Here is a 57,671-nt window from a genome sequence, read left to right as displayed (position 1 = left end):
ACAGCGGGTTGCGGAGTCGTTCCCAAGCGGTTTTGATAATAGTTGCAGAACTCTGCTGCTGGATCGAAGTTGTTGGGATCGATATTAGTGTTCTCTGTTGGTTCTAGCGGTGCATCGCGATAGCGCGGCTCAATTAACAGCGCTTGAGAACAGATTTGCCGCACGCGATCGGCTAATCCGATTTGCGGGCTATCCAATTCGACAATTACCTTCAAAAAACCAGGATGATACTGATGAGCTTCTAAAGTAGCATCGAGATTGTCATTATGACATTGAAGCACTTTTAACGGTTTGTGGCAAGCCACAGGTCTAAATTCTACCTTTGCCTGACTTCCAGGCTCAACTTCGATCGAGCAAAATCCTTTTTCCTGTTCAGCTTCTCCGAAATCTAACTGAATTAAAGAACCGGAATAATAAGCGGGAGAATTCTTAGCAATCCGCTGGTGAATGTGGATGTGTCCGAGGGCGACATACTGAGCTTCTGGCGGCAGAGTTTGCGATGATAGCAGGTATTTTTCTCGCGTGTAATAAGCGACTTCGGATTTAGCCAAGCGAGCGCCGTCAATGCTCATGTGTCCCATCAGCATATTCACAGTATTGTCTCGAAAATCTGCGGTTAAATTTTGCAGTAAATCTGCTACAATTTCGCGGTAATCTTGGCGGCGGTTGGCATCGCCGGAGTGCCACAGAGAATTGGCATCTAACAGTCTTTGTTCGGAAGCAAAAGGCATCGCTCCCACGCACAGTTTACCACTTTTGGTATTAAGAGTAATTGTGCCGCCGTCTGCCGATCGCCTGGGTTTACCTAAAGCGCGAACGCCGGCGAGGGATAGCAGTTGGGCGATGCTGTCGATGCGGGATGCTGAATCGTGATTGCCGGCGATCGCAATTGCGGGAATTTCGGCTGCTTGGAGTTCGCAGAAAAATTGATAGGCAATGCGCTCGGCGTGCGCTGGAGGGTTGGGAACGTCAAAAATGTCGCCGGCGACCAACACAGCATCGACATCGAGCTCTTTGGCTTGTTTCAAAATCTGTTCCAGGGCGATCGCAATTTCCAAAGTGCGATCGATCCCTCGAAAACGCCGTCCCAAATGCCAGTCAGCAGTATGAATTATTCGCATAGTATGAGGAGTATTTTGTTTATTTTAATACTTATGGTTTTCTAAGTAGCCTTTAGGTGTCGCTTTCTTTTTCTTGTTCTAAAATTGCTCTGTCGATCGCATCAATGTGTACCTCAGCATAAGCAAAAGCATTGACCAAATCGGCGGCACTCAGATCGGGATGACCTTTTAAAATATGAGCATCGCTAGCACCTTGACGGCGATAATTTATCAACAGCCAAACAGGAATGCGAGTTTGTCTGATACAAGCTTCGCCGCCCATGACGCCTGAAGTCTTTTGAATTCCAGACCAAAAGTTGGTTAAACTTTGGGCTAAAAATAGTATAGCTTGAGTCTTTTCTTCGGGAGTTAACGCCAGGAGTTGCGGTTGTAATTCTTTCAGTGTCATGTTCGCAGTTATTGAGTTCATAAATATTAGCTTTTTTTGGCATACAAGTATTCTAGCAGTGACTAAATCAAAATTTTCATAGCACTCCTCCACCAATACCAAAGAAACCGGGTTTTTCACTGAGATTAAAGGTGGGAATGCAGTATTTTCGCAAAAAACCCGGTTTCTGGCCGCTCCTCCATCAATACCAAAGAAACCGGGTTTTTTACTGAAATTCAAGGTGGGAGTGCAGTATTTTCGCCAAAAACCCGGTTTCTGGCCGCTCGTGCGTAAATTTTGTCTCATTCCACAGGCTTCACATCGTGAAACCGAGTATAATCAACCACCCGCCCGCCATCCGGCGTTCTCGAAATAATATCCACAAACCGCATATTCCACACAATTTCTGACGCTACAAAAGAATGTCGCGCGTGAATAGTTTGCGAAACTGTGTCGTCAATTCCCGTTAGCGTAATCACAATTTCTGCTTGACATTCGATCAAATCTTTAGCAGTAAGCTGGTACAAAGGACTGTTTTCGTCAATTGCGTGCATCACCGTCCAAGTTAATGCAAAAATAGGAGATTGACTCCGCACTAATTGCAAATCGTAAAAACGCCGCATATATTCTCCTTCCGATGTTACTTCGTCGCGGATCAAAGTAGCTCGCTGCTGCGCTTCTAAAATTTGGTTGAAGCGCTGATTTCCTGCGCGGTACATCAGAGTCGGAACGCCGTTGAAAAAAGTGATTATAGCTACGCGGCTGAAGATAACTCTAGCAGTTGGTCGAGAAAATCTCGAAAAAGCCAGTCCCGTCACCATTGCGACTCCCCACAAACCAAAAAGCGCTTGGATCGCGACTATAGTATTAGCGTAATCGGTGCGCGGATACATGGCGCCGTAGCCGATTGTCGCCATTGTTTGCACGCTGAAATAAAAGGCATCTTTGAATGAACCGGGCCGTGCATTAGCAATGCAATCTCCTCCCGCCAAGTAAGCTAAGGCAAATAAAGAATTTGTGAGTACATACGACAGACAAATCAGCATGAAAAATTGCGGCCAAGAAAGAATTAGCAGCCTGTGATATAGATCGGCAAAATGCAGGCGAGGTACTCCCAATTTGACAACACCCAAGGTGAATTGTCCTTTGCGATTGACTAAACGAGCCTGTGGTGGGCGGTTGCGGTGAATTTTCATTGCGATTTGTAACTGCGGCTGTGTCAAATTGTAACTATTGCTTGGAGCGGGAAAACTTATCCTTTAGACTGATGTCTGATTCTAAAAATTAAGATAACAGCGGAGTTTAAAAATGGTAGAGCTTAACTGGCATGACTATCTGGTTATGGTTTCTTTTGTGGCTTCTATTGCGGGTCTAGTGCTGCTGGGCGATAAGTGCAACTATTACGGGGCGGACGATCGCACTTTGAGCGAAGAAATCCCGATCAAGATGAGCTTTACTTACTGGATAGTCTACTGCATCTCTGTTTTCGGGCTGAAACTTCACTTACCAGATGATAGCTGGTTGTTGCTCAGCTTGAAGCTGACGACTGTTCTTTCTTATTTGTTGACTGCTTCTAGCATACTCAGCCTGCCGCTGCAACGCATGGCTGTCAGACGAGTTGAAGAGTGAAAAGAACAGGTTTGTAGTGAGGACTTCAGTCCTTCCGGTTGGAGTGAAGAAGGACTAAAGTCAGGTTTGCAGTCAGAACTTCAGTCCTTCCGGTTGGAGTGAAGAAGGACTAAAGTCAGGTTTGCAGGACTTCAGTCCTTCCGGTTGGAGTGAAGAAGGACTAAAGTCAGGTTTGCAGTCAGGACTTCAGTCCTTCCGGTTGGAGTGAAGAAGGACTAAAGTCCTCACTACAAACCTGTCCTTCCGGTTGGAGTGAAGAAGGACTAAAGTCCTCACTACAAACCTGAGTGAAGAAGGACTAAAGTCAGGTTTGCAGTCAGGACTTCAGTCCTTCCGGTTGGAGTGAAGAAGGACTAAAGTCCTCACTACAAACCTATTTGACTTATATTACTGCGATGTTGTTTAATTGTTGATGCCAGGAATGCGGACGTAACGCGCCCAAAATGGCTGGGATCGATCGCGCTTTAAATTGCCCTTCTGCTCCGGCTTTCCTGTGACTGCCGAAATCTCAGAAAATATCCTCATGCTGCCGCTGATCGAGCCGCTCGCACTTCGCAGCGGTGCAGTCGAGATAGAGACATCAATTAACGAACCGTCTTTCCGCCGTCGCTTGCAGTGCTTGGCAACTTGCGCTTCCCCTGCCAATTCTGACTGAAGCATAGCACTAAAATCGAGAATTTCATCGCTAGGGACGATCGGCAAAACCTCCCCCAAAACCTCAGGCTCTTTCCAGCCAAAAATTCGCTCCGCCGCCGGATTCCACAGCGTCACAGCAGCAGAGGCATCAATGCCGACAACTGCCAGCGGCAAAGTTTTTATTAACTCTTCCAAAAGTTGATTAGTTTCGCACAATTTAGCCTGTACAAACTTGTGTTCGGTGATGTCCACACAAGCACCGTAAATCCCGACAGCGCGATTAGCCGCTTCATCCCACACAACTTGTCTGCAATCCCACAGCCAGCGGATTTCCCCGGATTTTGTCACAATGCGATACTCGCTAACTTCCTTGCGGCTGCCGTCGCGCGACTGCATTTGCTCTTGCAGCATTTCTCGATCTTCGGGATGAATGCAGTTGCATTCTGGCCAGCCGGAAGTTGCGATTTCTGATGCAGTATAACCCGTAATCCGCGTAAAAGCTTCGGTCATCCACTCGCAGGCCCAAGTTTGGTCGGGCAATAAGTTAAAAGAATAGGCAAAATCTGAGGTAATTTGCGATAGAATGCGGTAGCGCGATTCTGATTCCCGCAAAGCTGCTTCGGCTGCTTTAAGTTCGGTAATATCTCTATTGGTGACTAGAATTGCCTCGATGCAGCCCTCAGCGTTCGCGATCGGGCTAAAGATGTAGCTGCAATAATTTTTGCGCCCGGTGCGCGGATTCATAAACTCTGTTTCTGCGGTTACAGTTTGTCCCGTTGCTAGTACATTTTCCCAGCAATTCCTGTGGAGTTCGATCAGTTGTGGGGACAACCCAATCTCTTCTAAAGTTTTGCCGAAAATGCAGGCCTCCGACAGCCTGGTAAGCTCTAATCCGGCGCGGTTGATATAAGTTAGTCGCCCTGCGCGATCGAACATCAAAAGCCGATCGGGCGTAGTTGAAAGTACAGTATCGAGCAGCTTCGTTTGCTGTTCTAACTGAGAGTAAATTTTTTCCAGTGCATTTTCTACTGTTTTGCGCTCTGTAATATCTTGAAAGAATACCGATAAACCTTCTTCCGACGGATAAGCCTCGACTTCAAACCAGATATTTTGCTGCTCGTAATTCCCTTCAAATTTAACAGCAACGTTACGAGATACCGCCTTGTGAAATTCTTTGAAAAAAATTGTCTTCGCGGTATTGGGCAACTGCTCCCAAATATTTCTTCCTAAAAGTTCTTGTCGTTTTCTGTGCAAGCACTCCTCTGCTTTTGGGTTGATGTAGGTAAACTGCCAATGACGGTCTAGCGTATAAAAGCCATCTGTGATATTTTCTAAGATGTTAACGATTTGCTGTTGCGATTTTTCTAAAGCTCCTGCAGAGAGCTTCCGCTCAGTGATGTCGCGGGAATTGATGATGATGCCGTTGATGCTGGAATCGTGGAGCAAATTGTTAGCAATTACTTCTAAATACACCCAGTTACCGCTAGCGTGGCGTTTGCGATATTCTAGAGGCGGTGCAATACCCGGCTGTTTGAGCAATTTAGCAAAATATACTTCCCAAACTGGTAAATCATCTGGGTGCAGTAAATCGCTCTGAAATTTACCGATTATTTGTTCTGGTTTGTAGCCTAAAATCCGTTCTACTGCAACCGGACTTTGCTCTCGTATCCGCCCGTCTGCTTCAATAATTGTAATTAAATCGGAAGAGTTCCGCAGGATAGTTTGCAGTCTGGCTTCTCCTTTTGTCAGTGCCTGAGTCACCTTTTTGTACTGTGCCTGACTTTGCTCTAACTGTGTTTCTAGCTGTCTGATTATCGCAGCTTGATGTGCAATTTCTGGGTGAAAACTTGATATTTTGTATTTGCCGGGTCGGGATGCTTTGCCATTGTAAAGCGGCTGCAACTCGGCTACCAATTCATGTAAAGATGCGGATAAATGGTTGACATTCGTGTTTAAAATCGCCTTTTGCTCTGGAAGCAGTTGCTCGATATGTCCCTGCAACTCGTCCAAATGCTTAAATACTTTTTGGATCATTGTAGTAAGTGCTCAAACTTGCGATCGTTAGCTTGTCTATTTACTTTCTACAAGGATAGCAGTTATTTGAGTCAAGTATAAAAACACCTGAATTTAAATTCTCACCGCCAGAGCGAGATTTGCGGTGCGAGTTCCCGGAGAGCGACACTGATAGAGAGTGCCAGAAATCTTTAGTAACAAAACAAATATTTTTCTAAGTAAGATTACTCAAAAGAGTTTTGAATTTTCTATTGTGAGGTTGCACATTTAAATTGTATATTCGGGACGCTGCTCAAAGCCATCCCACAAGAGTGTTGAAGTGATTTTTGACATACAATTTAAATGTAGAACAGCTTAAAAGCTCGATCGAGCTTTTGGCTTGTGCCTGAGTCCGGCAGGGGTTTAAACCCCTGCCGAAAGAGCTTAAGTCGGTTAAAACCGACTCTGATATCAAATGCCGTGAGTTCGTCCCCCTCGCGATCGCACAATCAGGATTTAAAGCCCTTAGAGCTTTTCTTTTTGTCCTGCGGTTTGGACTTTGACTTGTGAACTTCGCCTAAAGCTTCCTGAAATAAGTTGTGCAGGTGCAGGGGAACGCTAGCAATTTCCGGGAGTTCGGGTTCTAAGGGTTTTTTATACTCTTGCAGCAGGGCATCTAAATCGCGATCGATCTGAAAGTCGGTGCGCTGGAATACTGTTTGCAAGATTTGTGATAATTTCGCTGGATTAACTTTAGCTAACCGCCGCCAAATCCAGGCATTAATTGCCGGATCTTCTAGATAGCTGCGAACCATTTTCTCGTAACCGGGAATTGTTGAAAAGTCCTCGGCTGCGAGCATTTCGGTAAACTGGCTGTAGTTAGACAAAAAGGTTTGTCCCCAGCGGGGATGAGAAAGCGCTGTCACCTTTTCGGCTTTTTTGAAGCGATCGGGCAATTCGACTTTCGGCGTTACCATTTTTGAACTAGCATTGCTGTCGATCGCCACCTCAACTGCTTTAGTATCGGCGCCTGCTGCTGCGATGGCGACTGCTTTGATTTCTTCTGGATCGATTCCGGCATCTTCAACGATATCCGCGAGAGATTTACTTTGATCGATGCCGATATCAGCTAAGCGTTTTTTACTCATTACCTCCTGAAATTCGGCCAACTGTTTGTTGAGGTGATATCCCGATAGCGTCACTTCTTCGCTGCCAAAAAATTCGGTAAAATCGTCGTGATACTGTTCTACCGACTTCCAAGCTTGCTCTAACAGTTCTGGGGCGTCGCTGTACAGGTTATTTTTGTAATTTTGCTTGAAATTGCCGATCGCCACCGCCAACTTCGGCTTACCCAATTTCCCCATCGGAATCGGAGGCCCCGACAGTATCCACGCCTCATCGGTGAGAGGCGCAATCCGAGCCCGCAAGATTTCTCCTAACTTAAAGCGAGACATTTCTTGCAGAAAATTAGCGCTGTTGGGCTTGACAGAGTAGTGCTTCGCTGTCAGCCAGTTCATCAGTTCAAAGCTGTCAGGCGAAATTTGAGTAATTTCAAACAAACCGGGGAAGCTTTTTTGGCCCCAACTTTTTAGCAAACTGATCTCGCTCTCGGTTAAATCCGGCTGACTTTCGACAAAAAGGTCGATCGGCGTTTTGTTTCCGACTTTACCTTCGACTGTAAAACTGTCAATTACCTGATTTTGTTGAGCAATATCGTAGCGCTCGCCCGTCGAGCGAATTGCGGCAAAAGCTTCCAAAGCTACCGCCAACTCTCCCTCAGCATCCAGCACAAAGTCAATTAAATTTTGCTTGAGTGTCCAAGCTCTTTCCAACATTGCATCCACAAGTTATACCGATTTTGAATGAAAGGATTTAGATTCTTAACAATTATCGGACTTGAAGCAACCGACGCTTTACGCTCCGGCTGGGATAGAATGGCGCAGATTGCGAAGAATGACCGAAATATGCGATCGATGCCCGATTCCTGAATTAGGGATGAGAATTAAATAACTTACACTCTTGAAAGTGGGATGGGCGGGAGAGCCCGCCCTTTTTGGACGGGCTCTCCCGCCCATCCCACAATAACAATTAAAATTATAAGTTATTTAATTCGCGCTCCTTAGTTTAATTTTAAGCCTAAGAGTCAAAAAAAAATGTCCATCTCAAACTCCCTTCTTAATAAGTTTTTTTGCGCCCCCAGCCGGACAACCAACCGTGGAAAAATCTTGCTGTCTGAAAAAAGCGATTTCAACGCATACTAAAAATACCCCTCCCCGATGTAGAGAAGGGCAGAAAATCCCCAATAACTTTGCTAAACTCGCGTTGAAAATAGTCTGATATCATGTCCGCTCGATTACCATAAAAAAACAGTTCGTAGTGCGGACTTAAGTCCGCAGCATGAGAGCGGACTTAAGTCCGCACTACGAACCTTACTTCGTTTGTAGTGCGGACTTAAGTCCGCAGCATGAGAGCGGACTTAAGTCCGCACTACTAACCTTACTTATTGTGGTCAATCGATCGCACAGGATATCAGATATCAAGCACAGTCCAAGACGCAAAAACCTGTTTTTTTTTACCAAAACACTTCGCTGCTGAATGCAGCGCTGGTAAAAAACTCCCGAACGATCGAGTTTATGTGCGTCCAAGACTGAAAAATACTTGCTGGCGCCTTTAGCGGCCGTCTTTGTCAATGTCGCCAGGAACAGCGCGTTCCACCCGATCCCAAGCGTCGCGCGTGGCGTGCTTAGCTTTTTCCCAAGTCACGTTGGACTTACCGCGATTTGTTTCGTAATCGCGCTGCAAATCGTTTTCGATCTCATTGAAGCTCTTACCACTACCGCGATAGTGGCTGTACCCCTCATAACCGGTGCGGTATGCAGGCTGATAGTCCTCGTAAGTTGTGCTGGTGTCCGCGTAAGGACGGGAGCTATAGTTGTTTTGCCAGTAAGCATCTTCTACTGTGGGGTCGATCGACTCTGCGACACCTTTACCCGCCAAACCGCCGCTAAACGCGCCCACAACAGCACCTACAACAGCTCCTACAGGCCCGCCGATCGCACCGCCGATCGCAGCGCCAGCAGCACCAGCACTCGCAGCACCGATACCCGTTCCCACAGGATGAGCTCCGGTTTCCCCTGACAGCGGGTCGAGGTTAGCATCAGGTTGCTTCACCGTTTTTATGTCATCGCTCATGATATTTTTTACCTTTTATCTAACTGCAACTTTTCTTAAATGTATCTTTTTCATCCCTATTTATTCATCTTCCTGAGGGATGAATCTGCTATCCTCCAAAGACGGAGCATCGGCAGGGAGAAACAACTCGGATACAAAAACCAAGGCGTTAAAAACCCTAATTAAACGACGTAAGGTGCGCAATGCGCACCTACATAATTAGTAGATTCAAATGATATCGCGCCAGTCAATAAAAAAGGTTGGTAGTGAGGACTTTAGTCCGCATAAATTACGTTTGACTAAAGTCCTCACTACCAACAAACTTTGTTGTTGTTATTATTAGAAAGGTTTGTAGTGAGGACTTTAGTCCGCATCAATAACAGGACTAAAGTCCTCACTACAAACCAATTTTGTTTGGATTGTTAGAGAGGACATGATATGAGTCGCAATCTCTGCTCTTATTTGTCGTCACCCAAGCTGCATATTTAGCAACTTGAGTAAAATAAAAAATTGTTAATTTATTCCTTGCCCGTGACCTTTTCGAGCAGCTCTTCAGCTTTTTGAACAATGCTTTCTTGCGGGTGCTCTTGCTTGTATTCCTTTAAGCTTTCATCGTAAACCTTCTCGACCTTGGCAGGATTTTGAGCTGTATTGACGATATCTTCGTAAGCTGCTTGGGGATTGAGATCCTCGAAACTTTCTGCGGGGTCAGTAATTTTAGCCTCCGGCTGCGCCTGACTGCTGTGTTGACCTGCGTAAGCAGCCTGACTGGGTGCTACCGCTAGACCGGCCAGAACGAGCAAAGCCAGCGTACATACCAGCAAAATGCTTTGACTCAATGTTTGTCCAAGAGCTTTTAAAACCCGCTTCATATCAACGTCTCCTCGTATTTTGTCGCAAAAATTATCGTGTTTGTGATCCCGATCGGGCGATCGCGCGTCAAGAACCTTGGTTGAAGCGCCATCTTTGTCGCAGCTACCAAAGAGCGATCGAACAGGGATATTTATCGTGATGTGCAACATACTAAGCCCCTGCTTGTTACCATTACTTCTACCAAAAGATAGATTAGTTAAACCAGCGGAACTCATCTAGTGTGAGGGGCGATCCCCTTCCGCAAAAAATTCTATCTAGCGGTTCTCCCATCAATGGCAAACCCTTACTCTTCTTTCCTCTTCCTTCGCGTGCTTCGCGTCTTCGCGGTTCATCAAAAAAAAGCCCATGCACCAAACATCAAAACTTGCATAAATACCCGATCGAACTACAAGAAAACCTGCTCAATGTTGAGGTTTCGACTCTGCATAGCCCCTTCAAACAGCTCAGTAGAAAGAGCCTGTTCAACCGACCAAACCCCCGGTTTTGTAAGTTTTCCTTCCAACATCAATTGAGCGATGCTGCCAGTACCGATGCCCGTAGCAGCGGCAGCATTTGGGTGTACCGCTGTCGATCGCACTTTCGCGGGCTGACCGTTTTTGAAGCCGCTCACTTGCGATCGCACAGCCACGCCCACACCGCTAAAATTATTGCTAACAGCCGTCATCCCGTAGCTGACATAGGACAAAAACTCAATGACTGAATTATTTTTCAGCCAGCTATCCGGCCAGTATTTAGCAACAAACCAGGTAAGGTGATTGTAAAGGTCGGGAGAAGTGCCAAATTTAGTAATCACGCTTTTCACTGGGAAAGTTTCAGGCAAAGTAATTGCTTCCGGCATATCGAACCAGTAAACGCCTGTTTTGCCGTAGGGTGCGGGAAATTCTATCGTTTCGCGATCGGTGTAGGGTTTAATTTGCTGTAATTTGCCATCAACCAAAACATCAAAAGGAGTTTGCAAACCTAAAAAAGTAGTACGCATGACGGTAACGCCAGCACCGCCAGAACCGCCGACAACATAACTCAAATGAATGTGTTCTGCGCTATCTAATTGCTCCACATCTCGGCGCACCATGCTGTTAGAAATTCCCGGAAAAATGCCCGTATTGATAATCGCTGTCACCCCGGCATTTTTAGCAGTTTCCCGGCAGTCTAAAGCTCGGCGAGTAAAACTGCGGCTGTCGCTGACATCGGTATAATTAACACCTGCTTCGATGCAAGTTTTCAATACGCCGGCATCTCGGTAGTGAAAAGGCCCGGCACAGTGAACGATGAGGTTAGAGGATGAAACTGCTTGGCGCAAAGCAGCACTGTCTGCTAAATCTAAAGCTAAATAGCGCGATCGATCCGGCGGCAACTCTGGTGGAAGAGAGCCATTGGGGTCGCGTCCGGTAATAGTAACTTCGGCGTCGGTGTGGGTAACAAGGTCTTGAGCAACGCTGTTGCCAATTCGTCCCCGACCCCCGACAATCAAAACTCGGTTTGTCATCGCTAAAAAATGGGTAACGCTAATATAAGTTTCTCATTATTTAAGGCATAATTTCCATCTGCACAAAGGATGAATTTGTGATAATCTTAGGAGAACGTGACGCTCGACCTCAGCGATTATCCCCTGCCGCCAGTCGAACAAATCCTGAGATTTCTGATGTTGATGGTTCAACAAGGTTAGCGCAGTGAGTTTTCAAAGAGGAGGAACTGGCCCGTTATGTTAGAATTGAAATTATTCGCTCGTACTAGGTTAGAGGATTTATTGAGGGGCGATGGGCTTTTTCCTTTAAAATTATTAGGATTTAAACACTATGGCACAACAGAAACATGACTTCGGAAGGTAACGTCGCCGATACGGGTATAGTAGAAAAAGCGAACCAACTGATCCAAACAGGTCAAGCGCCAGATATCCTTGCAGCGCTAAAAATCCTGAAAGAGCAAGCTAGACAAAATAAAGATAAGGCAGAATTAGATAAAATTCAAACTACCCAGAAAGCAGTTGATGATAGGAGAAGCCGCCGCAGTGGCAATAAGAAAAAGAAGAAAAAGGCAAAGAGATAAGCTTATCAAGAATGAAATATCACCGCAAAGTTATGAAATATCACTTGTTTAAAGTATTTATTTACGAGTGCGATCGCTAAATATACAAGCAAGAAATGGGGACGGCACTGCCAAACCAAAATTAAGAGGCTCTAAAAAATTATGAATGTGCTGACAACTGAAAAACTGCTAGATTATTGCGATTCTGATGATTATGCCCTGCAAACAGAGGCACTCCTACAGCTTGTAGATGCAGAAGTTTATGAGGCTGTACCGAAGATATTAAGATTGCTAAAGTCCTCGGATGAATTAATTCGATCTCATGCAGCAGAAGCTTTGGGTTATCTAGGAATCGAAGAAGTAGAAATAGTAGGCGCTGCATTAATGCCACTGCTGAAAGATCCTGAAAAACTGGTTAGATCTGAAACAGTTGAGGCGCTGGGCGAACTCGGTTATACTCCTGCGATCGCACCAATAGAGCATATCTTAAGAAATGACCCTTCAGCACTGGTGCGCGCATCAGCAGCAGAAACTCTCGGATATTTAGAAGACCCTGAAGCAATAAAAACTCTCGAACTTTCGCTGCTTGATGCAGATGAGGATCGAGCAGTTAGAGGCTATGCTGCTAATTCTATAGGACTTTTAGGCACATCGCAGCTATTGCCCAAACTGGAAAAGTATCTAAAACTTGAGCTTCCTTTACCAATAAAAGCTGAATTGCTGGGAGCGAGGTATTGGTTGGGTGCGAAAGAAGATATCAAGCAACTATTAAGTTTGTTGGATGATGCTGATGAACTGCTAGCGATTATAATCCTGAATATTTTAACAGATTTGAAGGAACGGGAGCCGGAGCCAAATCTTGACAAAGATGCCCCTGAGTTAGATAAAGTGTTGAGTGCGATCGCCCTTCGTTTTCCCCTGATGCGCCATCAAGCAGAATCTATACTGGCAGACTGAATAAATTAACAGAAAAAAACACAGATATGATTTATCTGCGTTCCTCTGCGTTCATCTGCGGTTAAAAATCTTACTTCTAATTAATCCGAAACACCGACTTAGCCGTCGATTTCAGAGAATTAGCCGCATCGCTCAAGGTTTGCGCGATCGGCTGTTGCGAGTGCATGAACACCCGAGCCGTATTGCGTCCCGGCATCCCGGAAATCGAGCCGCCGGGGTGCGTGCCCGCACCGGTGAGGAACAAACCGTCGATCGGCGTTTTGTAATTCGCCAACTCCGGTAACGGACGGAAAAATATCATCTGATCCAGCGTCATGTCAACGTGGTAATAATTTCCCTTCAGCGCCCCCAAACGCTCTCCCAATTCTGCCGGACTTTCCACGCGGCGGCCGATAATTGAGTTCTTGATATTGGGCGCGTATTCTGCTAATTTGTCAATGCAGCGATCGGCAACTTTGTTTTTCAGCTCGTCCGTCCAACCCGTACCGTGCTGGCCAGTTCCTTCAGCATTTTCGATCTGGTAGGGAGCAAAAAATTCAATCCAAGCCGTGTGATGTCCGGGGGGAGCCATTGACGGGTCTCGTACCGTCGGAAACACGACATACATCGACGGATCGGAATCGGGGATTTTGCCGATCGCAGGCTCGCTGTGGGCAATTTCCACGTGTTTCACCGAGTCAGCAATTAAAACAGAACCCATTAAATATTCGTCTCGATGGTTCCAGCGATCGAACTTAGGTACCTCATTGAGAGCTAAATCTATTTTCAGAATTGTCTCATTGTTATTGACAATTTTGCGCTCCAATCTTTCACGCAAATTCGGATCGGCACTGTCAACATCGCTATCATCCATCAAGTGCAGAAACAAGCGCTTCGCATCAATATTAGAAATCACACCTTTAGTAGCGCGATATTCGGTGCCGCCTGCAACTCTAACACCGACAGCGCGGCCGTTATCAACTAATATTTTCTCGACGTGCTGGTCGGTAAGTATTACACCCGCATAGGTTTTCACTAAATTGACCAGCGCTTGCACCAATGCACCCGTTCCTCCGCGCGGCCTCGCCATCCCCGGATTGTGGCGCATCGCCATCATAATTGCGCCTACAGCAATGGTTTTTTGTGAAGGAGGCGCGCCCAATTCTGCGGCCAGTCTTGCCAAAGGTGCTTTCAAAAATTCCTCATCAAACCACTCGTTGAGAATGTCCTCAGCGCTGGTAATCATCGTGCGAATAAAGTCCAGCGTTTTGTCTGGAGAACCAATGACTGAAAATAAGTCTTTGAGTTTGGCAATATCGTAGTTACCGGCAATATCTATTATAGACTTTGGCGGCGCGTTAAACATCGGAATCATCGCGCTTAAAGCGCGCTGCCAAAAATCTGTATATTCGGCATATTTTTTCGCATCGCGTTCGTTGTAGCGGGCAATTTCTGCACAAGTTTTTTCTACGGAACCGTGCGCTAAGAAATATTTGCCGTCTGGATGCGGACAAAACGCCACTGGATCGCAGTAAAGATATTCTAATCCGTATTTTTCCAGTTCTAATTCTTCTACGACCGGCCCTAAATGGATAAATTCGTGGTCGATCGCGCACAAGTTGAATTTAAAATCGGGTAATTCGGGAATCGCAGCTTCGGTAGTCGCGGCGCCGCCGGGAACCGAACGTTTTTCTAACAAAAGAACCGTATATCCGGCTTTGAGGAGATAAGACGCACAGACCAGCCCGTTGTGACCTGCTCCTATGATAATCACGTCATACGTTTGCATAGATGAAGCTCTGGGATAGGATGTTTTGCTCATTTTACAAATGTTAACAACTTTGCGGGCTCTATCAATAGAAATAGATTCATCTTAAGAGATTAGTTGGAGCATCTTACAAAAGATGGAGTTCTTACCAAGTCCTGCTGTGCGATCGCCTTTATTTCCTCTTGAATTTACCGATAGCTCGCCCCGCCAATTTGCCGAGCATCATACCACATAACTTTTCATTTATCTATTTTACAGAAAAATTTAACAATCCGTAGGATTTCCCAGATAAACTATTGTTTTGTAAACCAATGAAACAAAGCCGCGATCGCCGCAGTGAGCTTGATAAAGTTCGGTTAAATCCGAGATAAGTTTCTGCAAGGGAGATCCGGAGTTCGGCATATAAGATGAGCTTCGTGCCCGCCCGATTAACCCTGCTAAATCTAGATCTTGTTTGTTAGCAAATTCGAGCGATCGCACATCAGTAAAATCTGCACTCGCAAGCAAAGGTTCGATCGAGCGATCTCGCTTGGAGGCAGGATGATTGTTGGAAGCGCTTTTAACAATTTGAGTGTAGCCCTCTGTCAGCGCATCCGCGCGATCGCGCAAATTCCAAACTACAGCCAACCTTCCCGACGGCTTGAGAATTCGCCGAAATTCTGGTAAAGTTAGAACAGGATTGAACCAGTGGAAAGACTGGAAACACGCGACTAAATCGAGTGATTGGTCAGGCAAATTACTGGCTTCCGACGTTCCGTCTCTAAACTCTACTAAAGGATGAGCTGCGGCCGCTTGTCTCATCTCGGTATTGGGCTCAATTGCTAATACTCGAAGGCCTCTTTCTGCTAACAAACGGGAAGAAATCCCCGTACCTGCACCAATATCTGCTGCGGTTAACTGTGAAGGTTCCCCAAGTCCTGCTAAAATCGCATCGATCGCAGCGGCTGGATAAGTCGGACGGTATTTGACATAATCGGCGGTGCGATCGGAAAATCGACCGAGTGGATTCATCTCGTATAACGGCGGTTTGGAGTTATCAGTCATTAGTTATTAGTGTGGCAGTTTCATCTTAGCCTAATTTCCAAAAATATAAAAATTTTTCCGGATACCTTGTATTGAAAATTGTAAACATCAGTAGAAATTGACTTCTGTTGTAAGTTACGAGCATTGGGGACTAGCTGAATAAAATTTTTCATCCGAGCCAGCTATTGCTGGTGAAAGTTCCCGAACGTCAGCATTGATATTAGCTCTATTAGCATCGGTTGTGTAAACAACAATTCTTACCCACTTCTGCATCTATGGGGGAGCGGGGTAGTGTGATATTTCTGATTGTGCTTACGTTGAACTCAAGTTTAGCAAAGGGTGTGAGTAAGTTATCTTCAAAACAAGAGAGGAGTTAGTATATGAACAATACACAGAATAATCCAAATTCAGGTCAGACCGTACCAGATCCAAGTCAGACTCCACAAAATTCAGGTCAGACTCCACAAAATTCAGGTCAGACTCCACCAAGTTCCGACTGGAAAAAAAAGTTGAAGGTAGCAGGCAAGCGGGTAAAAAATCTGATATTTGGCACGGCTTTATTCGGGGGAGTTGTCAAAACAATAGAATTTTTCGTGAATATATCCCAAGTGCCTCAAGCAATATGTATTCTGACTCCTTACTGTCAGCCACCGCTACCTCGTCCAGTATGGATAGCAACAACAATACAGGATGTGTACATAAAAAAATTGAATAACTATGAAGTTGACACTACTTTAGTTGTGACCGATAAACCTCCAGACAAACAACCTGAATACGAGGTGTCTATTATTAGGAATGTAGATCAAGATTTATCAAAAATTGGGCGAGAGTATAAACAAAATTCCGGTCAATATGAAGCTCTTCTCAGAACAGCAAAGAACAATCGGACACCTCTTTGTCTAGAAATTTATGGTCGGCGTAATTTTAAAACCAGTGAGTTCAAAAATATTATTGGTATCAAGGAGTTTCCGTCAAACAACAATTATGATAGCCTGAAACCAGAACAACGTAATCAACTATGTGAACCCCCAAGGTTGTTAGGCTCTCTTGGATTTGTGGTGGGAAGTGTATCGGAAAGTACAGAAGTTTAGTGATAAAATCGCTGAAATCCTTACCCTGAAACACATAAGCTATATCAATCACCGGATAGCCAGGAGAGCCGGTTGTTATAGAGTGCTGAAATTTAACGTGAATTAAAAAGCTAGTCTGTAAGGGACAATCTAAAAAATCCGGTTTCTGAGTTGCAGCGCGATCGCCCAACCATCCAAGAAACCGGGTTTCTGCGATAATTTTGGCATCCTCACGAGATTTTTCTGAGAAACCCGGTTTCTGAGGCCCTGCGCGATCGCCCAACCATCCAAGAAACCGGGTTTCTGCGACAATTTACGCTTCCCCACGAGATTGTCTGAAGAAACCCGGTTTCTTTGACCCGCACTATCGGAGATTTTTGATTCTGACGCACCGACTCTCCGAGATGCTTCTCTTCAGTTCCTCTGGAAAATCTGGCTGTTATAATTGCAATTGAATCAAGCTTTTGAGGAGGGAGTTCTATCAGCATCAAATATCTCAGTGACTGGACTGACGAGGAAGTTTATCAGGAAGTCTGGCAAATCACCTGCCAATTTGACCTTCTCGAATGTGCTGAGTGTGCTAGAGCCATAATCTAGTGGTTGCGCGATCGAGGAATTGAGAAAAAGATTCTAAGACTGACGACACGATATGGTGAAGACTATATTCTCAGCGATCGCCTCGGAGAACAGGGGATTTACGAGTCTATCACAGTCAACGGTCAACATTTTGCTGTCGAAGTTAGGGGCAAAGTCTTCGATAACCTTTCTGCACGAGGATTATCGCGAGATGATTGGTTAAAAGACTTTCACTGTCATAGCGATCAATTTGTTATGACAGAATTAGAAAATTTGTAAAAGTATCTGAAAATGAGTAACCTTTTTGAACTCCTTAAAAAAATAGAACAGAAACCCGGACTCTATATTGGTACGGCTTCAGTTACCGCGCTGCGACAATTCCTAGTCGGGTACAAATTTGCTCGCCAGGAAATGGGAATTATGCCAACAGAAGAAGAAGAATTAGATTTTTACCAAGAATTTCAACCCTGGTTGCAAGTCCACTTTTCCATTCAAACTGCCAATTCCTGGGACACAATTATCCTGTTCAAGTGCGCTGACGGAAAAGCTGCTTTTGCCTCTTTCTTCCGACTTTTAGAGCAATTTCGCAACCGCGACAAAAGCCAGGACATTAACTCAATTTTGTTAGAGCGCGAGGTTGAAAAAACAGAAAAAATTGCTCGATCGCGATCGGCTAACTATCCAAGAAACCGGGTTCCTGCGACAATTTACGCTTCCCCACGAGATTGTCTGAAGAAACCCGGTTTCTGAGGTGTAGCGCGATCGGGGATTGTTGATTCTGACCCATCAGAAACACTATCAACTATCAACTGTCAATTGACTAATTACTTTAGTTCATTAAGCGCCGCCTCGGCTTTTTGTGCGCCATCATTGTTTCCTTGCTGGCGGTAAGTGTCGAGGGCTTGTTGAAAAGCTTGAATTGCGTCGGATGTGCGATCGCGCGCTTTGAATGCTTTACCCATATTATAATAAGCTTCTGCTCGGTCTGGATCGAGTTGGATCACTCGCCGAAAAGTGATAATTGCTCCTGAGAAATCTTGTTTTTGTAGTTGAATTTCCCCGATCGCAGCGTATGCTTCCACTAGATTCGGGCGCACGTCAATCGCCCGCTTATAAGCTACGATGGCTCCGTCTAAGTCATTTTGCCCCTTGAGAAGTTCGCCAATTTCTAGCTGCACTTCTGGATTCCGAGGCTCCAATTTGGAAGCTTCTTCAAAAGCTGCAAGCCCTTCGGAAGTGTTGTCGCTGCGAAGCAGGGCAGTACCTAATTTTAACTGGATGCTGGCTTGTTTGGGAGCGAGTTTGGCTGCTTGTTTGAGTACGGTGACAGCACTGGCAAAATTTCCCTGCTGGATCAATACTAAACCCATTGAAGAATAAGCTTGCCAGCTTTTTGGATCGAGGGCGATCGCCTCTTGGTATGCTTTAAATGCACCGCTGTAATCTTTTTGCTGAAACAGCACTACTCCAAGTCCGATTCGGGCGTTGACATTTTTGCGATCGAGGGCAGCGGCGCGGCGGTAAGCTGCTGCTGCTGCGGGATAGTTTTGCAGGTTCGCCATAGCATATCCTAAGGCGTATTGAAAGTCAGCATTTTTGGGTTGAAGCTCGATCGCCTGTTGGTAAAATTCCACTGAGGCTTGATAGTTGCCCTGACGCGCTTGTAGGTAGGCAATCCCGGAAAAAATACGCGGGTTTTCCGCATCTAAACGGGCTGCTTGCTGATAAATGGCGATCGCCTGAGTGTAGTCTCCTAAATCTACCAACTCGCGTCCTTGCCGCAGCAGAGCATCTAAATTTGAATTATTTTGAGCTTTAACTTCCACAGGCGTTTCTGCTGAGAGCGCCCGAAGCGGGACTGCCACAGCGCATCCTGCTATCAACAGCGTACTGAATACCAAGAGACTTTTTTTGTGAACGGCCATTTGTTTCAAAGAGTGTGTGGAATAAAAGAGCGAATTGGTGTCAGCTTAACAAGCTTACAGCTTAGAGTTTGCCTGGAATCTTTGAGCGGCGAGATGTAGTAAACCTACAGAAATCGACCAACTCAAAATTTTCGCACTTGAGGCCAACTGATGATTGTAACAACAACTGATATCATCCAAGGAGCAGAAATTCAATCTTACTTGGGAATTGTAACTGCCGAGGTTGTCTACGGCACAAACGCCCTGCGAGATTTCTTCGCGGGCATTCGCGACATCATCGGCGGGCGCACCGGCAGTTACGAGGAAGTGTTTCTCAAAGGACAGCGAGATGCCCTCGCGGAACTGGAAAAACGGGCCGGGCGCCTGGGTGCTAATGCCGTAATCGGGGTGGAAGTTGACACCGGCACGATTAATGTAGACTCTTCGGGGGCTTTGCTGTTGATTACTGCCGTTGGGACTGCTGTCAGATTGCGCTAAGTTCTCTTTCCTCTATACATCAGGGAACTTTTTTAACTGGATAAAAAAGTTATTGGTTATCAGCCCTAAGCCCGCAGTTATTAGCTAATAGCTGCGGGCTTAGGGCTGATGACTTTTTAGTTTCTTTCTTCAGACATAGATACTGGTTATTTCCCCAGGCAGATATGGTTTCTATCAATCTCAGCCACAATCAATACTTAGGTGAAAGATTGTTAAAAAATAAACCAACTCTCAAAGGAAAGGAAAAGCTATGGCATACGTAAATAGACCTGTAGATAACGTTGTTACCGAGCAGACTTTAGTTAAGCCGGTCATGGAATATCACGATCTAGTGCGGTGGGGCCCAATTTTTTCAGGTTTGGTAATTGCGATCGGCACGCAACTGGTGTTAAGTGCGTTGGGTGCTGCGATCGGCTTGAGCAACATTGCTAATTCCGGAGCTCCCCGGAGTATAGCCAGCAGCGTAGGTACTGGAGTCGGAATTTGGTCAATTATCAGTTTGTTAATTAGCTTGGGCGTTGGCGGTTGGGTAACTGCTCGCGCTTGCGGCCCGATGAACCGCAGCACCGCGCTTTTGAACGGGGCCATTTTGTGGGCAACTACCTTAACAATTGGCTCTTGGCTGTTAGCAAATGGCGTAGCCGGTACTTTTGGAGTTGTGGCTGCAAATGCCGGAGAAGCAATTAATCAAGCACAGCAAGGCGGAGTGAATTTGCCGAACCAAGCGCCTAACGTATCTGCTCAGGATGCTCGCAATATTGCTGAAAATGCTGCAAAAGCTGGTTGGTCATTTTTGTTCGGATCGCTATTGGGTTTGGTTGCTTCGATGGCCGGAGCATCCGCAGGCGCCCGCACTCCCCGGAATCACTTGTAAAAGTTTGGTGGGACAATCAAACTTCATGTTCATGAAAGCACTTTTTTAAGGTGCTTTTTTATAGGTTTAATTCGAGCATAATTAATTAGGTTTATAGCTCTCAATGTAGGGTGCGCAATGCGCACTGTTCACGACTCTGTGATACCATCTCCGTAAAAATATGCGGTTTGTGTATCACCAAACAGTCAGGAGAACCCAATGATCCATCCTCAGAACGTCGAAAAATATGCGGGCAACTTAACGGAATTGGCTGAGGATGTCGGCAATTTGAAGTATGATGCCCTAGCGGAGTTCCTGCACGTTTTGTCCGCCAAGATTGAAAAGGATGGAGCAAAAGATAAAGCACTCGCGCCGCGCACAACTGTCTTCCTCTTTACACGCCTGCTCCGCTCATTTGTCGGAGGTGGCATCAAGCATCGATCGAGCCTGGCACATCTCAGAGCCATACATGACCGCAGATCCTATTGACTAAGCAGAACATCAATCGGTCGTGCGTAATGCTTTTATGATAGTCAATTAGGTTTATAGCTCTCAATGTAGGGTGCGCAATGCGCACGGCCGTGCGCATTGCGCACCCTACTGAATTAGCACCCTACATTGAGAGGGATTTGCTCCGCCCGCACTCCACTACTTAAGCACTGAAGTATTTAGCCGCTGGGTGATAAGTGATAATTGCCGTAGTGGATTGTTCCGGATAAAGTTGTTCGCTTTCATCCATATACAGGTTTATACGATCGCACTTTAACAAATCCAGCCGTGCGCAATGCGCACCCTACTGACATCGGCGGTTTTTTGATCCATCAAAGACTTATGCAATCTTGTCTATAGAAGTAAGGTGCGCAGTGCGCACCCTACAAATTAAGGAATGAGAATTAAATAATTTACACATATTTGTGGGATGGGCGGGACGCCCGTCCCTTATAGACGGGCGGGACGCCCATCCCACAATAATTAAAATTGTAAGTTATTTACAGGAGCGATCCTAAGCAGTGAAGTATTTAGCGGCTGGGTGATAGGTGATAATTGCCGTAGTGGATTGTTCCGGATAAAGTTGTTCGCTTTCATCCATGTACAGGTTTATACGATCGCACTTTAGCAAATCCAATTGCTTGTACTGATCCGCCATATTCGGACAAGCCGGATAGCCGAAACTGTAGCGCGAACCGCGATATCGCTGCGCCAGCATATCCCGAATATTGTCCGGTTCCTCGCTAGCAAAACCCAATTCCCGGCGAATTCGCGCGTGAGTCCATTCTGCTACCGCTTCCGCCGTCTGTACCGCCAACCCGTGAAAGTAGAGATAATCGGTATATTGATTGTTAGCAAATAGCTTTTGCGCGTACTCGGTAGCAACTTCTCCCACCGTCGCTACTTGCATCGGAAAAACATCGATTTTACCGGATTCTTTCGGCGCAAAGAAATCGGCAATGCACAGCCTGCGCGCCGATTTTTGCCGGGGAAATGTCAATGTTGCAGCGGGTGTCGATACATCTTGCCCATTATCCATAATTTCCGGGTTGTACAGATGCAAAGAATTGCCTTCAGCTTGACAGGGAAAATACCCGTAAATTGCTTGCGGGTGCAGTAACTTTTCAGTGATAATTTTGTGTTTCCATTCTTCCAATATCGGATAGACTTTCTCAGCTAAGAAAGCGTCGTATTCTTCCCGCGATTGGTCTTTTGGCTTGCGGAATTGCCACTGTCCCGCAACTAATGCTTGCAAATCTAAGTGCCAGAAAATCTCTTCAAAGGGGATTTCTTCTGGCGAGAACAGTTTTGTACCCCAGAAAGGAGGATTCGGGCGATCGATATTTGCGTCAACTGCTTCGGATCTCCTGGTATCAACAATCACCGGAATGTCTGCTTTATTGGCATCCTCAACCGCAGTTTCTACCGAAGTTTTAGCTTCTTTCACCGCCCCGTTACCATTTTCAGCTTCATCCAAGAATCCTTGCAAATCTTCCCAGTTACCAGCAGATTTTGCTGGCATCAGTTTGTCCATAAAATGCAAGTCAGAAAACGCATCTTTGCCGTAAACAACTTTACCTTTGTAAGTATTTTGGCAATCTTCATGCACAAACTTGGGAGTCAAAGCCGCGCCGCCCAAAATTACGGGAACAGTGATACCTTTCTGGTTGAATACTTCCAGATTTTCCTTCATAAATGCGGTGGATTTTACCAGCAAACCGCTCATCGCAATACAATCGGCTTTGTGCTTCTCGTAGGCTTCGATGATATTATCAACTGGCTGTTTAATTCCCAAATTAATCACTCGGTAGCCGTTGTTTGATAGAATAATATCAACCAAGTTTTTGCCGATATCGTGAACGTCGCCTTTAACAGTTGCAATGATGAATGTGCCTTTAGCGTTGTCCCCGGATTCGGACTTTTCCATGTGCGGTTCTAAATAGGCAACTGCCGCTTTCATGGTTTCTGCGGACTGCAATACAAATGGTAGCTGCATTTGTCCCGAACCGAACAATTCTCCGACTACTTTCATCCCGTCTAACAAGAAGGTATTGATAATTTGCAGCGGCGGATAGGTTTCTAAGGCTTTGGCGAGTTGGATGTCTAATCCAATTCTTTCGCCGTCGATGATGTGGCGCTTCAATCTTTCTTCTACGGGGAGGTTTTCGTCTTGGGTGCGATCGCGCTTGGTAGTTTTGCCCGCAAACACCGTTGTCAGGTCGCCCAAGGGGTCATAAACGCAAATATCGCCGTCGAACTCCCGTTCGTCGTAGATCAGTTTGCGGCAGATTTCCTGGTGTTTGGGGTCGATTTTGGCGATCGGCAAAATCTTATTAGCGCTGATAATAGCCGAATCCATCCCCGCCTGCATTGCTTCGTGCAAAAACATGGAATTCAAAACTTGCCGCGCCGCCGGATTCAAGCCGAAGGAAATGTTAGAAACTCCTAAAATCACGTGACATCCGGGCAATTCTTCGCGGATGCGGCGGATAGATTCGATGGTAGCCTTGCCGTTTTTTCGGTCTTCTTCAATCCCGGTAGAAATCGGCAAAGCCAGGGTGTCAAAAAAGATTTCCGATGCCGGAATTCCGTAGGCGAGGGCGGCGTTGTAGGCGCGTTGGGCGATCGCAAATTTTTGGTCAGCAGTGCGCGCCATCCCATCTTCATCAATCGTCCCGATCACAATCCCCGCGCCGTATTTCTTCGCCAACTCCAAAACTTGATAAAAACGCGGTTCTCCGTCTTCATAGTTAGTAGAATTTAGCAAACATTTGCCGCCCGCAACCTTCAAGCCGGCTTCCATCTTTTCCCACTCGGTGGAATCCAGCATTAAAGGCAAAGTTGCATTAGTCACAACGCGAGAAACTAATTCTTTCATATCGCGCACGCCGTCGCGCCCGACATAATCGACGTTGACATCGAGAACGTGCGCGCCTTCTCGCACTTGTTCTCTAGCCATTGCTACTAAACCGTCCCAGTCTTCGGCATTCAACAAATCGCGACATTTTTTGGAACCGCTGGCGTTGAGTTTTTCGCCGACAATTAAGAAGGAATTCTCTTGTTCGTAGGGTTGGGCACTATAAATTGAAGCTGCGGCTGGTTCCCAAGTAATTTCGCGAATTTTGGGTTTAAGAGTTGTGCCAATTTCTGACAGTTCGCGGATGTGATCGTAGCGAGTGCCGCAGCAGCCGCCGATGACTTGCACGCCTAAGTCTTCGACAAAGCGCATCAAGGCCATTTTTAATTCAATTGGCGTCAGTTTGTAGTGCGCGTGACCGCCAATGTTTTCGGGTAAACCGGCGTTGGGCACGCAGGAAACGACGAAGGGCGAATGTTCGGATAGATATTTGACGTGTTCCGCCATGCGATCGGGCCCGGTAGCGCAGTTTAATCCTAAAATATCTATGGGATAGGGCTGCAAAATAGCTAAAGCGGCGCTGATGTCGGAACCGACTAGCATTGTGCCGGTGGCTTCCATTGTGACTGATACCATCAACGGAATTCGCGCACCTTTTTTCTTAAATACTTCTTCAATGGCATTTAATGCTGATTTAATTTGCAGCACATCTTGACAAGTTTCGACAATAAATAAGTCAACGCCGCCGTCATAAAGTCCTTCGGCTTGTTCGGTAAAAGCGGCGGTGAGAGTGTCAAAATCAATGTGTCCTAAGGTTGGCAATTTGGTTCCGGGCCCGATCGAGCCTGCGACAAATCTCGGTTTTTCCGGCGTGTCAAATTCGGCTGCGATTCCCTTGGCGAGTTCGGCTGCGGTTTTGTTGAGATAATAGGCTTTGTCGGCTAAATCGTACTCCGCGAGCACGATGGAAGCAGCGCCGAAGGTGTCTGTTTCGATGACATCGGCGCCTGCTTCGAGGAATCCCCGGTGCACGTTGGCGACGGCTTCCGGTTTGGTGTGCACGAGATATTCGTTACAGCCTTCGTATTCTTTACCGCCGAAGTCTTCTGCGGTGAGGTTTTGGACTTGCAGGTTGGTTCCCATGGCGCCGTCGAAGACGATGACGGGGCGCGAGGGGTGGTGGAGTCGATCGAGAAATCTGCTATTCATCAGCGGTAAAAAGACGTAGGTGCTATATATTTACATTTTTATCTATTGTGCAATATTCTCAACAGTTATGTGAATCTTGGGGAACGACTGATGACTGAAGGATTTAATGCTGCTGACCGTAGTTCGATCGCGCCTCTAATTTTACCGATCGCCCTGGATAATTGTCAAAATTCTGCTGCGGGCGCGGGTGTGGGGGGAAAACGGGCGATGGACTCTGAGGGGTTTTTTCGCTTAACTGTTGAGGATTTTTGCGAAAATGCGATCGAGATCATTAAACGAGTGATGCAAAAGGGCGATCGGATTATCTTACAGCAAGCCGGGGAAGATGTAGGGGCGATCGTCCCCGAAACAGAATTTCAAAAGTTAGATTATCTCATGGAAGATCTCAAACCATCACAATTCTTTCCTGACGAAGAAGCATATTATGAAGATGATGGAGCCATCCACTGCATTTACCCGGACGAACTTGTAGAAGACCTTGATAATATCTTAGCAGATGTCCAGGAATTCGACGAATTATTTGGTTTATTGCCCACAGAAGAAATGGGAGAAGATGTTGATATTTTCATCTCTGTAGCTATTCTCATGTCTATCGATCGTTTTTGGGTGCCAGACTACCTAATCGCCGAGCAAGCCCGATTAAAAATGCTATCATAATACTATTCGTAGGGTGTGTCGCCATAGAAAATACGTCGCATCCTCTCGACAATCTAATAGCGACGCACCTAACAATAAAAGGTTCGTAGTGCGGACTTCAGTCCGCATAAAATCAAAGGACTGAACTCCTCACTACGAACCTGACAACAATTAGAGAAATTTTCCAAAATCCCAACCTATAATAAAGTATAAAAGGTTCGTAGTGCGGACTTCAGTCCGCGTAAAATCAAAGGACTGAAGTCCTCACTACGAACCTTTAAGAAGGACTGAAGTCCTCACTACGAACCTGTTAGTCTTAGAAAACATTAAAACTTTTCATTATTTCTTTCTCATCTTTCTCTGTGAAACTCTTTTAGGCAGGTGCTTAATTTCACTTTCGGTTGGAACTTCCACTTTTTCTACAACTTCTAAATCCACAATTTCAACCTCGCCCCCGCTGATTTCTTCCGCTTCCTCAATCTCCTCCAAATCCTGCTGATGTTCGATTAACTCCACTCCCAACCCAGAATCTAGAATCGGCAATTCATCGATTTTTTCACTAATCTCAGATTCTCCAATCAAATCCTCAATTCCCGGCGCCACTAAATCTTCCTCAATTTCTTGACTAATTTGAGTTTCTCTAATTTCCTTCTCTACTAACTGCACCGATAACTGCTGGTTTTCCCTTGACAAATGCTCAATCTGAGTCGCTTGAATTCTAAGCTGCTCATTCAAAACGCGAATTTCTCTGTTTTGCTGCTGAATCATTTCTTCGCCATCAGCAATAGTTCGATTTCTTTCTAAAATTACCTCATTTCTAGTTTCTAATTCCAAAGCGCTCATCGCTGCTTTAATTACATTATAAAAATGCGGCTTAGATACATCAACTTGTTTAGCATTATGGCGACTTTTCCCCAAAAGCCCCATCTTTTCTCCTTGTTTAACAGCCAACACAAAACCTTGATGATTTTTAATTTTTAATTCTTTGACAAAATCAACTTGAACTAAACTGCAAATATATCTGTGACAGTCATAATAAAACTCTGCTTTCATGAAAAAGCACCCCTTTCTGCTACAGTCCGGCAGAATTATACCACGAACAAGGTTAAAACTAGAACAAAATATCTAAACCTATGGTTTGCGCCGATCGCCCTACCATAATTTCATATCAATTCCAACTGCGCCGGAATGATATAATTTCAAGTGTTGTAGGGGCTCCCCTCGCCAGTATCTTTGCCAGTATCGACAAATTATATAAACCCGCCCCCCCTAGGAGAATTCCGTATTTACTAAAATTAATCAAAAATCAATAATCGATCGCCCCTAATTGCGCTCTTTGCTGACATAAGCGACTTCCAATCCGTGACAGTAATAAGCTGTTTCTAAATCAACAATTTCATGTTTAACTTGAGGTTCTATTTCAAACAAGCTTAACTGAATTGGCTCATTATTATTTTTACCTTTGTTAAACTTGCTCAAAAGTCTTGCTTCTAAATCCTGGTGCGATTCTAAACTGCCATCGGACAGAATGTGATTAATCTGCAAATTAAATTCTTTGAGTTTGTGGCAAACTAAAATCGTCCGGTGACAAGTAAGCGGGTCTTTTTCCGCACACATTAAACTGATTTTATAATGGGCTGCGCCTTTTAGCAAGCGCTGAATTCCTGCGGCAAATAGAGGAGTGGCTGCTATGCGATCGTACAAAGCTTTACCGCTAGTATCGTAACAGCTTAAGTCTTCCGGCCTCGCGCCCAACTCTTGCCCCAAAAAAACATATTGAATCCCGACAGCAGACAGAGAAGCTGTAATTTCTGATTTATTAAAATGAGGTAAATAGCGGCTGAAAGGATGCGATCGCACGTCCGCCACCGCCGTAATTCGGTGTTGTTGCAGCAGCAAAAGAAACGCTTCAATACTGTGATTGGAGTGTCCGATCGTAAATAATTCCATTGCTTCGATCTTACTATTAAGTCTTCAGCTTGCAGGCGAGATTTTCTGTGGTCTGATAGTTTCAACCTGCGGGTTTCTTCACCAACTTTTGAATCCAAATTTGCAAACCCAGCAGCATCAAACCGACGGCCGCCAGCCCAAATACGCCCGTACCCAAAGCCACCATTCCCACTACCAAAGTTCGCACTGCGACACTAATTTTCAGCACAGTAATATTGGTGGAATGGACGGGCTTGCTAGCAAAATTTAGAGCGATCGACATAGTTAGCGAATACAAACCAAAAGCGAACACACTCGCGATCAGCGAACCAGTCACGCACCGCAAAACCGTCGGCTGCCGAGAAGATGCAGGCGTTGCATCCGCCGCCGAACTTAGAGGTTGAGATGTAGAATTTGGAGTAGTTAAATCAGCCATGGCGATTTTAGATTTGAGATGTTAGATTTTAGCTCTCTGGTTAATTCACCCAAACTAAAATCTGTGTTTGCTGACATTTTATCAGTTCTGCGAGTTCAATAGAATCCGTGCAAAGTTAGATTCATTTTTGCCGATCGCCCCCATTGGCGTTTAACGGACGATCGCGATCGCACCATCTGCGAGTTACACCCTCGCAATCGGCGGTTTCGCATCATTTCCTTCCGAAAAAATCCGAATCCCAGTATTGCTAAACTTTGCTACCCAAAAATCCAAATCGGGAGAAGCGATCGCACTTTTCACCCGTTCCATAACCTGCTGAGCCTGCTCTTGAGACTCGCAGAGTGCAAACACCGTCGGCCCGGAACCGGACATCATCGCGCCCAAAACCCCCGCCGACTCAAAAGCCTCCCGCAACTGCAACACCTGCGGGTACACGGGCAAAGCAACTTTTTCTAAATCGTTGTGCAGCAATTGACCAATTTTCGATCGATCTTTTTGGGCGATCGCCCCCACCATCGGCCCCGAATGCAGTCTTTCCCGGCGACAGTCCAAATCCTCCGGCGCACAATAGGAACTACCGAACTGCTGGCGATAAGTTTGATACGACCAGGCCGTAGAAATACTGAGATTGCGAAACTTCGCCAGCACCACAGAAAAACCTCCCAAATCCGGCAGCGGAGACAGTTTATCCCCGCGGCCGGTTGCCAAAGCCGTACCTCCTCCAATGCAAAAAGGCACATCCGAACCCAAAGTTCCCCCCAACTCTTGCAACTCCGACTGAGTGAGTCCCAATTGCCACAGCAAATCCATCCCGACTAAAACTGCGGCTGCATTTGCAGAACCGCCGGCGAGCCCCGCAGCCACCGGAATCTGCTTGTGAATGGCAATCTCGACTCCGCCGTATTTCGCCAAAGCATCGGGGAATTGCTGCGCCAACAAATCCGCCGCCCGGTAAGCGAGGTTATTCTTGTCCGGCGGGACTTGCGGGTGATCGCAGCGCACGCGGATCGTGTCCGTACCGATCGCGCGCAAGTCAATTCGATCGGCCAAATCTATGCTTTGAAGAACCATCGCCAGTTCGTGATATCCGTCGGGGCGATCGCCTATTATCTCCAAATACAGATTGATTTTTGCTGAAGCTAGCAGAGAATATGAACGCATAGGTGATTAAGCCGCGGGTGAAAGAAACCCCTGGTTGAAATTAATTGACACGAGTCAGAGTCCATTTTCTCACAACTCAAAGGAAATATTATGCAGGAAATGTGGAAAACTTTTTTAGTTCGGGATCATTTATTCCTCACCGGCACTGCTATCTGTGGCAGACTCCTTTAGTCTGGCTTCACGTAGCCTCAGATTCAATAATTGCGATCGCCTATTTCTCGCTCCCGATTACACTGGTTTACTTTATTTCCAAACGCGAAAGTCATTAGTCATTATTCATCAGTCATGTTTTGCGAGTAAACAAGAGTTCGCGAACGTTATTAATCATCAGTTATCACTAAACTTATTGCATAAATCTTTGATTGATAGGCGAACCACAGATGCAACCGACGATGCAACGCAGATTATTTCCAGATAAGAAAGCTTGGGAGTGCAAGGATTCTAGTCATCGGAAAACAAATTATTGCTCAAATTTACCCATTGCGCCACGCTTAAATCTTCAGCGCGAGATTGAGGATTTATCTGTAACTCTTCTAACAATTGAACGAGTTTATCTAAATCCACAGATCCTTTCAAATTATTTCGCAGCATCTTGCGCTTGCTGCCAAATCCCAACTTGACTAAAGTCTCCAAATAGCGCGGATTAACTGCTGGCGTTTCTATTACTCGGGGAATCAGCCGCACCACGGCAGAATCGACTTTTGGCGGCGGATAAAAGTCTCTTGACGGCACATCGCAAATTAACTCGCATTCTGCTAAATACTGCACCCGCACGGACAATGCGCCAAAAGCTGTCGAACCCGGTTTAGCGTAAAGCCTTTGGGCGACTTCTTTCTGCACTAAGAGCACGATCGCATCGAAGGGTTTCGCAACCGGCCCAGATATCGTTCCCAGGAGTTTTTGGAGGATGGGGCCGGTGATATTGTAGGGAATGTTGGCAACAACTTTATTGGGATCTTGGAATTTGGGAAAAGCCCTTAGTTCAGCCTCTAAATCCATTTCCAGAAAATCGCCTTGCAGCAGTAAAAAGTTATCGGTTTTGCCGAGTTGCTTGGCGAGTTTTAGGCACAAATCTCGATCGATCTCCACAGCAACAACAGACTCAGCCCCAGCCAGCAAGCGCCGAGTCAGAATCCCCGTACCCGGCCCGATTTCCAGGACGCGATCGTCCTCCAAACTGGCTGCTTTGACAATCTTATCTAAGGCTTTCTCGCTTTTGAGCCAATGTTGAGCAAACTGTTTCCGGGGTCTGGTCGATCGCATTTTTTGAATTCTTCGAGAAATCTTAGCCTGCCATTCTATCACAACCCCATATTTTTTCCCAAACTAAAGTCATGTTGATTTTTGTAAACAGGGGTTGAATTAAGCAAAAAACTTAGGCATCATAAAAAAATTAGCGATTAAAAATAAGTTGATTTCTTCCCAATTACCAATCCCCAATTACCAATCCCCAATTACCAATTCCCCATTACCAATTCCCCATTACCAATTCCCAATTCCCCAAAAATGAACTTCCAACGAATATTTGGTACATTACCCAAAACCAAAGCCAGCGCCCCTGGCAGAGTAAATATGCTGGGCGAACACACAGACTACAACGATGGATTTGTACTTCCGACGGCGATTCCGCAGCGCACAACAGTACAAATCGGATTCAGCAGCGATGCGCGACACCATTTTTATTCAGCCGAATATGACGAACTCATAAATTTTTCAGACGACGATACCATACCGCAAAAATTCGTCAGTTATATCTGCGGCTGCATCAGACTTTTAGAAAAAGAAGGGTACAAAATACCGCCAGTAAATCTCTACATTACCTCGGATGTGCCCATCGGAGCCGGTTTGTCCAGCAGCGCCGCTTTAGAAATAGCCACCCTCAGAGGGATGCGCGCGCTCCTCAACCTCCCCCTAGACGACGTGCGGCTGGCTCAAATCGGACAGCTAACCGAAATCCGGTATGCCGGCGTGAACTGCGGCATCATGGATCAAATGGCGTCGAGTTTAGCAGACACCAAAACGATGCTATTTCTCGACACCCGCAGCCTCGAATACCGCCCAGTACGTTTTCCCACAGGCACAGAAATTTTAGTCATTGACAGCGGTGAAAGCCACGACTTAGCAGCCGGAAGCGGCTACAACCAGCGGCGCGCTGAGTGCGAGGAATCCGCCCGGATATTGGGAGTTAAGGCTCTCAGGGATATCACCGATCCCAAAGCAGTGGAAGTATTGCCGGAACCCCTCAAAAGGCGATCGCGCCACGTCGTCACCGAAAACAACCGCGTGCTCGAAGCACTAAAATCTTTGCCAGCAGAGCGTTTCGGCGATTTAATGAATGCTTCCCACGCGAGTATGCGCGACGACTACGAAGTTTCGGTGGTTGCAGTAGACGCCTTGGCGGCAATCTTGCAGTCAATCCCCGGAGTCTTCGGCGCGAGGCTGACGGGCGGAGGTTTTGGGGGTGCTTGCGTAGCCCTGGTCAAGAGCGGTAAAGTGGAGGCGATCGCATCAGAGGCGATCGATCGCTACCAGCGCGCGGGTTATCGCGGCCGCGTTTTGGTTCCAGAAATTCAAGTTAATTCTTAATTCCAGAACTATCTCCCGACAAAGAAGGCCACCGTACAGTCACGATAACCGAATCCTCCTGGGCCGACCAATAATGAGGCACTCCCGGCAGCCACAAAGCGTAATCTCCCTCCTGAGAAAGCAAGATTTCTCGCGAAGGAAATTGCAGGCGAAACCGCCCTTTTACGAGGATAGAAAGCGTAGTTGCAGCCCCATTTACCGCCCACTGAGTCCTGCAATCTCCCGCTTTGTGGATGCCCCATTTTACCTCTAACGCAGAAGTCGATCGCGCGTCATCTTCGGGCGTTATAAAGTGACCGGCAAACCACCCGCCGCGACTTGCGCCTTCAGCACCCGCATTTCCAAAAATCACTTCAGGTGACATCAGCTAATAATCTAAAAAACAAATATTTTAGCAACACAAACTCAACGGTTTGATCCTTCGGACTTTAGTCCTAATTAATTTCAATGCCCAGAGAGAGGACTCAAGTCCGAACGATCAAACTTGATGATTGTTATATCATGTCCGTTGAATTGCCGGCGATCGAATTTTGTCGCTGGGTGGGGCCGGTTTATAGATATTGTGGATGTGCATCAAAGATTGTTGGTAAAACCCGCCCCTACAAGTATTGTGGTTAATTAGCGGACAGGCTCTGAATACTATCAACTGTCAACTGTCAACTGTCAACTGTCAACTGCCTAATCGCAGCGCCAAATCTTAATTGTCTCATCCGCACTACCGCTGGCGAGCAAATTGCCCGAAGGTGCGATCGCCACCGAGTATACCGTACCCGAATGTCCTTCAAGAGTGCTCAACAGCTCCCCCGTCTGCAAACTCCAAATATTAATCGTATTATCATCGCAGCCGCTAGCCAAAGTCAAACCGTCCCCACTGATAGCAACCGAATCGCCCCGACTTACATAATTCCGCAAAATATGCACAGCCTCATTCATCCCTAAATTTGCTACGCCCTTTCCCCTCGCAGAATTAGAATTTAAGATCCGCAACAAACTGCCCGTGTGCAAATTCCGCAGCTTAATCGTATAATCATTGCTGACGCTAGCGAGAATCTCACCGTCCGGGGCGATCGCCACCGAATTCACCCCAACATTCAAACCCGAAAGAGTCCGCAGCAACTTACCGCTTTCCACATCCCAAACCTTGCTCGTCCCATCCGAACTGCCGCTCGCCAATATCTTACCATCCGGGCTAAAAACCACCGCATTCACATTGTCAGAATGACCCCTCAAAGTCCGCAGCAACTCACCAGTCCGCAAATTCCACAGCTTAATTGTATTGTCAGCGCCGCCGCAGCTAGCAATTATCTGCCCCTTCGGGTTGATCGCCACCGAATTCACCTCCATAGAATGTCCCGGAAAAGTACACAATAAATCACCGCTGTACAAATTCCAAAACTTAATGGTTTCGTCCGAACTGCCGCTGACCAACATTTTTCCGTCATAGCTAATAGCAACCGAATTTACGCGATCGGAATGTCCCGTCAAAGTACCAATTAATTCCCCAGTTTCTAAATTCCAAATCTTAATAGTTTTATCCCAACTGCCACTAGCCAGAATTTCGCCATCAGGACTAATCGCCAGAGAATTCACAAACGATGAATGTCCCGGCAGCGTGTAAACGCACCGCCATTTCAGATTTTTTAATTTGTGAGCGAACTCCTTCGCCCGCTTTGATTTCGCCTCAGCTTCCTGTCTGCGTTTTAGTTCCTCCTCCTCAAGACGCTTGCGTTCCGCCCTAGCTTTTGCCTCTCGCAGTGCCAGCCGCCGCATCTCTCCCTTATAGGTTATTCGCTGCTGCTCCTGAATTTCTTTAAGAGTTTCCATATACGGTAGGGCCCAATCTTGAGAAAACCATTCCTGAGCAAATTCCGCCTCTAAATTAAATAGCTGAGGTTCGTGAGTAAAATCTATCTTTAAATAATACAAATCTGCTAAAAAAGCCGCCAGTAACTTATGAATTGTCACAATTATTTGCCTAATAATCCGCAGGCTCACCTTTTCATCTTTCCCCTCGGCTTCCAACTGGTGATAAACTTCTTCCCAATTCCAAGGCTGCATCGCCACTAGGGAAACATTCTGATTAATAATTCCCCAAAAACCGACATGAAAATTAACTTCATAATCGCTGATGTCGCTGTACAATATAGCCGTTGGCACGGGAGACAAAACAGTCTGCAACCGCTCCACATCAATATCAGAAATCGCGTTTTTGAAATAATCTCCGTAAAACTGAACCGGAGACGATTCTCCGTGCTGGGGGTAATACTGGTTCAAAAAAGTTCTCAACTTAGCCGGCAGCTCGATATTCAGATTGTGGCGAAACGAATCCGGGCAATCTTGGCTAATTTTTGCCGGAGCAACTAACAACAGCAATCGGTGCTGCTGCTGCTGCAAAATCTGTTCGGTTTCCTGCCTGCTCAAATTAGAAAACCAGTTGTCTCTGTCCCAAATAATTTGAATTTCGTTCAGCTTAACTCGAATTGCTTCTGATTGAATCTCCCGCATTAACTCGCGGCCAAGCCGGCTAATAGCCCGCTTATCTCTCAATTCTTCCGCTCTAATTCGATTGGCGCGTTCTTCCTTTACCTTTTCTTCTTCTATGCTGGCGATCGCAATTAACTCTTGTTCTCGGGCCTGCTGCCGCTGCAAATACTTCACTTGTGCTTTAATCCAGCGGGGGTCTTTTTTGATTTGCTGGTTCAAAGCAGAAGAACCAGACGGCTCAATTTCTGCATAGCGCTCGTTGACAGCGCTTGCTCCCAATCTTTCTCCCAATTCGCAGGCTACAGGCTTCAACAGTTCAATTAGGGTGTCTGAGACGGGGCGGGGTAATGACATACCAGTTAAAACTTTTTCTTACTTTGCGGGCGTGAGCGCGAGTCAGGCGTATCCCGCTGGGCGGAGACTCTCAGCATGGCCTTACATTTGGGCGATCGATTTTAGATTGAAGAATTTTAGATTTTAGATTTACTCCACAGATGAATCTGGGAGCTAGAACTTGAGTCTGCTCGCGACGATCGTCGCGGCACGGTATCCGTTTTTGAGCGGAGCCAGCGTATCCGTAAGGCGTATCGTACAGTCGCGCAAGCTTAGTACCTTAACTCAATCATAGTGTTTATACGGTTTACATTTTACGGCGAATCTCAGTCGAAAGCGCCGAGGGAAAAGACTTGAGGATATTCGATCGACTCTGAGTGTCCAAATTAGTTTTTTTTGTTGCCATTGTTACCCGCCCTTGTCTATAATCGTACTTCACCACCATAATTACGGTATTCCGACCTAATAACCGTACTTTAGTAAAGGAACAAATATAATGAGCCCGTGGCAACACCTAACTCAACAATTTCACCGACCACAACAGCTACCAATGGGCAAAAATCGATCGCTGACTGCACTTAAAAGATTTGTGTCGTTATTTGTAGTAGGAATAACTTTAAGTTTGGCAATTGTATCCTGCCAGCAGGGAACCCCGAACAACCCCGCAGCCACTCCAGGCGGTGCTAGCCCAGCAGCCAACAAAGGCAACATAGAACTAACCCTAGTATCCTTCGCCGTCACCAAAGCCGCCCACGAAGCCATAATTCCCAAATTCGTAGAACAGTGGCAAAAAGAAAAGGGCCAAACCGTCACCTTCAACCAAAGCTACGGCGGTTCCGGTTCCCAAACCAGAGCAGTAATTGACGGATTAGAAGCCGACATCGTACACCTAGCCCTCGCCCTCGACACCGCCAAAATCGAGAAAGCCGGACTCATCCAGCCTGGGTGGGAAAAAGAAGTCCCCAAGGGCGGCATAGTCAGCAAATCTGTAGGAGCAATAGTCACCCGCGAAGGCAATCCCAAAGGCATCAAAACCTGGGAAGATTTAAGCAAAGACGGAGTAAAAGTGATTACTGCCGATCCTAAAACCTCAGGCATTGCTCGCTGGAATTTCCTCGCACTTTGGGGCTCAATTCTCAAAACCGGAGGAGACGAAACCAAAGCATTAGATTTTACCACCAAAGTCTACAAAAACGTCCCCATCCTGACCAAAGATGCCCGCGAAGCCACCGATGTATTTTTCAAGCAAGGTCAAGGCGACGCCCTAATCAACTACGAAAACGAGATTATTTTGGCATCTCAGAAAGGCGAAAAACCGACTTATAGTATTCCCGACGTGAATGTGTCGATCGACAATCCCGTTGCGATCGTCGATAAAAATGTGGACAAACACGGCACTCGCGAAGTCGCCGAAGCCTTTGTCAAGTATCTGTACACCCCAGAAGCCCAGCGAGAATTTGCCAAGGCAGGATTTCGCCCAGTAGATGAGACAGTCGCCAAAGAAGCAGAATTTGCCCAAAAATATCCCCCCGTCAAAACCCTTTTTACAGCTCAAGATTTGGGAGGTTGGGGAGAAATTCAGAAGAAATTCTTCGATGACGGAGCCGCGTTTGACAAAATCCAAGGTTCCATTAAACGCTAATTCCCGAATTACCCGCTCGTAGTGAGGACTTCAGTCCTCTTCAAAACGGTTCGTAGTAGGGTGCGCACTGCGCACCTTACCACTACAGATAAATTCGTAGGTGGGGTGGAACGAAGTAAAACCCAACTCAGATTCGTAGGTTGGGTGGAACGAAGTAAAACCCAACTCAGGATGAACTAATAAGTTGGGCGAAGTGTAGGGTTCCTTCCTCAACCCAACCTAAAAACTACAAACTAAAAGCTGTTTTTAAGGACTAAAGTCCTTACTACAAACTAAGAAAACACAATGACGGTAATATCTCCACCCCGAAATCCTCAATCGGCGATCGCCAATATCAAAAGAGCGATCGGCAAAATCACACTACCTTGGGGAATCACCATCGGCTACCTCAGCCTAATGCTATTTCTTCCAGTCACAGCCATGCTGCTAAAAGCCTGCACAGCAAACCCCGGCGAATTTTGGAAAATTGCCACAAGCCCGATCGCCCTTTCCGCCTACGATGTCACCTTCGTCACATCATTAATCGCAGCCCTAATCAACGGAGTCTTCGGCACATTAATAGCCTGGGTATTAGTCCGCTACGACTTTCCCTTAAAACGCATTGTCGATGCAGCAGTCGATTTACCCTTTGCGCTACCAACATCCGTTGCAGGTTTAACCCTCGCCACAGTTTACAGCGATAACGGCTGGATCGGTTCGCTATTTGCACCATTAGGAATCAAGATATCATTCACTCGCTTGGGCGTAGGCGTAGCCATGATCTTTATATCCTTACCCTTCATCGTGCGAACTGTACAGCCAGTTTTACACGAAATGGAAAAAGACATCGAAGAAGCAGCTTGGTGCTTGGGTGCTTCTCAATTTCAAACCTTTTGGCGAGTAGTTTTACCGCCGCTCTTTCCGTCAATTTTAACCGGAGTTGCCCTCGGATTTTCCCGAGCCGTTGGCGAGTACGGTTCGACGGTAATTGTAGCAGCCAACGTACCGTTTAAAGATTTAATTGCACCTGTTTTAATTTTTCAAAGATTGGAACAGTACGACTATGCAGGAGCCACAGTAATCGGCACTGTCATGTTAGGAATTTCCCTAGCAATGTTGTTCACAATTAATATTTTACAAGCCTGGAGGAGACGCTATGACGGCTGATATTAATTTATCTAAAAATTACACAGTTCCGCCAGCGGGTTCGTCGCGGGGCAAAGAAAAAGCCTGGGTAAAGCCAACTTTGATCGGAATTGCGATCGGCTATCTCGGCCTCGTCTTATTTATCCCAACGGTAAACGTTTTTTACCAAGCATTCAAAAAGGGAGTCGAGCCATTTTTTAGCAACTTAACCTCACCAGATTTTCTATCAGCAGCACAACTTACCCTGCTGATAGCTCTAATAGTTGTACCTATAAACACAGTATTCGGTTTGTGCGCAGCTTGGGTAATCGGCCGCAACAAATTTCCCGGACGCACCCTATTAATCACGATTTTAGACGTGCCGTTTGCCATATCTCCCGTAGTCGCAGGTTTAATGATTGTACTGCTGTACGGTCGCATGGGATGGTTCGGCCCGTTGCTGGAAAGTGGCGGAATTAAGATTATCTTTGCTTTCCCCGGAATGGTGCTGGCTACTGCTTTTGTAACTCTACCTTTTGTCGCCCGCGAAGTGATTCCTGTTTTGGAAGAAGTGGGAAACGATCAAGAAGAAGCGGCGAAAACTTTGGGAGCAAATGATTGGCAAATCTTCTGGAATGTCACGCTACCGAATATTCGCTGGGGCTTGCTTTACGGTGTGATTTTGACCAATGCTAGAGCCATGGGAGAATTTGGAGCTGTTTCTGTGGTATCGGGAAATATTGCCAAAAAAACGCAAACTTTGCCTTTGTTTGTAGAGGATGCTTACAAGCAGTACGCGACGCAAGCAGCATTTTCTGCTGCGGTAATTCTCGGTTTGTTAGCTGTTGTTACTCTCGTGCTTAAGGAGATTTTGGAACGGAAAACTAGCATTAAGGAAGTTGACAGTTGACTGTTGACAGTTGACAGTTGGCTGTTGTTGCTCAACCCAACCTATATTTAAGTAAACATTAGGAGACCCAAATGTTAAACCAGAACAATAGCGAACCTGAATTTGAGCCGATCGACAATTTCCACCAAACTCAACAATCAGACATCCCGCACGCTGAGTCTGGAGACAGCAGATTAACTCAAACCCGCATTCGCATTCGCATTCCCAAAGAATACCATCAGGAACCTGTCATCTCTAACCTGATTTCGGAATACGGTTTGAAGGTAAATTTTAATGCTGCTTTGTTGGGTGGAAAAACTTCCGATGACGGTTGGTTTGATTTGGAACTTAACGGTACAAGTCAACAAATTGAAAGTGCTCTGATTTATCTCAACGATTTAGATGTGGAAATCTGGAGCAATTCCAATCATCCCGATGAGGAAACTTGGTAAACGTTTGATCGTTCGGACTTCAGTCCTCTCTCGTTTTATGAGGACTAAAGTCCGAACGATCAAACCAATTTTATCGCCGTTGTCCGATCGCCCCAGCTATCATTCCTTAGCTAAAAAATACCCAAAGTCATCAGTTTACAGCCGATCGCCGCGACTGATGACTTTTGACTGACAAATATCGATTGCCATCAGTTAATTATTAGATTGACAACTTTCATCAAGTCTGGTATTATATCAATCTTTTCTATATCAAAAAATAGCCCGCAAGTCTTCTCAAATATTTTTGTAACAGGCGGAACAATATCCCCTTTAAAAACTTCTACACAATCACACTAAACTTAATATATCCTAGGAGAAGCATAAAACAAGATTTTTGTCAATCTTCCATTTAGGTGAAAGTTAGGGGCGATCGTCTTCGAGCGCTTTGCCAGCGACTTGCATCCGCAGCGTAATTAAGATATATCGCTGCTGCGTTTGGTTTGTGCTATGAATTTAATGTGTGTGTGTACCAGAGGAATTTAATCATGGAACTCTATAAAGAACGGAAACACCAGATAGTTTTTGCGGATTCACAAGTTAAAGATTGCGAAAGTTTAACAAAAACCGCGAATTCCGATACAGAAGTTATTATTCTGAAGGGCGATCGCGACGGCATCAAGCAAATCGCCGAAACACTTAAGCAGCGGCAAAACATTGCAGCCGTCCACATTTTGTCTCACGGCGCAGCAGCCAGCCTGCAACTGGGAAGCACCGAACTAAATCTCAGCAACATTGAAAGCTACCGGAATTATTTAGAAAAATGGTTTGCTTTGCCAGCAGCCGAAGCAAACTCGAACTCTTCAACAACTGCTAAACCTGAAATTCTGCTTTACGGTTGCAACGTCGCAGCCACAGAAGCCGGTGTCGCCTTCGTAGAAAGGCTGAGCCAGCTCACGGGGGCAAATATTGCCGCCTCCGACAACTTGACCGGCAGTGCGGCCTTGGGTGGAGACTGGGTGTTGGAAGTAACTACAGGCAATATAGAAACACCTTTAGCATTTTCCCAAGAGGCGAGGGAAGCATATAGCGGTGTCCTGATTACCCTAGACGTTAACAATTTTAGCGAACTCGACAATGCTATTAAAGTTGCCAACACCAACGCTGGCCCAGACACAATCAACATTAAGACTAACTTTACCCTGACAGGGTTGCTACCGAGCATTACCGGCCCTACTGATATTATTGGTGGCGGTTTCAAAATCACCGGCAGTCCCACAGCCCGAGCCTTTGTAGTTAACAGTACCGGCCAAGTTAACATATCCAACCTCACTATTGATTCTGCAACAGCAGTAGGAGGAATCGCACCGGCTGGTGGTGGTGGTGGCGCTGCGGGTTTAGGCGGCGCACTTTTTATTAACAGCGGCACTGTAATAGTTGACAGAGTGACGTTCTCGAACAACCAGGCGATCGGTGGCGCAGGTGCTGCTGGAATCGGTGGTAAAGGTGGCACTGCTGATTTCGGTGGTGTTCCCTTTGGAGGCAGCGAAGGCGTTGCTTTCCCAACAGCAGCCACCGCAGGTGGTAGTTTTACCCCCAATGGCAACCCCGGGAACAACGGTTCTCCTGGATTCTCAGCAGGCGCTCCGGCTGGTAATGGTGGTGCTGCTGGCGCCGGCGGCAATGGAGTCGGGCCTGCTGGCGTAGGTGGCATTGGCGGTATTGGTGGCGCTGGTGTGAGCGGCTCTATTGGTGGTGGCGGTGGTGCTGGCGGTGCTGGCGGGAATGGTGGTACTGGTGCTACGACCAACGGGGGCGGTGGTACTGGTGGTGCTGGCGGTGCTGGTGGCTTCGGGGGCGGTGGCGGTGCAGGCGGTACTGGTGGTACGTCTACTCCCCCTGCTCTTGCTGGTGTTAACGGCGCAGGAGGTGTTGGAGGCTTCGGTGGCGGTGGTGGCGCGGGAGCTACTCCTGGTGTTAGCACTGCTATCAATCTCTTCACCCCTGGTGGGACTGCTGTCGCTGCTGCAGGCGGCGGTGGTGCTGGTTTGGGTGGTGCGATTTTTGTCGGCAGCGGCGGCAGCTTGACCTTGACCAACAGCACCTTGTATAGCAATACAGTCAGGGGTGGAAATGCTGGTGCTGCTACCGCAGGTGCGGGTACAGCTGCAGGCGGTTCAATTTTTGTCAACTTTGGTGCTACAGCTACCCTGACTAACAACACGATCGCCTATAACTCTGCCACAGCAGCGACAGTTGGTACACCGGCCAGTCTGATTGCTAATGGCGGAGGAATTTACAACAACGGCGGTACTGTCACGGTCAAGAATACGATCGTCGCTGGCAACACAGCTACTACCAACACCGATGTTACAGGGGCATTTACTGGTAACAACAACCTGATTGGGGTTCTCGGCACTAGCACCGGTTTGACAGGTCAGGCATTAGCGGTTCCTCTAACAAGTGTATTAGCACCAGCCGCCGCTGCCGGACTCAACGGCGCAACAGCAGGTCCTTTGACCCTTGCCCTAGTTGACAATAGTCCTGTAACTACCAGCACCAACCCTGCCATTGGTGGAGGCGACAACCTCGCGATTGTTGGAACTACAGACCAACGCGGCGCTGGTTTCCCTCGCAAAATTGACAATACTCTCGTTGCAAAACCCAATGTTGATATCGGTGCTTACGAGTACGGGCCAGTTGTTCAGGGTCAGAAATTCAACGATATCAACGGCGACGGTGCTAAAGCTGCGACAGATCCAGGTCTAGGTGGATGGACTATTACCGCAGGAACTAAGAGTGCGGTTAGCTCTGCGGTGGCTGCGACTTTGGGTCAGTACACCCTCACGGATACCAAGGCAAATACTGCGATCGCCGAAACGTTACAAACAGGTTGGGTACAGACGTTAGCGCCAACAGTGACCACTGGTACTGCTGATGTCCCTAACGCCAACTTCGGCAACTTCCAAAAAACTACGATCGCGGGCAAAACCTTCAGCGACCTCGCAGGCAACGGTTTCACTCCCGATGACACCGTATTAGCTGGCGTCGTCGTCAATCTCTACAAAGACACCAACAACGACGGCCTATTCCAAGCCGCCACAGATACAGTTGTCGGCACTCCGCAAACGACTACGGCAACAGGAGATTACAGCTTCGCGGACATCGGCCCGGGCAAGTACCTGATACAAGCCACTCCCCCAGCCAACTCCAGCATCTCTTTCCCCGCTGGCGCAATTCCGGCTATTCCGGTTACTACCCAAAGCGGTCTTGCCGTCACCGGGCAGAACTTTGGCATCTTCAAAAACATCACTATCACAGGTCAGAAGTTCAACGACCTCAACGGGAATGGGGTCAAAGAGGGGGCCGAACCAGGATTAGAAGGCTGGAAAATCTTACTAGAACCACAGACCTTTATCGGCACAGCAGTACCGCGATCGACTACCACTGATGCCTCTGGGAATTACACCTTTACTGACGTTGGCGCTGGTACATTCCTCCTGCGGGAAGAGCAAAAGACTGGTTGGCAGCAAACTTTCCCTGTTCCCCCAGCGGCCACGAGGCTTACTACCGCAAGTGGCGTTAACATTGCCAACACCACCACCCTTCCTACCAACTTCGGGAACTTCCAGGTTGGCAAGATTAGCGGGATCAAATTTAACGATCGCAACAAAAATGGTGTCCAAGATACCGGTGAACCAACACTAGCAGGCTGGAGAATCTACCTGGATCAAAACAACAACGGCACCTTTGACCCAACCGAAACCGCTACCGTCACCGATATCACCGGTAAGTACGAGTTCACCAACCTGCCCTTTGCAACCTACAACGTCCGGGAAGTAGTAGAACCGGGCTGGACGCAAATCGCCCCCGCAGCCAGCCCAACCGCGCCTACCCTTTCAGGTGCGTATAGGATCCCTCTCACCAGCGGCCTCGACTCCCAAAACAACAACTTCGGCAACTTCTTCGAGGCGAGCACGATCGGCGGTCAAAAATTCAATGACCTCAACAACAACGGCGTTAAGGATGCTACAGAACCGGGCCTACAAAACTGGCAAATCTTCGTAGACACCAACAAGGATGGAGTGTTCCAACAGGGCGAACTGACTACCATCACAGATAAGGATGGCAACTACACGATCGCCGACGTACCCGTAGGTACTTTCCAGGTAAGGGAAGTCCAGCAAACCGGCTGGACGCTGACAACCGCGCTCCCCGCCGACGTTGTTATAGCAAAGGCAGGAGAAAAACCCACCGGGATTAACTTCGGCAACTTCCTGCCCCAACCGGGCACGATCCGCGGTCTGAAGTTCCGAGACAACAACAAGAATGGCACTCAGGATGCTGGAGAACCGGGTTTACCCAATATCCAAATTCAGTTAACCAAAGTCGTAGATCCCGCCCCAGGAGTTCCTGCTGCTGTTCCTGTTACTACTACCACAGACAACAGTGGCAACTACGTGTTCGCGAACCTAGCGCCGGCAACCTACCGCGTCCGGGAAGTCCCGACAGTAGGTTTCACCCAAACCAGCACCAACCCCGCCGACATCGTGCTGACTTCGGGCGCTATTGTCAGCGGCGTCAACTTCGGTAACTCCCCTATAACAACACCGACACCGACGCCGCCGACACCGACGCCGCCGACACCGACACCAGAACCGACACCAGGCAGGACATCGCCGACACCGACACCTGCACCGACGCCTGCACCGACGCCTGCACCGACGCCTGCACCGACGCCTGCACCGACGCCTGCACCGACGCCTGCACCGACGCCTGCACCGACGCCGACACCTGCACCGACACCTGCACCGACTCCGACACCGACACCGACACCGACACCTGTAGGGACAGATTTGGTTTGCCCTGAGCCATTCCCCAGGGTGATCGCTCCCAATCTGCCCCCCAGTCCTTCGCGGAACGGTGTCATCAACGGCACTAACGGCGACGATACCCTCGTGGGCAGTGCCAATGCTGACTCTATCTTCGGGTTAGGCGGCGCCGATTTGATCTTCGGCCAAGAGGGCGGCGATTACATCAATGGCAATACGGGCAACGATACTATCTACGGCGGCAAGGATAGCAATATTATCTTCGGCGGTAAAGGCTTTGACCTGATCTTTGGCGATCGAGCTAACGATACTCTTTACGGCAATCGCGGCAACGACTCAGTAAGCGGCGACAACGGCGATGACGTATTGTACGGCGGCAAAGGCGACGACGTAATGTTGGGAGAAGCCGGCGACGACGTGCTATTGGGCGATCGAGGTAATGACACTCTCTGCGGCGGCGACGGTAACAATACCTTACTGGGCGGCGGCGGCGATGATGTACTCTTTGGTGGCACGGGCGATGAGTTGCTCTTTGGCGGCATTGGCAATGACACCCTGATCGGTAATGGCAACCGACAAGACTTTGTATTGGCAGCGATTGAGGGAACTGACACGATTATCAACTTTAGACCAGAAGCTGATTCGATCCAGTTGGTAGGAGGCTTGGACTTCAGTCAACTGTTGTTAACCGAAACTAACGGCTCAACTGCGATCGCGATCGCCAGCAGCAACCAAACTTTGGCTATATTGGCGGGCGTAGTGCCCAACCAGTTAGCGGCGAGCAGTTTTAACGTGCTGGTAGTTTAATCCGCAATCCACAGTAGGATGCACACTTCGCGCACCCTACTCTTACCTGCACTAATCAGGATTAGGGGAACGAAATTCCGTTCCCCTTTTTTAGTTAACAAGGCAGACGGGAATTCCCCCACTATAGCGTACTCGGTTAGTGGGGGATGAAAGGCGTGTGAGTCGTACCCGACGAACAAATAGATAATTCCTTAGTACAAACATTTCGAGAATTGGTACAATCGGTTTGGAGGTCGATCGCCTTGTGGAGCGTCTAAAAGACCGTTGCAATCGAGCAAGCGTAAGTACGCTTCGCACTATCCACTAAAAGAAATCCGCCACTTGATATATCAAACGCCATGTGGGTTTCCGACTAAAAACATTTCTGCCTTCGGAAGGAGGGCGGCTGCCTGGACATCGTGCAAGCGATGTGAGAGTCAGGGCAAGACGGCTTGTCAAACCTCGCTTACGCTGCGTAAGACCGAAACATAAGCTTGCTTGTGTCGAGGCGGTGGCGGTTGAAACAGGAAGCCCCCGTCATAGCGGTAATCCGCTTGACGGTGGGTACTTCACATTTGTTGGAGATATTTCAGCAAGTCGGCCATTTCTTGCGGGCTCGGCTGAAACTGTGGCATTGGTGGGGTTCGCCCGCTGGTGACTTGGCGGATCAGCTCGAATTCGGATTTGCGATCGGAAACTCGGTGCAAGTTGGGCCCGACTTGAGTGTCTCCGACGGATATGTGACACCCCGCACAGTTCATGTGAAAGATGGCGGAACCCTGAAATTGGTCGCCCGTAAGGGACAGCACGCTTTTAACGTAGGGATCTGCGACTTGAAATTGACGAATTGTCATAGTCGCCAACATGATGGCAAGCAACAGGGCGATCGCAAATATGACCAGTCGCTCGATCGGGTTTTTAAGTTCATTCGTGGCAATTTGGTGATTCAAAGGAGTGCAATTTAAAAATAGTATCTACAAGAAAATTTATTTCTCATCACATAGCTTAATCGTTCCCAGCGGGGATATCAAGATCTCAGACCCCCAGAAGTCCCAGGAATGCGAAAATTCATCTGTCTAAGTGCTGGTAATATTAGAAATAGATTGTTAAATCTTAACGTTAAGGAGATCTCATGGTAGAACCGCTGCTTTCAGGTATTGTTCTGGGTTTAATCTTTGTTACTCTGTCGGGCCTGTTTTTTGCTGCTTACCAGCAGTACAAGCGCGGCGATCAGTTGGGTATCAACAAGTAAAAGGGCCTATAGTGCCTCGATGAAGCGGAGGGAGGAGATGGAGGAGAGGGGGAGAGGGGGAGAGGGGGAGAGGGGGAGATTGGGAGAGGGGGAGAGGGGGAGATTGGAAAAATCTTTCTTCTTTCTTCTTCCGTCTTCCCTCTTCCGTCTTCCGTCTTCCTTCTTTCTTCTTCCTTCTTTCTTCTTTCTTCTTCCTTCTTTCTTCTTCCTTCTTCCTTCTTCCTTCTTCCGTCTTCCTTCTTCCTTCTTCCTTCTTCCTTCATTTGTATCGATCGAGAATAGCAGCAGTTTCCACGCCTGTCTTTTCCCAGCTAAACTGTTTCGATCGGGCCAAACCGAGCTCCCGCAAGTGCGATCGAGCTTTGGTATCTGTTGCCAGCTCGTGCATAGCAGAGGCTATTTCCTGGACGCTGTACGGATTGACTAACGATGCTGCCTCCCCCCCTACTTCCGGCATCGAAGAGAGGTTAGAGGTGATGACAGGAGTGCCACAGGCCATTGCTTCGAGTACCGGGAGGCCGAATCCTTCCCAAAGACTGGGGAATACAAGGGCGATCGCCCGGTTGATGACTTTCGGCAAATCAGCCGCGGGGAGGTAATTGAGGAATTTTACGCGATCGGACAATCCCAATTCTTGAACCTGCGCCTTCAGCAGCGGCGTATAGCGCTTATCTTCCGAACCTGTTATCCACAATTCGTACTCGGAATTATTGGGTAAAGCCGCAAAAGCTGCGACAACTCGCTGGACGTTTTTATGGGGATTGTGGCGGCCCATATACAGGAAATAATTGCTAGTTGGTAAGTCTAAAAATTTAAAAAAACTGGCATCGTAGCCGGGAAAGATTCGCGTAATTAAAGAACTTGGAATATTGCAATAGTTAATAATATCATTTGCCGTTGATTCGGAATCGCAGATTATATGTTCAGCCTGCCTTAATACTTGGGGAATGTAATAGCGGTGATAAACTGCTAAAGGATCGAAGCGGCGGGGAAATCGCAGCGCAATTAAGTCGTGTACTGTAATTATATACCGACAACCTGCAAATAGAGGAGCTTCTGGAATTGGCGAAAATAACAGGTTGGATTTTAGCTGTTTGTAAATTTTGGGGATTTGGGTTTGTGTCCACAGCAATCGGTTGATGTGTCCTTTGATTCCTTGTTCTGGTGTGAGGTTGGCTGGGATTTGGTAGCAGTTGCTGTTGGGGAATTTTTGGGCGGTGAGTAAGGTTGGATTGAGGGTTTTTAGGTGGGGAAATAGGTTTTTGGCGTAGATGGCTAATCCGGTTGGTTCGGAAATTAGGAAGGAGAGATTAATTAGTAAATTAGATGGATAGTTTGGCATTTGGCATGGGATAATACGAGAATTTTCAATTTTAAATAATTATCATCTAGGTTTGTAGTGAGGACTTCAGTCCTCTCTCTCAAAAAGACTGAGGACTAAAGTCCTTACTACAAACCTTAACTTACCGTTTGTAGTGAGGACTTCAGTCCTCTCTCTCAAAAAGACTGAGGACTAAAGTCCTTACTACAAACCTTAACTTACAAGTAATCTTTTTTAAAGATATTGTTGTATGATATTGGCGGTTGCTGTTCCGGTTTTGTGCCAGCTAAATTCGGCCGATCGCGCTAAGCTAGATTTTTTTAAGTTCGATCGCACTTTTGAATCTGTGGCTACTGTTTGCATGGCTGCGGCTATTTCTGGGACGCTGTAGGGATTGACTAATAATGCCGCATCTCCGGCTACTTCTGGCATCGATGACAGGTTGGAAGTGATGACTGGTGTACCGCAGGCCATTGCTTCTAAAATCGGCAAGCCAAAGCCTTCCCAGAGTGTGGGAAATACTAGGGCGATCGCCTGATTCATCAGTACGGGCAATTGCGAATAGGACACGTAACCGAGAAACTTAATTGAAGATTGTAAACCCAAATGTTCCACTTGTGCTATTAACTGCGGCGTGTAGGCGTTGGGAGGCCCCGCCAGCCACAATTCGTAGTTTGTGCGATCGGGTAAACTCGCAAATGCCACAATTAATCTTTCCAAGTTTTTGTAAGGATCGTGTCTGCCGGTATAAAGAAAATAATTTTTAGCTGGCAAGTCCAGATATCTAAAATTAATATTATCGCAAGCTAGGAGAATTGCGGTCATTTTATGATGCGGAATTTTGTAAAATTTAGCAACATCCCTGGCTGTTGATTCAGAATCGCAAATAATGTGTTCGGCTTGGCGCAAAACCTGCGGTATGTAGTAGCGGAAATAAGCTGTCAAGCGAGAGAACTTTTTCGGAAACCGCAAAGGAATTAAATCGTGAACTGTAACTATGTACCGACATCCAGAATACAAAGGTGCTTCGGGAATCGGGGAAAATATCAGGTTTGACTGCAATTTTTTGTAAATTTTAGGCAAGTCAAATTGAGTCCACAGCAGTCTGTTAATTTGCCCTTTCGGGCCTCTGTCCGGTGTTATGTTGTCGGGAATTTGATAGCAACTATAATTGTCAATTTTCTGGGATGTAAGTAATGTAGGTTCTAGCTTTTCAAGTTGCGGGAAAAGATTAGCTGCATAAGTCCCGATTCCCGTGGGTTCGGGAGTTAGAAAGGATAAATTTATTAACAGTTTATTGGACATAATTTTATGCAACAGAATTTATCCCAATTGTAGGGGCGGGTTCACCAACAATCTACGTCTCAAACCAATTATCTCCTAAACCCGCCCCCACCCAACCAACAATCAAAATGTACATTTTTATGCTTGGATAAAAGTCAAGGTTGACGTAAGTTATTAGTTGTGTGCGGGCGGGTTTATATAAACTGTTTGTAATCATCAAATATTGTTTGTAAAACCCGCCCCTACGCAATTTATTGATCGCGATTGACATCGAGCATTTGAGCAATCTCGCCTGGATTTGGCAGCCGAATTGTAGCATATTCCTGGTGAATAATCTCAAAAAAACTCTTGACTTTGTGTTCAAAAGGTGCGAGTCTAAAGTTCTGACTGCGTTGCTGTGCGCCAGCTTGCAGTTGAGCCAGCAAATCGGGATTGACAATTAGTTGATGTGAATACCGACACAATTCCTCAACCGTATTGAACAAAAAGCCCGATCGCCCGTGTTCGACAATTTCGGGTTGTCCGCCGCCACAAAAGGCGATCGGAGCACAACAGTTTTGCATTGCTTCCACCGTCGCCATCCCGAAATGCTCAAACCTTTGAGGATTGACTTCACCCAAACCGCAGCCGTGCCAAAATATGCTCGATTTAGCATAAAGCGATTTTACCTCATCCAAGTCAGCATTGACTTTAAGTTCGATCGCCCTTGAATCCTGCTTCAACAAATTCTGAACCGTCTTTAAATAAGGATTTTTCGGAACGCTGCTACCCGCTAAAATCAGCCGCCATCCTTGAATATCTTCGGGATAATTTGCTAGCAAACTGCGGAAAGCTTCGATTAATTCTATTTGCTTTTTTGTTCCCCCAGCTTCAAACTGTCCCACAGCTAAAATTATCTTTTCCTTCGGCACTTTAGCTGTTGCCATTTCCACGGGCGGATACAGCATAAAAGTTGGCTGCAAGTTCCAACGTTTCTCCAGCCACTTGACAGTAAATTGACTGTTGGCGATAATGAAAGTGTAGTCATCGACAGCAAAATGACGGTTGCGAAAGGTATTCGGAAAGTGGCAGAAAAATACTGATATCGGCGACAGCGGTTTTACTTTTTCCAGTTGGTTCGCGTTGACAAAAATATCGTAATTTTTGCTTTCTCTGGCAATTTCATCGAAGGGATTTTCCATATCCTCGGCGATGATGATGGAATCGATGCACTGCATTCCACGTTTTTCGTAAAATTGCAACGGAATAATCTTGATTTTGCATCCTGAAAGGTTGAACCCGTACCACGACTCTAAATCGGAAACAGCAACGGGTTTGTTGGCGATAAAAGTAATGTCAAATTCATTTTGCAGCAGCGAGGCGATGGTAGCGACGTATTTTTGCCCGCCGCCGATAAAATGCAGTCCGTGATCGTAAATTGCGATCGACATTTTGCGATCGCCCCTAACTACCTCCAATCGAGGTAAAATGCGATCGACCTTCATTCTAGTGTAAATCACCGCCAACTTTTCCGACAACTGCGGCAGTACAGCGGCGACGATTTCCGGCTTCTGATAATCCAGCAGTTTTTTGATCGCCACAAACAAACTCTCGAACAGCAAATCGTAATGTTTGTTAGTAAAAAAATCCGAAGTGTGAATCGCTTTTACTAATTGCAAAGGTTCGTGTTTTGCCAAATACAAAAATCGATTGCGATTGCAGAAATACTCGGTGAGTTTGCTACCTTTACTCGAACCGCGATACTCGTGATGGGCGATAGCTGCTGGAATATAAAGCATTTTCCAACCGCGTTTTTGGCAGCGTTTGGAAAATTCTACATCTTCAAAATACATCACAAAATCTTCATCAATCGGCCCGACATCTTCCAAACATTCCCTGCGAAAAAGCACCGCCGCCCAACAAAGCCCTTCTACTTCTCTTTCTGTATTGTACTGTCCCGAATCTTTCTCGCCAAAGCCGACATCTCGCCAATAAAAATTAGGTAATTGCTGAATTCCGGCGCTGTTAATTCGCCCGTCTTTAAACAGCAATTTCCCGCTAGCTGCACCGACTTTTTTGTCAGTTTCTAGCCGTTTAACTAATATTTCCAGCCAGTGACTCTCAAGGGTTGCATCGTTATTTAGAAACGCGATATATTCCCCTTTTGCTTCGCTGATGCCGAGGTTGAGGGCTTTTGCAAAGTTGTTGGCGGAATTAACAAATATCCGAACTTTTGGAAACAGTTCGCGCAGTGCATTAACGGAATCGTCTTGAGAGCAATTGTCAATTACAATTAAATCTAGTTGCTCTTCTGGATACGCAAGTTTTTGTAGAGATTTTAAGCAATCTTTGGTGTGGCGCAGACCGTTATAGTTGACTATAATAAACGAACATATTGGCAGGAAAGTCATTCGATTTTAGATTTTAGATTTTAGATTTTAGATTGATGGATTGATGGATTGATGGATTGACAGGCTTAGGGATTGACAGATTGATGGATTGATGGATTTAGGGATTGACAGATTGATGGATTGATGGATTGACAGATTTAGGGATTGACAGATTTAAAAATTGAAAAGTTTTGGATTTTTTTATTTAAACAGTGCTCTTGCGAATAAATTGGGGGCTTTTGAGCAAATTATTTTGGGTCATCTTTGATGCTTTATGGTTGTCCGATCGCCCAATTGAGCGCTAATCTTCTCTAAAATAGCAGTATGTTGCTGCTGTACAGCTTTAATTTGGTCTATTTCAGACTGAAAATTTGCGATCGCCCGCTGTTGAGTCTCAAGCTGCGCCGTCACTTCTGGAAATCCGCTGCTGAATTCCGATGTAATTTTTTTCTCTAGAGTTTGTTGACTTTCTTGCAATTTTTGCAACTGCGTGCTCAAGGTTTGCACGACGCGGGTATTCGCGAAATTGTAAATTACTTGTCTGTCTAGTACGGGCTTGAGCAATTTTCGGACGATTTTTCTGGCTGCAATGACTGCGGAACCGAGCCGCCTTTGGTAAGATGTAATTGGAATGTTATAAATGTCAAAGCCCGCTTTCAGAAGGGCAATGTCTTCGTCATCTTCATTTTGGGCGATCGTACTATTTGCTCTTGCCGACAACAGCGGCTCAGCAATACCAATTCGCGGCTCCAAAGTTTGCCGCAATTTATCTATAATTTGTTGAGTTGGTATTTCTTCGTACTCCAATCTCTGACTCCTTTAAATGTAGGGTGCGCACTCCGCACAATCCCGTAAATGTAGGGTGCGCACTGCGCACCATTCCGTGAATTTATCCTACGAGAATGGTGCAAATCCCAAGTTATACTAGCTCAATTTGACTGTCATCACCAATCATAAACCGCAGAGCTTTTGGACGCGGCGGCGCATTTGTGAGTTGAGCTCGCTGCCCGATCACGCTGTCAACAATTCGCTGGTGAATGCCAACAATTTTCGCCGCTTGCAATATTACACTGTGTTCGATATCAGCATCAATCATCGTCACGCGATCGGCAATACTGCTGTAAGGCCCGATAAAGCAATTTTCAATGCGGCAATTTTCCCCAATTACCACAGGCCCGCGCACTGTAGAATTAATAATTTCACTGCCTTCACCTACTTGCACTCGCCCGATAATTTGACTTTTGGCGTCTACTTTTAATTCAGTTGAAGCTACGATACAGCTATCTAAAATGATTTGGTTGGCACTCAGCAAATCGTCTTTTTTCCCCGTATCCAGCCACCAACCCTCTAAATTGCAGGCTTCTACGTGTTTTTGCTGATTGATGAGCTGTTGGATGGCATCGGTAATTTCGAGTTCGCCGCGGGCCGAGGGTTGAATTTGATCGATCGCCTCGTGAATAGTAGGAGCAAAAAAGTAAATCCCCACCAGTGCTAAATTCGACGGCGGAACCTTGGGTTTTTCTACTAACTGCAAAACTCGCCCGTTTTCATCAACTTTTGCAACACCAAAAGCAGTGGGATTGGGAACTGGACGCAGCAAAATTAGAGCGTCTAGTTTTTGCTTATTAAAACTCTCTAAAAACGGATCTAGCTGACTCTGAATTAAGTTATCTCCTAAATACATAATAAATGGAGAATCGCCCAAAAATGGTCTAGCAATTTTCACCGCGTGAGCGAGTCCCGCCGGCTCTGATTGTAAGATATAAGTAATTTTTGCACCGAAGCGAGAGCCATCTCCTGTTTTCGCCTTCACCTCTTCACCGGTTTCGGGACTAATAATAATCCCGATATCCGTAATCCCAGCCGCCACAATGCCTTCAATTCCGTACCACAGTATCGGCTTATTTGCCACAGGAACCAACTGCTTAGCACCCGTATAGGTGAGGGGACGCAAGCGTGTTCCTTTGCCGCCAGAGAGGATGAGTGCTTTCATTGGGTGAACTCTAAGTTATCCTTTAGGGTTTGCGGTGCTGGCTCGATTTGCCTGCACTTGTTCGCTCTCGTTGATTTTAAACCACCATTACCCCGCTGGCAATAGCCGACCTGTATGCTGATAGAAATGATTTATGTCGATCGAGCTTTTATACTCCTGGGCGCACAGAGGGTCAGAAACCGGGTTTCTTGTCGCAGTCAGCGCCTAAAAGCTGAGGTTTTTTGTCAAGAAACCCGGTTTCTCTTGTTCCCAGGAGTGCGCCAGTCCCGATTTAATTACGCACCCTTTTAATAGCGGCCGTATCGGGCGATCGCTTGACTACCACTATTGTTTTGATTTGTCAACCACGCCCACATTTGATCGCCCAGACAAAAATGCCACCACTCGTTAGGATGCTGCTGAAAACCAGCCGATCTCATCGCATCTTTTAATATTTGCCTGCGCCGATGATATTCTTGTTGGTGCGGCTCCTTGCTATTACCAAAATAATCGGGATAAGAACGTTCTGATATTTCATCAATCGCAGAACCCATATCAATTGGCAGATGATTTTCATCCACTAAAGTTATATCTAAAGCTGCACCTGTACTGTGAGGGGGAGGCGTCGCGCGATCGATGCTCGGAACAGCCCAAAATTGATATACGTGTTCTATAATTACTTGGCGTTTGTCTTCGCAAACCGGAAATTCGCAGCCTTGAGCTACGGCAATTTGATTAAAAGTATAATCCACCATAAATTGCTGCACTTCCACGGGCCGGTAAGCATCAAATATCAGGATTTTGCAATTAGGATGATTTTGCTGTAGGTGCGTTTTAGCTGCGACTAAACTATCTACAACTCCTTGCCGCAAATAGTAAGGCGAATCTGCTTTGCTGTTGTGATAGGGAGCACCCAGCTTTTGATAAGGGTGCGGTATTTCAAAAGCAAAATGTTCGGGTGGAATTTGCACTAAAGGCTCGCCGCATTCGTCGATCGCTATTTGCTGATATGGCTTCATCTGAAGGTTTTACCTACTCGATCATTACTGTACAAAGGTTTGTAGTGAGGACTTTAGTCATAAAATATTTATGAGGACTAAAGTCCTCACTACAAACACTATAGCAGCATAAATATCTTCATGTTCTAAATCGTCATAATCAATCTATAATTTCTTTAGCATTCATAGCTGAGCTAAGTAATTCAAGAATCAACTCTACTGGATATCTGAGGCCGCGAATACAGGGTTTTTAGTGAGAGATATTTGGATAGACTGTGATGGGCTGCAAAAGTTGGTTTTCCATATTTTAGGAGCAACTGTTCTATATATTCTCACCTAAAGATTGTAACTCGGTCTCAGTTTGTAGTGAGGACTTTAGTCCTCAAAAAAATCAGCGGACTAAAGTCCTCACTACAAACCTTAAAAATTCTAACTTTGGCGGTAAGCAACTACCGCATAAAACGGATCGCCGCCTCCCATTCCCAGCCTTTGCATAAAACTCGGCAAGCTAGACTGTTTAGCAATTACTTCCGGCTTGCTAAATCCGGGTATGTTGGCTCCTTTAACAGAATCAAAGTAACCCTGGACTAATTTTACCCGATCGCCCTCCGAACCTTCCCGCCAAGCCGCAATTGCTTTCTGATAAAACATCCGGTTGGAAAAGCTCATAATTGCTACGCCACCGGGCTTCAAAATCCGGTGAATCTCGGCAAAAATTGCATCCGGGTTTTGCAAATACTGCACCGAAACGCAGTTGACAACGGCGTCAAACTCTGCATCCGGCAGCGGCAGTTTAGGATTTGCGTTCAAATTCTGCACGAAATAATGGTTCAGTCTGGAATTTTTTGCCAACTCTTCTTCATTCATGCCGTGTCCTTCGACATGGGCAAATTCCATTTCCTCGGGCAAGTGAGACACCCAACTGCTCATCATATCGAAAATCCGAGTATTCGGTTTCAGCCGTTGCCGATACAAATCGGTTAGTTGCTGAATGAATCCCTCGTCTACGTGCGTCACAAACCGGGGATAGGCATAGAACAAATTGTCGTCGGTATCGTCTAACTTGGTGCGTTTGTCCGCTGGAAGCAACATAAATTTCCGATCGCAAACTAGATTTACTCTTTCTAGTTTAAGAACAATTAAGAATTGTAAACACACTTCCCCAGAAGGACATCCGGCACGCTGGGGGGTTGAGGGTGCGATCGATAATAGTATTGAAAGCTACACATCCTCCGCAGCGCCACAGTCTGGGAGTGCGCCCCCGAGTCCGCCAGTCCGCGAGTCCGCGAGTCCGCCAGGGGTTGAAACCCCTGACTCACAGCTAAAGTCCACTAAAAGTGGACTAAAAAAGTGAATTCAGCTTGAGTCTTTGAGTCGGTTTCAACCGACTTGAGCTATTAGCCCGGGGTTTAAACCCCGGGCGGATTCTCGGTTTTAGGGTAGCATTTGCCCTAACCAAAAAACCCTACTTCCGCCCTTGAGTCCGCCAGGGGTTGAAACCCCTGACTCATAGCTAAAGTCCACTAAAAGTGGAGTAAAAAAGTGAATTCAGCGTGAGTTTTTCAGTCGGTTTCAACCGACTTGTGCTTTGAGCCGGGGGTTTAAACCCCCGGCGGATTCTCGGTTTGAGCGTAGCATTTGCCCTAACCAAAAAACCCTACTTCCGCCCTTGACAGCTCCCAAATAACATCTTACACTAATAATACGAACGCTAAGTAATAAACCGATGGTTACTACATCCACAGTCGATCGCAAATATCTAGCTAGGTGGCACGACGTTCTCGCCCCCCACAGCCTGGGCTACCGCATCAAACTGCTAGGGCAGCTAGGGACTCGCAGGTTGCAAGAGATACTCGAACCATTTGGGCTGACACCATTTCACTGGTTGGTACTGTGCTGCTTGTGGCAAGAAGACGGCTTGCCAACTTCCAGCATTGGCGACAAACTGCAACAGGTAGGCGGTACACTCACAGGCGTGCTCGATCGCATGGAAGAAAGAGGCTTAGTCCGCCGCGAGAGAGACACGCGCGATCGGCGGATTTGGCGAATTTGGCTAACGGATGCAGGCAGGGAACTGCAAGACGTGCTGCCACCGCTGGTGGCGGAGATCCGAGAGAAGTCAATGACTGGCATTTCCAAAGCCGATCGAGAACTCTTCTCCCAATTGATCGATCGGGCGATCGTCAATCTTTCCTAAACCGCCAACAAATAGCTCTTTCGACTGAAGCGCAGCAGCATCTACCTCAACTACATTAAAAACAACTCAAAAATACTACGCACTCTTAAAACAAGCAGTCTTACTAAATAAAAACTACGTACCCTAACCAAACGACATCTTACTAAAGTATCAGGAGTCAAATACCATGAAAGGCACAAACGAAATCAACCCAGAAGAATTCAACGGTAACGGCAAAGGCAAAGCAGTAGCCCTCTTAGAAAAGCCGATCGACGACACCATAGCAAAAAGCCTACCAGTCATCCCCGCGCCAGAGACAGAAATCAGCGCCCCCGCAGAACTAAAAACCAGCCCAGAAACAGAAATCCAAGCACCCCTGCCGGCGCCGGAAACGCCGAAGAAAAAAGCCCCGAAAGCGATAATTTTAGCAGCGCTGGGCATCGGGGCGATCGCCGCGGGCAGCTTTGGCTACAATTATTGGCAATACGCCTCCATCCACCAAGAAACCGAAAACGCCACAGTAGCCGGACACATCCACCAAGTCAGCAGCCGCATCAACGGTACTGTCGGCGAAGTCTTAGTAGAAGATAACCAACAAGTAAAACCGGGCCAACTGCTGATCAAACTCGACCCCCGCGACTACCAAGTTAAACTGCAACAATCCCAAGCAGCCTTAGAAAACGCCCGCCGCCAAGCCGAAGCAGCCCAAGCGAATATTTCCCTAGCCTCTCAAACCAGCCAAGGTAAAACAGCCCAAGCCCAAGGAGATATCGGCACCGCCAACGCTGGCATTTCCACCGCCCAAGCAGCAATTAGGGAAGCCCAACAAGGCGTACCCGCAGCCGAAGCTGCTGTCGCTCAAGCTGAAGCCGGCGTACCCGCAGCGCAAGCCAAAGTCGCCCAAGCTGAAGCCGGAATTCCCCAAGCCCAAGCTAAAGTGACGGAAGCCGAAGCCGGAATTGCCGCAGCGCAAGCTCAGTTAGTGCAAGCGCAAGCTAATCTCGTGAAAACGCAAGCAGATTATAAACGGTACGAAAGTTTGCAGCAAGAAGGTGCGATCGCCGGCCAGCAATTAGACGCAGCGAGAGCCGCCTACGAAGTAGCTGTTGGCCAAACCACCGCAGCCCAACAAGGAATTGCCCAAGCTAGAGCGCGGTTAGCCCAAGCCCAGGAAGGCGTAACCGCAGCGATCGCAGCAGTAGCCCAAGCAAGAGAAGGAGTAAAACAAGCCCAAGCTCAAGTCGCGCAAGCTCAAGTCGCCGTCGCCAGCGCCCAAGCTAAAGTCGCTGTAGCCTCTGAAGGTATCAGCACCGCTGAAGCCAAACTTGCTGCATCGAAGGGCGGATTGCAACAGGCGCAAGCTACGGGCGAACAAACTAAGGTTAGCCGATCGCAGTATGATGCTGCGATCGGCTGCGATCGCCCAATCGGAAGCTGCGGTGAAAGACGCTCAACTGCAACTTTCCTACACGAATATCACCGCACCCGCCGCCGGACAAATCGGGCGCAAATCGGTTGAAGTGGGGCAGCGGGTGCAGTCGGGAACTCCGTTAATGGCGATCGTCAGTAACGATTTATGGGTAATTGCTAACTTCAAAGAAACGCAATTAGCAAACATGAAACCAGGCCAAAAAGTAGAAATCAAATTAGATGCTTTTGGTAGCCGCAAATTTGAAGGTCGTCTCGATAGTTTTTCTCCCGCTTCTGGCGCTCAATTCTCCTTATTGCCTCCCGACAATGCCACGGGAAACTTCACCAAAGTAGTGCAGCGGATTCCGGTGAAAGTTGTGTTTGATGCCGAAAGCATTAAAGGCTATGAATCGCGAATTGCACCGGGGATGTCTGCTACTGTCAACGTTGAACTGAAATAAAGTCAGGATTTACGCAGAAAATCATGTCGGTGTATACTGCCCTCACTGTCAATATTTTCTGCGTCTAGAAGTCCCTCTCTCCGATTAAACCCACATTCCGCAGATGTGGGTCGGATTTTTTTATCAGTTGTGAAAACTTGGAAGCCAAACGCTTTTGGGCTGAAATTATGCAGTGTTAGCCTTAC

50 protein-coding genes (1 of these 50 running past the window's edge) are annotated in these 57,671 nt (G+C 46.8%); 20 read left to right on the top strand and 30 right to left on the bottom strand.

The genetic code is table 11. The features are described 5' to 3' along the window. The 3 genes from JGK39_RS06950 to JGK39_RS06940 form a co-directional block, all read right to left on the bottom strand. Window positions 1-1,121 carry the 5' portion of an exonuclease SbcCD subunit D gene (locus JGK39_RS06950; RefSeq protein ID WP_293255478.1) on the bottom strand. The gene continues 55 nt to the left of window position 1, outside the view, so only the first 1,121 of its 1,176 coding nucleotides appear in the window; the start codon lies at window positions 1,119-1,121; the stop codon falls past the left edge of the window. A 52-nt stretch (window positions 1,122-1,173) separates the two neighbouring features. Beyond that, on the bottom strand, window positions 1,174-1,509 hold the full coding sequence (locus tag JGK39_RS06945) for a DUF433 domain-containing protein (protein ID WP_293255573.1): 336 nt from the start codon (window positions 1,507-1,509) through the stop codon (window positions 1,174-1,176). 281 nt (window positions 1,510-1,790) lie between these two features. Continuing rightward, the gene (locus tag JGK39_RS06940) at window positions 1,791-2,684 is read right to left on the bottom strand and encodes an ion channel (protein ID WP_293255481.1); all 894 of its coding nucleotides are present in this window, start codon (window positions 2,682-2,684) and stop codon (window positions 1,791-1,793) included. A gap of 112 nt (window positions 2,685-2,796) precedes the next feature. Here JGK39_RS06940 and JGK39_RS06935 point away from each other — a divergent pair, with 112 nt between their 5' ends. Continuing rightward, window positions 2,797-3,117 carry a hypothetical protein gene (locus JGK39_RS06935; protein WP_293255484.1) on the top strand — a complete coding sequence of 107 codons (321 nt, stop codon included), beginning with the start codon at window positions 2,797-2,799 and terminating at the stop codon, window positions 3,115-3,117. 402 nt (window positions 3,118-3,519) lie between these two features. Here JGK39_RS06935 and JGK39_RS06930 read toward each other — a convergent pair whose 3' ends face one another. The 5 genes from JGK39_RS06930 to JGK39_RS06910 all read right to left on the bottom strand — a co-directional run bounded on the left by JGK39_RS06930 (window position 3,520) and on the right by JGK39_RS06910 (window position 11,275). Further along, entirely contained in the window at window positions 3,520-5,787 is a 2,268-nt protein-coding gene (locus JGK39_RS06930) for a PAS domain S-box protein (RefSeq protein WP_293298029.1), read from the bottom strand. A 467-nt stretch (window positions 5,788-6,254) separates the two neighbouring features. Then, window positions 6,255-7,580: a hypothetical protein gene (locus JGK39_RS06925; RefSeq protein ID WP_366049188.1), complete on the bottom strand. Its 1,326-nt coding sequence runs from the start codon at window positions 7,578-7,580 to the stop codon at window positions 6,255-6,257. 835 nt (window positions 7,581-8,415) lie between these two features. After that, a complete protein-coding gene (locus JGK39_RS06920) occupies window positions 8,416-8,937 on the bottom strand; it encodes a hypothetical protein (RefSeq protein WP_293255492.1) in 522 nt (173 codons plus the stop codon). 497 nt (window positions 8,938-9,434) lie between these two features. Further along, window positions 9,435-9,938 carry a hypothetical protein gene (locus JGK39_RS06915; RefSeq protein ID WP_293255495.1) on the bottom strand — a complete coding sequence of 168 codons (504 nt, stop codon included), beginning with the start codon at window positions 9,936-9,938 and terminating at the stop codon, window positions 9,435-9,437. Window positions 9,939-10,174: 236 nt separating this feature from the next. After that, the gene (locus JGK39_RS06910) at window positions 10,175-11,275 is read right to left on the bottom strand and encodes a saccharopine dehydrogenase NADP-binding domain-containing protein (RefSeq protein WP_293296059.1); all 1,101 of its coding nucleotides are present in this window, start codon (window positions 11,273-11,275) and stop codon (window positions 10,175-10,177) included. Between the two features lie 326 nt (window positions 11,276-11,601). Here JGK39_RS06910 and JGK39_RS06905 point away from each other — a divergent pair, with 326 nt between their 5' ends. Together JGK39_RS06905 and JGK39_RS06900 are read left to right on the top strand one after the other, a co-directional pair. Then, window positions 11,602-11,835: a polymorphic toxin type 34 domain-containing protein gene (locus tag JGK39_RS06905; RefSeq protein WP_293296060.1), complete on the top strand. Its 234-nt coding sequence runs from the start codon at window positions 11,602-11,604 to the stop codon at window positions 11,833-11,835. A gap of 141 nt (window positions 11,836-11,976) precedes the next feature. Next, a complete protein-coding gene (locus JGK39_RS06900) occupies window positions 11,977-12,771 on the top strand; it encodes a HEAT repeat domain-containing protein (RefSeq protein ID WP_293296061.1) in 795 nt (264 codons plus the stop codon). A gap of 76 nt (window positions 12,772-12,847) precedes the next feature. On the opposite strand, the gene crtO is transcribed toward JGK39_RS06900, so the two are convergent. Together crtO and JGK39_RS06890 are read right to left on the bottom strand one after the other, a co-directional pair. Beyond that, a complete protein-coding gene (gene crtO, locus JGK39_RS06895) occupies window positions 12,848-14,539 on the bottom strand; it encodes a beta-carotene ketolase CrtO (RefSeq protein WP_293255510.1) in 1,692 nt (563 codons plus the stop codon). Window positions 14,540-14,782: 243 nt separating this feature from the next. Next, window positions 14,783-15,562 carry a class I SAM-dependent methyltransferase gene (locus JGK39_RS06890; RefSeq protein ID WP_293296062.1) on the bottom strand — a complete coding sequence of 260 codons (780 nt, stop codon included), beginning with the start codon at window positions 15,560-15,562 and terminating at the stop codon, window positions 14,783-14,785. 359 nt (window positions 15,563-15,921) lie between these two features. Here JGK39_RS06890 and JGK39_RS06885 point away from each other — a divergent pair, with 359 nt between their 5' ends. Next, the gene (locus JGK39_RS06885) at window positions 15,922-16,632 is read left to right on the top strand and encodes a hypothetical protein (protein ID WP_293255516.1); all 711 of its coding nucleotides are present in this window, start codon (window positions 15,922-15,924) and stop codon (window positions 16,630-16,632) included. A 129-nt stretch (window positions 16,633-16,761) separates the two neighbouring features. Here the strand turns inward: JGK39_RS06885 and JGK39_RS06880 are convergent, their stop codons facing one another. Continuing rightward, window positions 16,762-16,923: a hypothetical protein gene (locus JGK39_RS06880; protein WP_293296063.1), complete on the bottom strand. Its 162-nt coding sequence runs from the start codon at window positions 16,921-16,923 to the stop codon at window positions 16,762-16,764. A gap of 288 nt (window positions 16,924-17,211) precedes the next feature. Here JGK39_RS06880 and JGK39_RS06875 point away from each other — a divergent pair, with 288 nt between their 5' ends. Both JGK39_RS06875 and JGK39_RS06870 read left to right on the top strand, forming a co-directional pair. Next, window positions 17,212-17,466 carry a papain fold toxin domain-containing protein gene (locus tag JGK39_RS06875; RefSeq protein ID WP_293296064.1) on the top strand — a complete coding sequence of 85 codons (255 nt, stop codon included), beginning with the start codon at window positions 17,212-17,214 and terminating at the stop codon, window positions 17,464-17,466. Between the two features lie 12 nt (window positions 17,467-17,478). Beyond that, entirely contained in the window at window positions 17,479-17,937 is a 459-nt protein-coding gene (locus tag JGK39_RS06870; RefSeq protein ID WP_293255522.1) for a hypothetical protein, read from the top strand. Between the two features lie 74 nt (window positions 17,938-18,011). Here the strand turns inward: JGK39_RS06870 and JGK39_RS06865 are convergent, their stop codons facing one another. Next, the gene (locus JGK39_RS06865) at window positions 18,012-19,052 is read right to left on the bottom strand and encodes a tetratricopeptide repeat protein (RefSeq protein ID WP_366048848.1); all 1,041 of its coding nucleotides are present in this window, start codon (window positions 19,050-19,052) and stop codon (window positions 18,012-18,014) included. Between the two features lie 210 nt (window positions 19,053-19,262). Between JGK39_RS06865 and JGK39_RS06860 the strand changes: the two genes are divergently transcribed. The 3 genes from JGK39_RS06860 to JGK39_RS06850 all read left to right on the top strand — a co-directional run bounded on the left by JGK39_RS06860 (window position 19,263) and on the right by JGK39_RS06850 (window position 20,931). Next, a complete protein-coding gene (locus tag JGK39_RS06860; protein WP_194011360.1) occupies window positions 19,263-19,589 on the top strand; it encodes a YbjQ family protein in 327 nt (108 codons plus the stop codon). A 250-nt stretch (window positions 19,590-19,839) separates the two neighbouring features. Beyond that, window positions 19,840-20,463, top strand: coding sequence for a hypothetical protein (locus JGK39_RS06855; protein WP_293255534.1), 624 nt, complete (start codon window positions 19,840-19,842; stop codon window positions 20,461-20,463). A gap of 198 nt (window positions 20,464-20,661) precedes the next feature. Beyond that, window positions 20,662-20,931, top strand: coding sequence for a hypothetical protein (locus JGK39_RS06850; protein ID WP_293255537.1), 270 nt, complete (start codon window positions 20,662-20,664; stop codon window positions 20,929-20,931). A 514-nt stretch (window positions 20,932-21,445) separates the two neighbouring features. On the opposite strand, the gene metH is transcribed toward JGK39_RS06850, so the two are convergent. Beyond that, a complete protein-coding gene (gene metH, locus JGK39_RS06845; RefSeq protein ID WP_293296066.1) occupies window positions 21,446-24,997 on the bottom strand; it encodes a methionine synthase in 3,552 nt (1,183 codons plus the stop codon). Window positions 24,998-25,087: 90 nt separating this feature from the next. On the opposite strand from metH, the gene JGK39_RS06840 reads away from it, so the two are divergent. Then, on the top strand, window positions 25,088-25,654 hold the full coding sequence (locus tag JGK39_RS06840) for a type II toxin-antitoxin system Phd/YefM family antitoxin (protein ID WP_293255543.1): 567 nt from the start codon (window positions 25,088-25,090) through the stop codon (window positions 25,652-25,654). A 318-nt stretch (window positions 25,655-25,972) separates the two neighbouring features. Here JGK39_RS06840 and JGK39_RS06835 read toward each other — a convergent pair whose 3' ends face one another. The 5 genes from JGK39_RS06835 to rsmA form a co-directional block, all read right to left on the bottom strand. Beyond that, window positions 25,973-26,686, bottom strand: coding sequence for a hypothetical protein (locus JGK39_RS06835; RefSeq protein ID WP_293255546.1), 714 nt, complete (start codon window positions 26,684-26,686; stop codon window positions 25,973-25,975). Window positions 26,687-26,956: 270 nt separating this feature from the next. Continuing rightward, entirely contained in the window at window positions 26,957-27,583 is a 627-nt protein-coding gene (locus JGK39_RS06830) for a DUF488 domain-containing protein (RefSeq protein WP_293255549.1), read from the bottom strand. Between the two features lie 61 nt (window positions 27,584-27,644). Further along, a complete protein-coding gene (locus JGK39_RS06825; protein WP_293255552.1) occupies window positions 27,645-27,998 on the bottom strand; it encodes a DUF3082 domain-containing protein in 354 nt (117 codons plus the stop codon). Between the two features lie 183 nt (window positions 27,999-28,181). Then, window positions 28,182-29,159: a 4-(cytidine 5'-diphospho)-2-C-methyl-D-erythritol kinase gene (gene ispE, locus JGK39_RS06820; RefSeq protein WP_293255555.1), complete on the bottom strand. Its 978-nt coding sequence runs from the start codon at window positions 29,157-29,159 to the stop codon at window positions 28,182-28,184. 441 nt (window positions 29,160-29,600) lie between these two features. Beyond that, window positions 29,601-30,422, bottom strand: coding sequence for a 16S rRNA (adenine(1518)-N(6)/adenine(1519)-N(6))-dimethyltransferase RsmA (gene rsmA, locus JGK39_RS06815; RefSeq protein WP_293255576.1), 822 nt, complete (start codon window positions 30,420-30,422; stop codon window positions 29,601-29,603). Between the two features lie 243 nt (window positions 30,423-30,665). Here rsmA and galK point away from each other — a divergent pair, with 243 nt between their 5' ends. Then, a complete protein-coding gene (gene galK, locus JGK39_RS06810; RefSeq protein WP_293255558.1) occupies window positions 30,666-31,745 on the top strand; it encodes a galactokinase in 1,080 nt (359 codons plus the stop codon). Here galK and JGK39_RS06805 read toward each other — a convergent pair. Beyond that, entirely contained in the window at window positions 31,735-32,109 is a 375-nt protein-coding gene (locus JGK39_RS06805) for a signal peptidase I (RefSeq protein WP_293255561.1), read from the bottom strand. The two genes, galK and JGK39_RS06805, sit on opposite strands and share 11 nt — an antisense overlap. A gap of 314 nt (window positions 32,110-32,423) precedes the next feature. Continuing rightward, window positions 32,424-34,583: a WD40 repeat domain-containing protein gene (locus JGK39_RS06800; RefSeq protein WP_293255564.1), complete on the bottom strand. Its 2,160-nt coding sequence runs from the start codon at window positions 34,581-34,583 to the stop codon at window positions 32,424-32,426. 529 nt (window positions 34,584-35,112) lie between these two features. Between JGK39_RS06800 and JGK39_RS06795 the strand changes: the two genes are divergently transcribed. The 5 genes from JGK39_RS06795 (at window position 35,113) to JGK39_RS06775 (ending at window position 44,264) form a co-directional block, all read left to right on the top strand. Further along, a complete protein-coding gene (locus JGK39_RS06795) occupies window positions 35,113-36,204 on the top strand; it encodes a sulfate ABC transporter substrate-binding protein (RefSeq protein ID WP_366048849.1) in 1,092 nt (363 codons plus the stop codon). A 285-nt stretch (window positions 36,205-36,489) separates the two neighbouring features. Next, window positions 36,490-37,350 (top strand): sulfate ABC transporter permease subunit CysT, encoded by an 861-nt coding sequence (gene cysT, locus JGK39_RS06790; RefSeq protein WP_293296067.1) that lies wholly within the window; start codon window positions 36,490-36,492, stop codon window positions 37,348-37,350. Then, the gene (gene cysW, locus JGK39_RS06785) at window positions 37,340-38,218 is read left to right on the top strand and encodes a sulfate ABC transporter permease subunit CysW (protein WP_293296069.1); all 879 of its coding nucleotides are present in this window, start codon (window positions 37,340-37,342) and stop codon (window positions 38,216-38,218) included. The genes cysT and cysW overlap by 11 nt, the downstream gene beginning before the upstream one ends. Window positions 38,219-38,289: 71 nt before the next feature. Continuing rightward, window positions 38,290-38,649, top strand: coding sequence for an NIL domain-containing protein (locus tag JGK39_RS06780; protein WP_293296070.1), 360 nt, complete (start codon window positions 38,290-38,292; stop codon window positions 38,647-38,649). 524 nt (window positions 38,650-39,173) lie between these two features. Continuing rightward, a complete protein-coding gene (locus JGK39_RS06775; protein WP_293296072.1) occupies window positions 39,174-44,264 on the top strand; it encodes a DUF4347 domain-containing protein in 5,091 nt (1,696 codons plus the stop codon). Between the two features lie 548 nt (window positions 44,265-44,812). Here the strand turns inward: JGK39_RS06775 and JGK39_RS06770 are convergent. Continuing rightward, window positions 44,813-45,193, bottom strand: a complete 381-nt coding sequence (locus JGK39_RS06770) for a cytochrome c (protein ID WP_293253919.1) — start codon at window positions 45,191-45,193, stop codon at window positions 44,813-44,815. Window positions 45,194-45,375: 182 nt separating this feature from the next. Between JGK39_RS06770 and petG the strand changes: the two genes are divergently transcribed. After that, the gene (petG, locus tag JGK39_RS06765; protein WP_015174208.1) at window positions 45,376-45,495 is read left to right on the top strand and encodes a cytochrome b6-f complex subunit V; all 120 of its coding nucleotides are present in this window, start codon (window positions 45,376-45,378) and stop codon (window positions 45,493-45,495) included. On the opposite strand, the gene JGK39_RS06760 is transcribed toward petG, so the two are convergent. The 9 genes from JGK39_RS06760 to JGK39_RS06720 all read right to left on the bottom strand — a co-directional run bounded on the left by JGK39_RS06760 (window position 45,474) and on the right by JGK39_RS06720 (window position 54,531). Beyond that, window positions 45,474-45,758 (bottom strand): hypothetical protein, encoded by a 285-nt coding sequence (locus tag JGK39_RS06760; protein ID WP_293253916.1) that lies wholly within the window; start codon window positions 45,756-45,758, stop codon window positions 45,474-45,476. The genes petG and JGK39_RS06760 overlap by 22 nt on opposite strands. After that, window positions 45,755-46,837: a glycosyltransferase family 1 protein gene (locus JGK39_RS06755; protein WP_293253913.1), complete on the bottom strand. Its 1,083-nt coding sequence runs from the start codon at window positions 46,835-46,837 to the stop codon at window positions 45,755-45,757. Before JGK39_RS06755 ends, JGK39_RS06760 begins: the two co-directional genes overlap by 4 nt. A 213-nt stretch (window positions 46,838-47,050) precedes the next feature. Continuing rightward, entirely contained in the window at window positions 47,051-48,121 is a 1,071-nt protein-coding gene (locus JGK39_RS06750) for a glycosyltransferase family 1 protein (RefSeq protein WP_293253910.1), read from the bottom strand. Window positions 48,122-48,351: 230 nt separating this feature from the next. Beyond that, complete coding sequence (locus JGK39_RS06745) at window positions 48,352-50,490, bottom strand: glycosyltransferase (protein WP_293253907.1); 2,139 nt, start codon at window positions 50,488-50,490, stop codon at window positions 48,352-48,354. Between the two features lie 237 nt (window positions 50,491-50,727). Beyond that, complete coding sequence (locus JGK39_RS06740) at window positions 50,728-51,276, bottom strand: hypothetical protein (protein ID WP_293253904.1); 549 nt, start codon at window positions 51,274-51,276, stop codon at window positions 50,728-50,730. A 112-nt stretch (window positions 51,277-51,388) separates the two neighbouring features. Next, window positions 51,389-52,462: a glucose-1-phosphate thymidylyltransferase gene (locus tag JGK39_RS06735; protein ID WP_293253902.1), complete on the bottom strand. Its 1,074-nt coding sequence runs from the start codon at window positions 52,460-52,462 to the stop codon at window positions 51,389-51,391. A gap of 287 nt (window positions 52,463-52,749) precedes the next feature. Next, complete coding sequence (locus JGK39_RS06730; RefSeq protein WP_293253899.1) at window positions 52,750-53,460, bottom strand: M15 family metallopeptidase; 711 nt, start codon at window positions 53,458-53,460, stop codon at window positions 52,750-52,752. 139 nt (window positions 53,461-53,599) lie between these two features. After that, a complete protein-coding gene (locus tag JGK39_RS06725) occupies window positions 53,600-53,653 on the bottom strand; it encodes a hypothetical protein (RefSeq protein WP_293253943.1) in 54 nt (17 codons plus the stop codon). A 215-nt stretch (window positions 53,654-53,868) separates the two neighbouring features. After that, window positions 53,869-54,531, bottom strand: a complete 663-nt coding sequence (locus JGK39_RS06720; RefSeq protein WP_293253896.1) for a class I SAM-dependent methyltransferase — start codon at window positions 54,529-54,531, stop codon at window positions 53,869-53,871. A gap of 634 nt (window positions 54,532-55,165) precedes the next feature. On the opposite strand from JGK39_RS06720, the gene JGK39_RS06715 reads away from it, so the two are divergent. The 3 genes from JGK39_RS06715 to JGK39_RS06705 all read left to right on the top strand — a co-directional run bounded on the left by JGK39_RS06715 (window position 55,166) and on the right by JGK39_RS06705 (window position 57,486). Beyond that, a complete protein-coding gene (locus JGK39_RS06715) occupies window positions 55,166-55,636 on the top strand; it encodes a MarR family transcriptional regulator (RefSeq protein ID WP_293253894.1) in 471 nt (156 codons plus the stop codon). Window positions 55,637-55,802: 166 nt separating this feature from the next. Continuing rightward, window positions 55,803-57,134, top strand: a complete 1,332-nt coding sequence (locus JGK39_RS06710; RefSeq protein ID WP_293253891.1) for a biotin/lipoyl-binding protein — start codon at window positions 55,803-55,805, stop codon at window positions 57,132-57,134. After that, the gene (locus tag JGK39_RS06705; protein ID WP_293253940.1) at window positions 57,016-57,486 is read left to right on the top strand and encodes an HlyD family secretion protein; all 471 of its coding nucleotides are present in this window, start codon (window positions 57,016-57,018) and stop codon (window positions 57,484-57,486) included. Before JGK39_RS06710 ends, JGK39_RS06705 begins: the two co-directional genes overlap by 119 nt. The last annotated feature ends 185 nt before the right edge of the window (window positions 57,487-57,671 follow it).

The organism is Microcoleus sp. PH2017_12_PCY_D_A, from assembly GCF_020738565.1.
Classification (GTDB): Bacteria; Cyanobacteriota; Cyanobacteriia; order Cyanobacteriales; family Microcoleaceae; genus Microcoleus.
The sequence above is the reverse complement of the archived record's forward strand: the minus strand, read 5'-3'. Positions and strand labels throughout refer to the sequence as shown.

Coding starts and splice junctions, on each gene's coding strand:
- JGK39_RS06945 (WP_293255573.1), bottom strand. CDS start 1,509: ATGACACTGAAAGAATTACAACCGCAACTCCTGGCGTTAACTCCCGAA.
- JGK39_RS06940 (WP_293255481.1), bottom strand. CDS start 2,684: ATGAAAATTCACCGCAACCGCCCACCACAGGCTCGTTTAGTCAATCGC.
- JGK39_RS06935 (WP_293255484.1), top strand. CDS start 2,797: ATGGTAGAGCTTAACTGGCATGACTATCTGGTTATGGTTTCTTTTGTG.
- JGK39_RS06930 (WP_293298029.1), bottom strand. CDS start 5,787: ATGATCCAAAAAGTATTTAAGCATTTGGACGAGTTGCAGGGACATATC.
- JGK39_RS06925 (WP_366049188.1), bottom strand. CDS start 7,580: ATGTTGGAAAGAGCTTGGACACTCAAGCAAAATTTAATTGACTTTGTG.
- JGK39_RS06920 (WP_293255492.1), bottom strand. CDS start 8,937: ATGAGCGATGACATAAAAACGGTGAAGCAACCTGATGCTAACCTCGAC.
- JGK39_RS06915 (WP_293255495.1), bottom strand. CDS start 9,938: ATGTTGCACATCACGATAAATATCCCTGTTCGATCGCTCTTTGGTAGC.
- JGK39_RS06910 (WP_293296059.1), bottom strand. CDS start 11,275: ATGACAAACCGAGTTTTGATTGTCGGGGGTCGGGGACGAATTGGCAAC.
- JGK39_RS06905 (WP_293296060.1), top strand. CDS start 11,602: ATGACTTCGGAAGGTAACGTCGCCGATACGGGTATAGTAGAAAAAGCG.
- JGK39_RS06900 (WP_293296061.1), top strand. CDS start 11,977: ATGAATGTGCTGACAACTGAAAAACTGCTAGATTATTGCGATTCTGAT.
- crtO (WP_293255510.1), bottom strand. CDS start 14,539: ATGCAAACGTATGACGTGATTATCATAGGAGCAGGTCACAACGGGCTG.
- JGK39_RS06890 (WP_293296062.1), bottom strand. CDS start 15,562: ATGACTGATAACTCCAAACCGCCGTTATACGAGATGAATCCACTCGGT.
- JGK39_RS06885 (WP_293255516.1), top strand. CDS start 15,922: ATGAACAATACACAGAATAATCCAAATTCAGGTCAGACCGTACCAGAT.
- JGK39_RS06870 (WP_293255522.1), top strand. CDS start 17,479: ATGAGTAACCTTTTTGAACTCCTTAAAAAAATAGAACAGAAACCCGGA.
- JGK39_RS06860 (WP_194011360.1), top strand. CDS start 19,263: ATGATTGTAACAACAACTGATATCATCCAAGGAGCAGAAATTCAATCT.
- JGK39_RS06855 (WP_293255534.1), top strand. CDS start 19,840: ATGGCATACGTAAATAGACCTGTAGATAACGTTGTTACCGAGCAGACT.
- JGK39_RS06850 (WP_293255537.1), top strand. CDS start 20,662: ATGATCCATCCTCAGAACGTCGAAAAATATGCGGGCAACTTAACGGAA.
- metH (WP_293296066.1), bottom strand. CDS start 24,997: ATGAATAGCAGATTTCTCGATCGACTCCACCACCCCTCGCGCCCCGTC.
- JGK39_RS06840 (WP_293255543.1), top strand. CDS start 25,088: ATGACTGAAGGATTTAATGCTGCTGACCGTAGTTCGATCGCGCCTCTA.
- JGK39_RS06835 (WP_293255546.1), bottom strand. CDS start 26,686: ATGAAAGCAGAGTTTTATTATGACTGTCACAGATATATTTGCAGTTTA.
- JGK39_RS06830 (WP_293255549.1), bottom strand. CDS start 27,583: ATGGAATTATTTACGATCGGACACTCCAATCACAGTATTGAAGCGTTT.
- JGK39_RS06825 (WP_293255552.1), bottom strand. CDS start 27,998: ATGGCTGATTTAACTACTCCAAATTCTACATCTCAACCTCTAAGTTCG.
- ispE (WP_293255555.1), bottom strand. CDS start 29,159: ATGCGTTCATATTCTCTGCTAGCTTCAGCAAAAATCAATCTGTATTTG.
- rsmA (WP_293255576.1), bottom strand. CDS start 30,422: ATGCGATCGACCAGACCCCGGAAACAGTTTGCTCAACATTGGCTCAAA.
- galK (WP_293255558.1), top strand. CDS start 30,666: ATGAACTTCCAACGAATATTTGGTACATTACCCAAAACCAAAGCCAGC.
- JGK39_RS06805 (WP_293255561.1), bottom strand. CDS start 32,109: ATGTCACCTGAAGTGATTTTTGGAAATGCGGGTGCTGAAGGCGCAAGT.
- JGK39_RS06800 (WP_293255564.1), bottom strand. CDS start 34,583: ATGTCATTACCCCGCCCCGTCTCAGACACCCTAATTGAACTGTTGAAG.
- JGK39_RS06795 (WP_366048849.1), top strand. CDS start 35,113: ATGGGCAAAAATCGATCGCTGACTGCACTTAAAAGATTTGTGTCGTTA.
- cysT (WP_293296067.1), top strand. CDS start 36,490: ATGACGGTAATATCTCCACCCCGAAATCCTCAATCGGCGATCGCCAAT.
- cysW (WP_293296069.1), top strand. CDS start 37,340: ATGACGGCTGATATTAATTTATCTAAAAATTACACAGTTCCGCCAGCG.
- JGK39_RS06780 (WP_293296070.1), top strand. CDS start 38,290: ATGTTAAACCAGAACAATAGCGAACCTGAATTTGAGCCGATCGACAAT.
- JGK39_RS06775 (WP_293296072.1), top strand. CDS start 39,174: ATGGAACTCTATAAAGAACGGAAACACCAGATAGTTTTTGCGGATTCA.
- petG (WP_015174208.1), top strand. CDS start 45,376: ATGGTAGAACCGCTGCTTTCAGGTATTGTTCTGGGTTTAATCTTTGTT.
- JGK39_RS06760 (WP_293253916.1), bottom strand. CDS start 45,758: ATGAAGGAAGAAGGAAGAAGGAAGAAGGAAGACGGAAGAAGGAAGAAG.
- JGK39_RS06755 (WP_293253913.1), bottom strand. CDS start 46,837: ATGCCAAACTATCCATCTAATTTACTAATTAATCTCTCCTTCCTAATT.
- JGK39_RS06750 (WP_293253910.1), bottom strand. CDS start 48,121: ATGTCCAATAAACTGTTAATAAATTTATCCTTTCTAACTCCCGAACCC.
- JGK39_RS06745 (WP_293253907.1), bottom strand. CDS start 50,490: ATGACTTTCCTGCCAATATGTTCGTTTATTATAGTCAACTATAACGGT.
- JGK39_RS06735 (WP_293253902.1), bottom strand. CDS start 52,462: ATGAAAGCACTCATCCTCTCTGGCGGCAAAGGAACACGCTTGCGTCCC.
- JGK39_RS06730 (WP_293253899.1), bottom strand. CDS start 53,460: ATGAAGCCATATCAGCAAATAGCGATCGACGAATGCGGCGAGCCTTTA.
- JGK39_RS06720 (WP_293253896.1), bottom strand. CDS start 54,531: ATGTTGCTTCCAGCGGACAAACGCACCAAGTTAGACGATACCGACGAC.
- JGK39_RS06715 (WP_293253894.1), top strand. CDS start 55,166: ATGGTTACTACATCCACAGTCGATCGCAAATATCTAGCTAGGTGGCAC.
- JGK39_RS06710 (WP_293253891.1), top strand. CDS start 55,803: ATGAAAGGCACAAACGAAATCAACCCAGAAGAATTCAACGGTAACGGC.
- JGK39_RS06705 (WP_293253940.1), top strand. CDS start 57,016: ATGCTGCGATCGGCTGCGATCGCCCAATCGGAAGCTGCGGTGAAAGAC.